The organism is Arthrobacter sp. SLBN-100, assembly GCF_006715305.1.
Classification (GTDB): Bacteria; Actinomycetota; Actinomycetes; order Actinomycetales; family Micrococcaceae; genus Arthrobacter.
This window is the reverse complement of the sequence record NZ_VFMY01000001.1, coordinates 2,063,392-2,121,062: the sequence shown is the minus strand read 5'-3', so window position 1 is coordinate 2,121,062 and position 57,671 is coordinate 2,063,392. Positions and strand designations below refer to the sequence as shown.

Here is a 57,671-nt window from a genome sequence, read left to right as displayed (position 1 = left end):
GGTGGCGCCTGCGAAGGAACACGCCACAGCCGATGCCGTGGCAGCGGACGCTGTCTCTACGGGCGTCCTGGCGCCCGATGGCGCCGACCTGAGTCCCGCCGTCGTTATTCCAGGCGGAACAGCTGCGCCGCTCAGCGATGACACCGTGCCCCAGCAGATCGGCCGGACCGTGGGCCGCGCCGCCACCAAGGCAGCGGACCTGCTGGCAAACCTCCCCAATCTGCCCAAGTTCGGCCGCAAAAAGTAGCCCCCGCCAGTCGGTGGTTGAGCCTGTCCGGTTTCGCTCCCCAGCCGCTCCCTCACCTCGCAAGCTCGGTCAGGGGACCCTGCGGCCGTGGGCCCGGCTCAACCACCGGCGGAAGGCTCAGCCGCAGGATGCCAGTCCCTATTTGTTGAGCAGGCGCACGTGGTCCGGGGTGAGCTCGGAGATCTTGCTGACACCCAGCAGCGCCATGGTGCGCGCCATGTCCTTTTCAAGGATCTGGAGGGTGCGGTCCACACCGGCACGGCCGCCAGCCATCAGGCCGTACAGGTAGGCGCGGCCAATCAGGGTGAAGTCGGCGCCGAGGGCCAGGGCTGCCACGATGTCCGCGCCGCTCATGATGCCGGTGTCGAGCATGATGGCAGCGTTGCTGTTGTCCGCGGTGAACGCCTGCTTGACCTCGGGGAGCAGGTGGAACGGGATGGGGGCGCGGTCCAGCTGGCGGCCGCCGTGGTTGGACAGGACCACACCGTCGGCGCCGTGGTCCACCACGCGGCGGGCGTCCTCCACGGTCTGGATGCCCTTGACCACCAGCTTGCCCTTCCAGGTTTCGCGCAGCCAGTCCAGGTCCTCGAAGGTAAGCGTGGGATCGAACATGGAGTTGATCAGGTCCGCCACAGTGCCGGTGTAACGGGACAATGAGGCAAACGTGAGCGGCTCGTGGGTGAGGAAATTGAACCACCAGGCCGGGCGGTAGGACGCGTCCAGCACGGTCTTGACGGTCAATGCCGGCGGGATGGTCATGCCGTTGCGGACGTCACGGAGGCGGGCGCCGGCCACTGCTGTGTCCACGGTGACCATCAGGGTGTCGTTGCCGGCCTTGGCGGCACGATCGATCAGCTCCAGCGAGCGGTCACGGTCCGTCCACAGGTACAGCTGGAACCAGTTGCGGCCGTTGGGTGCGGCGGCGGCAACGTCCTCGATGGAGGCCGTGCCCATGGTCGAGAGGGTGTACGGGATGCCGGCCGCCTCGGCTGCCTGGGATCCGGCGTACTCGCCCTCGGACTGCATCATCCGGGTGAAACCGGTGGGGGCGATGCCTACGGGAAGGCGCGAGGACTTGCCCAGGATCTCGGTGCTGAGGTCGATGGCGGAGACGTTGCGCAGGATCCCCGGGCGGAATTCGATGTCCAGGAAGGCCTGGCGGGCGCGGCGGAGGGTGATTTCCTCTTCGGCTGCGCCATCGGTGTAGTCGAAGGGTGCCTGGGGAGTGCGGCGCTTGGCGATGTCCCGCAGTTCCCAAATAGTGCTGGCGCGCTTGAGCCGGGCTTCCTTGCTGAACTCGGGCTTCTTGAACTGCATCAGCGGAGCCAGGTCGGAGTATTTGGGGATCCGCCGCTTCAGCGCTGCCGGCACGGCGGACACAGCGCCGCCGGCAGCCGTGGTTGCTGCCGGCGCGGAGGCCGCCGGAACATCCGTTGCCTCGGGTGCAGGTGTGATCTCAGGGTTGCTGGGCTGGATGGTGTGGGTCATGGCGTCCTCCATTGGGCCGGTGACAGTTCTGCCGTTGAGCAGACCGTTCTGTGGTCTAACCACACTGTAGGGCATGTGGTCCAACCACATCAACTACTATTGCTCCATGAAGACCCACCAACTTGTCCTCACCTGGATTGAGACGGAGCTTTCGGAGGGGCGGCTGGCAGTGGGCGGACGGCTTCCCGCCGAACGTTCACTCGCCGAGCAACTGCAGGTGTCCCGCACCTCTGTCCGCGAGGCCATCAGGATCCTTGAGGCGATGGGCGTAGTGCGGGCGGGAGTCGGGTCCGGCCCGGAAGCCGGGACGGTTGTCATTTCGGATCCGACGGCGGCACTCGGCTCGGCCCTGCGGCTGCACGTGGCCACGCAGCACCTTCCCGTGGCGGACATCGTGGAAACCCGCGTGCTGCTGGAGTCATGGGCTGTGTCCCATGCCGAGCCGGATTCACCGGAGCTGGCCGGTGCAGCCCGGCTCCTGGCTGAGATGGATGCTGAGGCCGTGGAAGTGGATGAGTTCCTGGCACTGGACGTTCGATTCCACCTGGCTCTGGCAGATGCCGCCGGCAACGCGGTGGTCAGCGCCATGATGGGATCGCTGCGCGAATCCATCACCGGCTACGTGTCCCGGCTCACGGCAAACCTGCCGGACTGGGACTCCACTGCGGCGCGGTTGCGGGCGGAGCACCATGACATCCTGGCCGCCGTGCACAATAACGACGGCGAACGTGCGGCCAAGCTGGTCGCAGCCCACATCGAGGGCTACTACAAAGAAGCCGGGCTGGCTACCGAAAGAACGGAGCCAGCCCGGCCTTAGGCGGGTTTGCGTCGGTGACGGGCTGCTAGCGCAGCTCTATCTCCAACGCCTGGAAGTCATCTGCGCAGTGGCGGCCCACCAGGATCCGGAACGTCCCTGCCTCAAACTGCCAGCCGCCGTCGTAATGCCCAAAGGACCTGGCGGGAATCCGGACCGCCACGCTTTCGGTGCCGCCAGGGGCCAGGTGCGTCCCCGCATAGCCCGCCAGCCACCGGACGGGACGGTCTACTGACGACTCCGTCCGCTCCAGGTACACCTGGACCACTTCGCGGCCGGAACGGCTGCCGGTGTTGCGCACCGGTACATGCACCACCACGTCATTGCCCGCCAGGACCGACTGCGGTGCGTGCGGCGCGGCCAGCTCGAAGGTGGTGTAACCCAGCCCGAAGCCAAACGGGAGGGCCGGGGCGGCGCCCCCTTCGGCCTGCTGCCTGAGCCAGGCCCGGTAGCCCACATGGATGCCCTCGGAGTACACAACCTTGCCGTCCACGGGGATGGTGTTGAGTACCGGTACGTCCTCCAGGGCTGCGGGCCAGGTGGTGGGCAAACGGCCGCCCGGTTCCTCCGCACCCAGCAGGATGTCCGCAATGGCCCGGCCGAACTCCTGGCCGCCGAACCACCCCAACAGGACTGCGCCCACTTTGTCGAGCCACGGCATCAGGACCGGCGAGCCGGAGTTCACCACCACGATGGTGCGCTGATTCACCGCAGCAACCGCCTCCACCAGCCGGTTCTGCTCGCCGGGGAGATCCAGGTCCTTGCGGTCGAAGCCCTCGGATTCGATTGCGGCGCTGGTTCCCACCACCACGATTGCCACGTCAGCAGTCTTTGCCGCTTCCACCGCCGCGTCGATTTCCGCCTGCGGATCCTCCACCACGGTTTCCTCGCCCAGGAGGATGGCGGTGAAAGGAATAACCTGCTCCTTTGGCAGCTGGTAAACAGCCTCGATCCGGACAGATTCGCCGGCTACCGTTTCCACGGGGTGGACGGTCTTGGGCGGGTCGAAGAGGGCGGCGCCCAGTACGTCGGTGTCGTCCTCGATCCCGCCATTGAACACCTCCTCGCCCTGCAGGGAGAGCCGGATCTGGCCCACGGTTCCGACGCCCAGGTGGTGGACACCCGCCGTCGGAGCAGTCCAGTCCGCCTCCATGCGGATGGCCGCCGCACCCTCCGGGATCCCGACGCCGAACCAGATCAGGTGCGAAGCCAGCCGGTCCTCGCCCGAGATTTCCGAGCCGTCTTCGGCCAGGAAGGTCACGCGCATGCCGGGAACGCCCGATACCGGGTTGTGCAGGGAGGTGCGCGGGAAGGCCTGCAGGCCTTCGGCCACTTTGGCGCCGCGGGCGTAGCTCACGCTGACGTCCGGCAGTGCCTCACGCAGGCCCTCCAGGGGTGAGATGGTGTACTTGGGCATGACGGTGGCGCTGCCGCCGCCCTGCGTGCGGGCTTCCTCCGCGTTGTGCCCGCTGACCGCGACGCTACTCAGCGCAGCCGGGTCCAGGGGCAGGAGCCCGTCCCTGTTGCGGACCAGGACAGCACCGCGCACGGCCACTTCACGCGCGACGGCGGCCGCGTTGAGGGCCGACGGAAGTTGGGATACTGCAGGGGCGACGCCTTCCAGCGAGCCGACACGGGCGGCGAGGCGGAGGATACGGATGACCTTTTCGAGGATGGCAGACCGGCTGACGCGGCCGTCATTCACGGCGGCCAGCAGCTTGGGCCCCCAGTGCCCTACCGGTCCCGGCATCTCCAGGTCCTGGTTCGCGTTCGCCGCTTCCACGGAGCGGACACCGGTCCAGTCCGAGACAACCACACCGTCAAAGCCCCATTCCGTGGACAGGGGCGTCTTTAGAAGCTCGTTCTCACTGGCCGTGGTGCCGTTGATGGAGTTGTAGGAGCTCATGACCAGCCATGCACGGGCCTCGGTGATGGCATCCTCGAAGGCGGCCAGGTAGAGCTCACGCAGCGGACGCTCGTCCACCACCGAATCTGCGGTGAAACGCTCCGTCTCCGCCTCGTTCGCGAGGTAGTGCTTGGGCGTGGCCCCGATGCCCATGGACTGCACGCCGGTCACATACCCGGCGGCCAGGGTGGCGGTGAGGCGGGGGTCTTCGCTCATGCACTCGAAGTGCCGGCCGCCCAGCGGGGAGCGGTGCAGGTTGATGGTGGGTCCCAGCACGGCGTGCACGCCCTTGCGGCGGGCTTCCTGGCCCAGGACCTGGCCGTACCGGCGTGCGGTGTCCACGCTCCAGGTGGCGGACAGGGCGGACGACGACGGCAGGGAGACCGAGTCATGGCGCTCGTCGAAGTCTTCGCCCCGGACGCCCGACGGACCATCTGACAGGACAACGCGGGAGAGGCCGATGGAAGGCAATGCGTGGGTGGCCCATACGTCCGCGCCAGTCAGTAGCTGGATCTGCTGTTCCAGGGGCAGGCTTTCGGCGAGTTCGCGGATGCGGGCTTCCGCATCGGGTGAACCGGCGGCGGGAGCCGTGACGGCCGGGGAAAGAGTGGGGTTCATTTACTTGACTCCTTTGATGCGGGTAACGAGGACGGCGCCGATGATGCCGACGACGGCCCCGCCGATGAAGAGTGCGGGGTAACCGCCGAGGGTGATCACGGGGAATGCCAGGGCGGGGACCAGTGACTGGGGCAGTGCCTGGGCGATGTTGAAGACGCCGAAGGTTTTGGCATTTTCGCTCTGGCTGCCTGGAAGAAGATCGGCAATGAGGGCTACGTCCACAGCTCCAAAGCAGCCGAGGCCGAGACCGGCGATAGCCTGACCCACCAGGACCTGGTCGGTGGTGGTGCTGGTGGCGATGATGATCAGGCCGGCCATCATGATGATGGCGGAGGCAATGACCATCCCTTTGCGCTTGCCGATCTTGTCGCTGATCCAGCCGCCGGCGAGGCTGGTAACTACAGTTCCCAAGGAGCTGACCAGCGTTGCCTGGAAAACCAGCGAGGCCACTTCGGTCTCCGCGACGCGGAGGTGGTCAGTGAAGAAGTAGGGCAGATAGAGCAGGCCGGCACAGTAGCCGATGTACACCAGGAATTTGGTGAACCATGCCCAGCCAAGGCCGGGGTAGGTGCGGGGGTTGAAGTAGAAGGACCCCGCGATTTCCTTCAGGTTCAGCGGGGCCGGCTTCTCGGTGAGGACCCGGTCCTTGAAGGTGAAGGCGAAGGCGATGGCCACTGCTGTCCCGACGGCGCCGGGGACCACCGCCATTTGGAAGGCGTTGTCGAAGAGCTGGGCGAAATAGGCGGCGGCAACCAGGCCGACCGGCAGGGTCATTCCGATCAGTCCGGACAGGCGGCCGCGCTCAGCGGGTGCTGTTTGGTCCGGGAGGGTTGCCACCAATGCTGCCAGGGCGGCGTTGAAGCTGAGCTGGGCAAGGACCCAGGCCACCAGCACGCCGGCAACGTCGGTGGCTGACCCGAGCAGGAACAGCGAGCCCATCCCCACGATGGAGCCGCCAACAATCCAAGGCTTGCGCATGCCGAACCGGGACGTGGTCCGGTCACTGAGGCGGCCGAAAAAGGGGTTGGCCAAAAGGGCGATCAGTGCGCCGACGCCGGCCACCAGGCTCAGGGCTCCGGCCCGGGTTTCCGGAGTAGTGATCTCCGAAACCTTGATGGCCAGCACCACAAGGGCCGGGGCCAGGACAGCCATCCACAGGCCGGCGCTGGCGATAGGCATGCCGATGACGTAAGCGCGGGGTGTACTGGTGGGCGCTCCCGGGGCGGGAGCGGATCCAGCGGTGTTGCTGGATGAAGTTCCACGGGCAGGCAGCCCTGCGGAATCTTCGGTGATGGTCTTGACGGCCACGGTGCCTCCTGACAAAAAGTGACCCTCCGTTGGGTCCTGCAAAAGATAGTACCGGCAAAAACCAAGTCTGACTAGGTTTTCCAGTAAAGCTGTGAAATACACTGGCCTGATGTCTTTATCAAAGCTGCGCGGCCAGTATGCAAAAGGAGCGGAACGCCGCGAACAGATCATCCAGACGGCAACCGACGTTTTCGCCACCGAAGGCTTTGAGGGCACCGCGATGAAGCGGGTGGCTGAACTGGTGGGAGTGAAGGAAGCTACGCTGTTCCACTACTTCCGGGGGAAGCAGGAACTGCTGACGGCCGTTCTCGCCGAAAGGGACCGCCGGAGCCTCAGGTCGATGGACGCTGAAGAAGCTGGCCTTCCGCTGATGGTCCGGTCCGCCGAACGTAACCGTCATGAACCAGGGCTCACCACGTTGTATGCAGTGGCATCAGCTACGGCGAATGACCCCGGACATGATTCACACCGGTATTTTGAAGAGCGGTTTGCCGAGGTGGTTGACGCTCTGGCCATCGACATAGAACGCCGGCAGTCCGCCGGGGAGGCGCGCGCGGACCTGCCGGCGAGGGACCTTGCGCGGCTGGTGGTGGCTGTTTCCGACGGCCTGCAGCTGCAGTGGCTCTACAACAAGGACGTGGACGTGGCGAACGGGCTTTCCCAGTTCATAGACGTCCTCCTGAAGCCGCCGGCCGACACCCGGGTGTAGTGCAGGGTCAGCCGTGCACGGTTGAGCGCGGCGCCTTTGCCGGGCCGCTGCTGGCCCTGACCTGAAGGCGCGGCTGGTAGCGGCTGCCCGGAGCGTCGTTCTCCTCCTTGCGGATCAGCGCGCGGAGCTGGTGCCAGGCCTGCTCACCCAGTTCGGTGATGGGGACGGCAGCCGTGGTGAGGGCGGGGGTGGTGTACTTGGCGAACGGGATGTCATCGAAGCCGGTGACGGAGATGTCGCCGGGAACGTCGAGTCCGCGTTCATGGAGCCCGCTCATCAGGCCCATGGCCACCAGGTCGTTGAAGGCAAGGATCCCGGTTGCGCCGCTTTCCAGCACCGCGTCCACAGCAACATGTCCGGTATCGAAGTCAGAGCCGCCTTCAAGCATCCGCACATCCACGTGTGGATGGGCCGCCTTGAACGCTTCCAGTCCCTTGAGGCGCATGCCGTTGGAGGCGCTGCGGGGCGGGCCCGCAAGGAATGCCAGGCGGGTGTGGCCCAGGTCCACAAGGTGCTCGGCGAGGTCCTGCACGCCCTGCCCGTAATCCACCACCAGGCTGGGAACGCCGGCTGCCGCCGTGGTCCGGTTGATCAGCACCAGGGGGCTCAGGGACGGAGCGATCTCCTCCAGTTCAGCATCGGTCATGCGGGGCGCGCACAGCACCAGGCCATCGCAGCGCCTGCGGGCCTCGCCGGCAAGGATGGTTTCTTCGCTGGACACCTCGAAGGAATCGGCGATGAGGACTCGGTAGCCGTCCTCGGCGGCAGCCCGGCTCAGGCCGCGGAGAATTGCCTGGAACGTGGGGTTTGCGAGGTCCGGAACCACAATGCCGATGGTGTCGGTCTTGCCCAGGGCCAGGCTCCGGCCCACGGGGTTGGGCTGGTACTTCAGTTCTGCTGCGGCCGCGCGGACGCGCGCGGCGATATCCGGGTCCACGGTGAAATTCCCGTTCATGACCCGGGACACGGTGGCGTGGGAAACCCCAGCCTTGACGGCAACATCCGCGATGCCAATCCTGCCGGTTGCCGATCTCCTGACCATGGTGGTCCCTTCCTTGGCGCTGCGGGCCCTGCCCCCCGCGCGTGCTGCTGCCCGGGCGTTCTGCTGCCGCGGCAGGTTCGTGCCGCCTTTTCCTGACAGCTGTGTTGATTCACAGCATATAACGCCGCGGGAAAGCGATTTCTAACGTTTTCCCAAGTTTTCCTGCAAGTTTTAGCCCTCCCAGGCAGGCCGAGGCGGGCGCTCCACTAGAAAACGCTTTCTGCCAGTGCCCATAATGGTTGACGGATGCCGGTTCCGGTTGGTACAAATCTTATAGCGAATCCGAGAAAACGCTTTCTTGGACGGGCGCACCGAGCGCCGCAAGTCGATACGTCAGAGGCCGCCGGTGCGGCCAGGCAATACCTTTCGAAAGGGACCCTTCATGGTCAACACAGCCGAGTCGAGTACTGCTGCAGGGACGGCAACAGCTGCCGCGGACACCGCCGCAGCTCTTGGTGCTGCAGCCGGGCAGGGTGGCAGAGCCCGCATCGCCCTCATCGGCACCGGCGGCCGCTCCGAGATGTACATCCGCGCCATCTTCGGCAAGCACGCAGATACCGCAGAACTCGTCGCGTTCTCAGACGTGAACCCGGGCCGCGTGGAGTTCTACCAGCAGCTCATCCAGGAACTGGGGGCGCCCGGACCCGTCGCTTCATTTGATCCGGCAGACCTCACAGCCTTCATCCAGGCCAACAATATAGACCGCGTCATCGTCACCACGCCGGACTACACCCACGCCGATTACATCGTGGAGGGACTCCGCGCCGGCGCGGACGTCGTCGTCGAGAAACCCCTCACGATCGACGCTGAAGGCTGCCGCCGCATCACCCAGGCGGTGCACGAGACCGGCCGCAACGTGGTGGTCACCTTCAACTACCGCTACTCCCCGCGCAACAGTGCACTCAAGGAGATCATCCAGAGCGGCGTGATCGGCAAGGTCACGTCCATCGACTTCAGCTGGGTCCTGGACACTGTGCACGGCGCGGACTACTTCCGCCGCTGGCACCGGGAGAAGAAAAACTCCGGCGGCCTGCTGATCCACAAGGCTTCGCACCACTTCGACCTGGTCAACTGGTGGATCGACGACGTCCCCGAGCGCGTCTTCGCCTCCGGCGGCCTCAAGTTCTACGGTGACAAAAACGCCGCCGAGCGCGGCCTGGGCCCCCGCCCGGAGCGCGGTACTCCCGACGCCGATGCCCCGGCCGCGGCGGAGAAGGATCCCTTCACCCTGGACCTGCGGGAGGACGAGCGGCTCAAGGCCCTCTTCCTGGACAACGAGCACTACGACGGCTACCGCCGCGACCAGGACGTCTTCACCGGCGGCATCACCATCGAGGACAACCTCGCGCTGGTGGTGGAGTACCAGGGCGGGCCGCGCCTGAGCTACTCGCTGAACGCGCACAGCCCGTGGGAGGGCTACCGCGTGGCCGTCAATGGCACCGAAGGCCGGGCCGAGCTGGAGGTCGTGGAACGTGCCGCAGTAGTCAGCAGCACGGACAAGAAGACCGTGGTGGACCCCAGCGCAACCCCCGTTGAAGAAGAGGACGCCGTCCGCCGGAACGGCGAACGCCTGGTGGTCCAGCGCCACTGGGAAGCAGCCTACGAGGTGCCGATCGTCAACGGCGAAGGCGGCCACGGCGGCGGCGACGAGCTCCTGCTCTCGGATCTCTTCAACGGCCCGGGCGAGGACCCGCTGGGCCGCCCCTCCGGCTACCTTGACGGGCTGCGCTCGGTCTCCGTGGGCATCGCAGGCAACCGCTCCCTCGAGACCTCCCTGCCCGTACGCATCGAGGACCTGGACCTCGGCGTCGACCTCCGCCGCGGCAAGTGACCGCAGCACTGGATTTGAAGGAATAACATGAGCAGGATTTTTGTCACCGGCGGCTCCGGCCGCCTGGGGCGCAGTGTTGTGGCCGGCCTCGCCGAAAAGGGCCACCAGGTGATTTCGGTGGACCGCGATGCCGTTCCGGCGGAACAGCTGCCTGCCGGCGTCGTGCAGGAAACCGCCGACCTCCTGGCTCCGGGCGAGGCGCTGCGCCTCCTTGCGGAAACGAAGCCCGACGCCGTCATCCACCTTGCCGCGATCGCTGTACCGTTCAGCGCGCCCGAGGACGTCATCTTCGCCACGAACACGCGCCTCGCCTTCGCCGTGGTCAGCGCCGCCACGGAAGTGGGGGTGCCGAAGATCGTGACGGCCAGCAGCCCCACGGTACTGGGTTACGGCTCACCCGCGGGCTGGCTGCCGCCGGCCTTCCCGCTGGACGAGCGCACGCCGCCCAAGCCGTGGAATGCCTACGCGCTGTCCAAACTCATCGCGGAGCAGACCGTGCAGGCGTTCGCGGAAGCGCAGGGCGAGAATATCCGGTACGCTGCCTTCCGCCCCTGCTACGTGATCTCCCCGGAGGAGTGGGGAGGCGCGCCGACCCAGCAGGGCCATACCCTCGCTGAACGGCTGGCCGATCCCGCACTGTCCGCACCCGCGCTGTTCAACTACGTGGATGCACGGGATGTGGCGGACTTCCTGGACCTGCTGTTGGAGAAGATGCCGTCCATCCCCAACGGGGAAACGTTCTTCGTTGGCGCCGCTGACGCCCTGGCCACGGCACCCCTGGCTGAACTGATGCCGAAATTCCTGCCCGGAAGCGAAGCCCTCAGCGCAGGCCTTACCGGCACCAGCCCGGCCTTCTCCATCGCCAAAGCCCGGGAACTCCTGGGCTGGCACCCCACGCGCAGCTGGCGCACAGAACTTAAGTCCAAACCCACCCTCAACGACGAGAACTCCGCGCTGGTTACTGCCGGCAGCGGAACCCAGGAGACACCATGAAATTCGACGGCGTACTGTTCTTCCCCGTCACCCCGTTCACGGCTGAAGGTGCCGTTGACGTCGAGCTGCTCAAGGAGCACATCAGCTCCCGGCTTCCCTTCGGACCGGGCGCCGTGTTCCCCGCCTGCGGCACCGGCGAATTCCACGCCCTCAGCATCGAGGAGGTCCGCACTGTGGTGACGGCCGCCGTCGAGGTTGTCGCGGGAAAGGTGCCCGTAGTTGCCGGCGCCGGCGGCCCCCTGGGCCACGCCATTGCCGCTGCGCGCGCGGCCGAAGAAGCCGGCGCTGACGCCCTCCTGGTGCTGCCGCCGTACCTGGTCACCGGTCCCACCGAAGGGCTGGTGGCCTATATCGAGGCCGTGGCCGGCGCCAGCAGCCTGCCCGTGATCGTCTACCACCGCGGCAACGCAAAGTTCACTGCTGCCTCAATCGCGCGGCTTGCTGCCAACCCCAAAGTGGTCGGCTTCAAGGACGGACTGGGCGATGTTGGCCTCGCCCAGGAAATCGTCTCCGCGGTCCGTGCCACCGGACGAGAGGATTTCGCCTTCTTCAACGGCCTGCTGACCGCCGAACTGACCCAGGGCGCCTACCGCGGACTGGGGATTCCCCTGTACTCCTCGGCCGCGTTCGCCATGGCCCCCGAAATCGCAAAGGCCTACTACGACGCCTACATGGCCGGTGATGAGGAGCGCCGCAACGCGCTGCTGGAAGGCTTCTACGCACCGCTGGTCCGGCTCCGTGACCAGACCCCCGGTTTCGGTGTTTCGCTGATCAAGGCGGGCCTTCGCCTGGGCGGCCTGCCCGTTGGCTCCGTGCGTCCGCCGCTGGTAGACCCTAGCGAGGAGCAGCTGGTCCAGCTCAAGGCCATCCTCGCCAAGGGCTACGAGCTGGCCGGCCGCTGATGGGCGCCCTGGCCGCCGAAGCGGTCCGGACAGTACCGCGCATCACGGGCCTCTCCACCCGGCTCATCACCGTTCCGCTGCGCCGCAGCTGGGGCGTTGAAGCTCCGGAGAACCACGTGATCGTCACAGAGATCCACACGGACGACGGCGGTGCGGGGCATGGTTTTTCCTGGACGCCCACCATTGGCCCGCAGGCGGTTAAAGCGCTGCTTGACTACGACATCGCGCCCTTCATCGCGGGATTGCCCGCCAACCCCGAGGTGGTCTGGGACTCGCTGTGGAAACGGCTGCATGAGGCTGGCGGCGGGGGCCTGACCACCATTGCGATGGCCGGGGTGGACCTGGCCCTGTGGGACCTGCAGGCCACACGCGCCGGCACCTCCGTCACCGGACTTGTAGGCCAGCGGCACGAGTCCGCCGAGGTTTATGGGTCCGGCGTGAACCTGCACTACAGCCTTGACGAGCTGGTCGCGCAGACGGAACGCTGGATCGCGGCGGGGCACCAGGCCGTGAAGATCAAGGTGGGCAAACCGGACATCCGCGAGGACGCCGAACGCGTGGCCGCCGTCCGCTCAGTTCTCGGCCCGGACCGGAAACTGATGATCGACGCCAACCAGCGCTGGGACCTGCCCACCACGCTCCGCGCCCTCGATGTCCTGGCCGGGTTCGGGCTTGAGTGGCTTGAAGAACCTATCCGTGCTGATGACCTTTGGGCCTACCGCCGGCTCCGCAAGCTTTCGCCGGTGCCGATCGCCCTCGGTGAAAACCTGCACACCATCTACCGGTTCCGCGATTTTATTGATGCGGAGGCGGTGGACATCATCCAGCCGAACATCATCCGGGTGGGAGGTATTACCCCGTTCCGGCGGATTGTGGAGTTGGCAAGGACCAACAGCATCAAGGTCATGCCGCACTTGCTGCCGGAGCTGTCCGGCCAGCTGGCGCTGACGCTCGCGGAGCCTACCCTGGTGGAAGACGTGGAGGAGGCGTCCTTTGAGCAGCTGGGAATCCTGGCGGGCCCGTCGCCGGTCCGGTTCAGCAACAGCCGGGTGACCCTCACGGACCAGCCGGGGCTCGGCTTCCGCTTCCGGGACACACCGTAGGCTACGACGCACCGTAACCGGCGACGCACCGTAGAAGAACGCACAACCACAGAACAGGTACCTCACGTGACAACTGCAACCCTCTCACTGTCCGAGCTCACAGCCGCTGCCACGGAGGCTGCCAAAATCTCGGCGGCCGCCTCCGACGCCCAACGCGCCACCTGGCTCACCGCCGTCGCCGATGCCTTAGACGCCAACGCTGCCGAGCTGGTGGAGATCGCCGATTCCGAGACCAGCCTGGGCGCCACCCGCCTCACCGGGGAAGTAGCCAGGACCACCGGGCAGCTTCGCCTGTTCGCCCGCGTGATCACCGAAGGCTCCTACCTCGAGGCAGTGATCGACCACGCGAACCCGAAGGCCACTCCACCCACGCCCGACCTGCGCCGCATCCTGAAGCCCATTGGGCCGGTGGCCGTGTTCTCGGCGTCGAACTTCCCGTTCGCCTTCTCGGTCGCCGGCGGTGACACCGCCTCGGCCCTGGCAGTTGGCTGCTCCGTGATCGTCAAGGCCCACTCGGGCCACCTGCGCCTCTCCGGGCGGACTGCTGAAATTGTGGCTGGAGCGCTCCAGGCCGCAGGTGCGCCGGACGGAATCTTCGCGCTGGTGACCGGCCGTGAGGTAGGAACGGCCCTGGTGCAGGATCCGGCCATCAAAGCGGTGGGCTTCACCGGCTCCATCCCGGGCGGCCGGGCCCTTTTCGACCTCGCCACGTCCCGTCCCGAGCCCATCCCGTTCTACGGCGAACTGGGCAGCCTGAACCCGGTGGTGGTTACCGAAGCTGCACTGGCAGAACGCTCCACCCAGCTTGCCGAGGGCCTGGCCGTATCCTTCACCCTGGGCGCCGGGCAGTTCTGCACCAAGCCCGGGCTGGTGTTCATCCCGGCCGGAACGGATTTCGCCGCGCAGGTGGCGGAGGCCAGCAAGGACAAGCCGGCGCTGGGTATGCTGACCAGCCGGATCGCCGAGGCTTACCCTGACGGCCTGCGCAGCTTCGCGTCCGTGCGTGGCGTGGACGTGGTCAGCGGCAGCGTGGACCAGGATGCGGTGTCCAACGGTGCAGCCCCGGTGGTCTTCTCCACCACCGCGGCCAAGGCTCTGGAAAACCCTGAGCAACTGCTGGAGGAGTGCTTCGGCCCCACCACCATGCTGATCGAATACACGGACCGGGAGGAACTGTCCGCCGTCCTGGCCAAAGTACCGGGCAGCCTGACTGCCACGGTGCACGCCCAGCCTGGCGAGGACATCTCCGCACTCGTGGAGCAGTTGTCTGAACTCGCAGGCCGCGTCCTCTTCGACGGCTGGCCCACCGGCGTCGCCGTCAACTGGGCCCAGCAGCACGGCGGCCCCTACCCGGCCACCACCTCGCTCTTCACCTCGGTGGGCGCGACGGCGGTCCGCCGCTTCCAGCGCCCGGTCGCCTACCAGGACGCACCGGAGTCAGTCCTCCACCCGGCCTTGCACGAAAGCAATCCGCTCGGCATCCCGCGCCGGGTTGACGGGGAACTCGTGCTTCCCTAGCAACGCTTCGGACTCCGGTGGTTGAGCTTGTCGAAACCGGGTGAGCCTTTGAAGCCGATCGCCGAAACAAAAAAACCCCGGGACCAGTGGTCCCGGGGTTTTTGCGTCTTCCGCTGCAGTCCAGCCGGCGCAGGCGGCTAGAGCTGGAGCGTGGCCGGCCGCTGGAGGCCATTGACCGCCGTAGCGGGCCAGCGGGGGTCGACGGTTAGGACCTGCAGGCCGGACCCGGTGAGCTGGACGGTGTCCTCGATCTTGACGCCTGGCCCGGACGGGTTCCAGGTGAAAGCCTGGTTCACGACGACGGTGTCGGTCGCTGCAGCGGTGGCACGGGGATCACGTCCTGCGTAGCCGGCCGGCCCGCCTTGATGGTGCTGCTCCCACTGGTCCGGGCCAAAGCCGTGCCGGGCGTAGGCTGCCTTGATTTCGGCAAAGATCAGGTCGAGCCGGGCGCCGGGGACAGTGGCGTCGAAGATGTCCGCTTCCACTGCTGCGATGCGTGCCTCAGCATCGCGGTCTTCCGCAGTGCCGCCGTCGAACCTTACCCAGCGGGTGATATTGGCGACCATGCCGTCCCTGCGGGCACATACAACGGCCATGGCCCGGCGGCCGAGGGGCGAGTGTGTGGCCAGCGGGTGCCGGAACCCGCTGCGGCTGCTGCCGTTGCACAGCAGGACCAACGGCTCCGCGCCCGCGGCGACAACCCGGGCTGCGAGGGCGGATACCAGCTCAAACTCCGTGGTCTCCGGCCGCGCGGATGAGAGGACGTCGGTCATTACCACTGCCACTTCGGCGCTGAGGCGGCCGTAGCGCGCGCTCTCTGCCGGGAGGAGTTGCTGGCGGGCGGCCCGCAGCTCGGCCGCTATGTCCGCTTCCGCCAGCGGCGTTGCGCCACTGCCGGCGGTGCTGACGGCGGCGGCCGCCTCATGAAGGTTGCCGTACCAGGGCACGGTGTGCAGGGCGACGCCGGCCGGCAGTTCCTCGGCCGCCATACGGCCGGCTTCATTGTTGAAGGTGACGAGGTGGTCGCCGTCGCGGTCCACCAGGAGGGCGGCGATCGGATCGCCGGCCAGGCTGATGTGCACGCGGCTGCCGTCCAGATACCAGGTCAGCGCCGTGTTGGTGGTCAGCAGCAGGGCGTCCTTGGCCTTCGCGTCGAGGATGTCCAGGACCCGCTGGCGTTTGATGGCGCGATCGTCCGCGGACGCCGGTGCCACCCTGCCTGCAAGTGATGTGGCGTCAGCTGTTGTCTGGCTCATGAACGGTTCCCCCGACGGTTGATCAATGATTCGATGTCTGCTGTGCCCAGGATTCCGTCGGCCACAAAAACGGTAATGCTGCGTTGGACGGGGCTGCCCGGTTCAGCTATGACCGGGGCGTCCCACGCGAGCGACTGGCCCACTCCCGGGTAGCCGTCCACCCGGACGAACCAGGGGTCGGTGGAACCCTCCGCCGCCACAAAGACGAGCGTGGCGCTGCCGGCCCCAAATTTTCCGGCCCAAGCCAGCCAGGGCGTCACGGAACCGTGAACCTGGGATTCGCCTGCGCCCGCCGCGTTCCATACCGCGGCGCCGCCGCACTCAGGCAACCGCCAGAAGAACCCGCCGTAACCGCCTTCGTGGCGACCGTTGGAGCCGGGGCTGCCCAGGCTGACCGGCTGGTCGCCGGCGGGGGAGAGGGCGAAGTCCAGGGAGAGTTGCCAGGCCGCGGAGTTGACGCCAGACCAGGTCCAGGTGCGCTCCTCAACCAGGACCGGGACGTCGTCGGGCCCGTTCCAGCTCAATGTTTCCTGCAGCCGGCCTTCCGGGCCTCCTGTCACGGCAGCCGTCTCCTCCACGGAGGTTCCGGTGCGGGTGATTCTGCCGTGGTCCGGGCGCCAGATGTACTGTCCGGCTTCGCGGGTATAGGTGCGGCCGCCCCAGAAATTGATCCCGTCCACATCCTGCAGCCCCACTCCGACGCCGAGGTGCCACACGTGGTCCAGCGGCTGGTGGTCCGTGACGACGGTTCCGGCAAGGGTGCGGACCGGGTGCAGGTAGGGCCGTGGGGAAGACACCGCGCGGATGCGGCTGCCGTCCTGGTACTCCGCGATTTCCTGGCCGTCGAGCGTCAAAGCACGGACCGGCGGCAGCTTCCTGGCCCAAGGCACTCCGAGTTCGGCAAACGTTGCCTGCGCCTTGGCAGCACGTTCCAGCCAAGGCCCGATTCCGTGCACCACGGGATGGGCGTCGTCGCCCTCTCCCTCCCACGTGATGTGCTCCGGGGTGATCTGTTGCGGCGCCGGTGCAGTCCGGATGGCTTCCAGCACCGTGGTGAAGGCGCCGGTGTCCGGCAGGGAACACAGCAGCGGGGTGCCAGTGGACCGCGCGTCCAGCAGGTTCTCCAGCAGGTCGGTCCGGCCGAATGTCTCGCGGCGCTCGCCGCCAGCTGTGGTGATGACCACCTCATCCTCGGTGTAGAACAGGGTGATCTCGCCGAGCGTGCCGTGCACTGTCACGGACGGGTTCTGCTGCTCGGGCGCGCACAGCGTCAGGCCGCAGACCAACGTGGTGCCGCCGGCGGTGCGCACCCGGAGGATAGAGGTGTCATCGCTCTCGGTATCGTGTGCCCGGTAAAGGTCCGTCTCCACCGAGTCCACGTCCGCGATGGTGTGCGCACCGGCCATGTGGAGCGCCGTGGCCACCGCGTGGGCCAGGGCGTTGGTTGCCACGCCGTCCACCACGTCGATGCCGTCCAGGCTGCGCTTACCGGCCCAGCGTGACCGCTTGAAGTAGGCCTTGCTCCGCACCCACTGCCCTGTGGCGCTCAGCCCCAGGACGTCACCGATCCCGCCGGACTCCACCAAGGTCCGGATCGCAGGCAGCGCCCGGGAGCCGAGGCTCTGGAAGCCCACCTGGACCAACCGCCCTGCGGCTTCTGCCGCTGCACGCACCTCCTCGAACTGGGCGAGGGAGGCCACGGGCGGTTTTTCCACATAGACGTCCTTGCCTGCTGACAACGCGGCGACGGCCAAGGGAGCATGGGTCTGGATGGGGGTGGCAAGAATGACGACGTCGACGCCCGGATCCGCTGCCAGCAGCTGCGCCAGGTCATCGAAAACGGCTACCGACTCTGCCAGCCGTCCTTGGGCCGGCGGGTTGGGGTCCGCCACGGCGACGAGTTCGAGGGCGCCCGCTTCCTCGAGCCGCGCCAGGTTGGCCAGGTGCCGTTCACCGAAGCCGTGGACGCCTACCAGGGCAATCCGCGGAACGGCCGCGGGGTCAGCGGCGTTCGGTTTGTCCCCGGGTGGGTGTGGGCTGCTTTCCGCGGTGGCGGATTGTTGAGTCATGAGGGTGGTCCTTGCGAGCTGAAGGTGGACTGGGAGCTGAAAGTGGATTGGGGGCTGAACGTGGACTGGGAGCTGAAAGTGGATTGGGGGCTGAAGGTCGATGGGCTGTGAAGCGTGGCCGCGAGGAAGTCCAGTGCTTCCTCCTGCATCCGGGATGTGAACACATGGCCGCCGGGCCAGAAGCTTCCGGTATAGGTTCCGGGCGGGTGCAGTGACTCCAGGATGGCGTGGGCGTCGCGCATGCCGTCTTCGGGAAAGAGTTCGTCAGCCACGGCGTACTGCACCAGCAGCCGGCTGGCCGTTGATCGTGCGGTGAGCTCCGGCCAGTCGCCGACGCGCCACAGGCCCGGAGTCTGCAGCAGCCAGGAATGGGCGTCCAGGTGGGCGGGCAGCAGCGACTGGAACGTGGTCATCATGCAGGTCACCACGTAGCTCCGGATGCGGGGACTCAGCGCGGCGAGGGCCAGGGAACGGCCGCCGCCGCCGGAGAAACCGATGCAGCCGAGCCTGTCCTGGTCTACCTCGGGCAGTCCGGCGAGAATGTCCAGCGCCGCGAGGTCGTCGTGGGCCACCATGCCGGCGAGGCTGGTACCCAGCAGGCCCGCGGTTTTGGCCACGGTTTCCTCGTGGAATCCGGCTGCGGCGTTGTACATCTCCGCTTCGGAAGGCACGATGCCGTCCTCCCGCCATTGCGCCTGCCTTGCCTCCAGCGCTGAGGCCGTCCGCCAGGGCGGGAGGTCAAGGTTGAAGCGGCGGCTGCCCCAGGCGAAGGTGTCGTGGGCCAGGACGGCAAACCCGCGGCGCGCAATGTCAGTGGCGAGGGCGTGGCCGTCATAATGGCCGGTGCGGGCATTTTCCGCCGCGGGATGGGACTCGGGGAGTTCCACCAACCGGTCCGCGCCGCCGAACTTGTTGCCGCCGTGGCAGTGCAAGGCCAGGACGCCGGGCAGGGGACCGGTAGCGCCCGCCGGGCGGATCAGCCAGCCCGTGCTCCGGGGTCCGAAGCCCAGCTGCCAGCTGAGCTGGGAGGTGTTGACGCCGTCGTGCGTCTCCTCCCAGTGGACCGTCACGTCCGGTGACGGCAGCGCACCGGGTACGCCGAGGGCGTCCGCCAGTTCCTGGGCCGTCCCGCTGGCAGCCTGGTACCGGGGGTTTTCCTGAACGTAGGCAGGCCAGTCCTCGTAGCCGGCAATCGCGCTCGGCCGCGGTGGGCGGGCATTGGGGCTCAGTCCGATATTGGGGTTCACCGGCCTGCCTCCTGTTCGCGTGGTGTGGTGAGGGCGGATGTGGTGACGACGGGGATCAGCCCGGAACTAGCCAAGATTCGAGTTGACCTCTTGGATGAAGCCCTTGGCGGCGTCCCGTGGGGAGATCTTCCCGAACAATACATCCGTGTTGAACCGGTTGAGGACCTCCATGGTGGCGGACGATCCGGCGGGGAACGGCAGAGGCGGCTCGATCTTCATCTCAGCGAGGCGGTCCAGGTACACCGCTTCCTTCTGCTGGGATTCCTTCAGGAGTGGGGTGATGGCGGCCTTGAGTTCGGTGTTGGCCGGCATTCCCCGGTCGCTCTTGATCTTGGTGGCGGCGTCAACGTTGTTCACCAGGTAGTTGATGAACAGGGCTGCTTCCTTGGGGTGTGCGGACTTGGAGGAGATGGCGTATTCCATGGATGACCGCAGCCAGGATCCCGGCTGCTTGCTCTCGTTGGGCAGCTTCATCATGACCAGGGGCGAACCCGAGTAGGAGTTCATCTGGTTGCTCCAGGAGATCTTCATGCCCTGCTTGCCCTGGCCCATCAGGGTCATTTCGGGCTGGGCCGAGCCATCCTCGACCGTCTGCGACGCGGAGGGGGCTCCTCCGGTTTCCATCAGCTTTTTGTTCAGCTCGAACCACTTGGCGGCGGTGTCCTCGCTGATGCCCAGCTTCTTGCCGTCGTCGGTGTACAGGTCGTCACCGTTCTGCCGGGCCCAGACGGCCAGGAAGGAGTCGTTTGCCATGGGGGTTGTGCCGAAGGTTCCGGCCGGGGATTTTTTGGTGATCTCGGCGGCGATGTCCGCGTAGTCCTCCCAGGTCCAGGTTTCATCGTCCGGCAGCTCCACCCCGGCAGCTTCGAAGACTTTGGGGTCGATGACCATGGACATGGCATTAACGCCGGCGGTGAGGGTGTACTGCTTGCCGTCGATTTTGCCGAGGTCCACGGTCCCTTCGGCAAACTTGGACGTGTCGACCTGGTCTTTAACCTTGTCCAGGTCCAGCAGGACGCCGCGGCTTGCATATTCGCTGGGGTAGGCGCCGCTCATGGCGAAGACATCCGGAGTGGTACCGCCGGCGATCTGGGTGGCCATCTTGTCCCAGTAGGAACTGAATTCGGTGTTCTCGCCCTGCACCTTGATGGTGGGGTTCGCCGCCTCGAAGTCCTTGATGACTTCGAGGGTGGTCTTCGCCCGCGAGTCGTTGCCCCACCAGGCGAAGCGGATGGTGACGGGATCTTCGGCGGTCCCTACCTTTCCGGCATCCGGGCTGCTGCCGCAGCCGGTGAGAACCAGCGCCAGAACTGCTGATGCGCCGGCTGCTGCCATCGACGACTTCTTGAGACTAAACCGCATTGTCCTGCCCCTCAGTTGGTGAATCCAGGCGGTGTGGCGCCTGCCACAGAAAACGCTTTCTCAAAAACTAACAAAGGGCTATACAAGAGTCAAGAAACCGTTTACTTTGGTACGGAGCCGCTTTTTCATCCGCACCACCCGCGGGTGGTGCACAGGACGACCGCCAATCCGATGCCACCTTTGTTGGAAAGCACGGCCAAGGCGCGGCGTCCAAGATCGCTCCGGCGATTACCAAAACGTGGAGGCCACGATGACCAAAGGAGACCACATGGCCGCTAATCACATACCCAGGGCACCGCGCCCGGCAGGAATGCCGGCTGCAGCGGAGCGCTTGTCCGGAGCGGGGTTGCCGCAGTGAGTGCCATCAGCGAACTCAGCTCGTTCTCCCGACGGAAGGGCAAAGCCACCACTGAGGAGAAGAAGGCGAACGGCCGGGACAACAAGGCGGCCTACATTTTCCTGCTGCCGTGGCTGGTTGGCCTGGTGGCCATCACCATTGGCCCCATGCTGATGTCCCTCTACCTGTCCTTCACGGACTACAACCTGCTCCAGCCGCCGGAATGGACGGGGCTGGAGAACTTCACCCGGATGCTCACCGATGCCCGGCTGCACAACTCGCTGCGGGTGACCTTCACCTACGTGTTCATCGGTGTCCCGCTCCAGCTCGCGGTGGCGCTGCTGATTGCGTTGGTCCTGGACAAGGGCCTGCGGGGACTGCCGTTCTACCGGTCGGTGTTCTATTTGCCGTCTCTGCTGGGCGGTTCGGTGGCAGTGGCCATCCTGTGGAAGCAGATTTTCGGCACTACCGGCCTGGTGAACCAGGTCCTGGCGATGTTCGGCATCCAGGGTCCGGGCTGGATCTCGGACCCCAGCACGGCCCTTGGTTCGATCATCCTGCTGCACGTCTGGACGTTCGGCGCCCCCATGATCATCTTCCTGGCCGGCCTGCGCCAGATCCCGAACATGTACTACGAGGCAGCCAGGGTTGATGGCGCCACCACGCTCCAGCAGTTCTGGAAGATCACCCTGCCGATGCTGAGCCCCATCATCTTCTTCAACCTGGTACTCCAGATCATCGGTTCGTTCCAGTCGTTCACCCAGGCGTTCATCGTCTCGGGCGGCAACGGCGGGCCCTCGGACTCCACGATGTTCTTCACGCTGTACCTGTACCAAAAGGGATTCGGCCAGTTCGACATGGGCTACGCGTCCGCCATGGCCTGGGTTCTGCTGCTGATCATCGGCGTCTTCACCGCCATCAACTTCATCGCTTCTAAGTATTGGGTTTTCTATGACGACTAAGCTTGAGACGCTGCCCGCCCCGGACAAGAAGTCAGCCGGCGCCGGCAAGCCTACGAACCGCCGCAGGCCCAAAGCCCGGGAGTCCCGGGGCACCCTGGCGTTCAGCCGCTCGCAGCGGACAAAAGCCCTCATCAAGCACGCGATCCTGATCCTTGCCGGCGGGCTGATGATCTACCCGCTGCTGTGGATGGTGGTTTCCTCGTTGCGGCCCAACGACCTGATCTTCCGCGAGCCCGGCCTGTGGCTGAACAGCCTGGAGATGAGCAACTACACCTCCGGCTGGTCTGCCCTGACCCACCCCTTCGGCCACTACATGCTCAACTCGGCCATCGTGGTGATCGGCTCCATCCTGGGCAACCTGATCTCCTGCTCGATGGCCGCCTACGCATTCGCCCGGCTGCAGTTCACCGGCAAGAAGCTGTTCTTCGGGATCATGCTGCTGACCATCATGCTGCCGTTCCACGTGGTCATCGTTCCGCAGTACATCCTGTTCTCACAGATCGGCTGGGTAAACACCTTCTGGCCGCTGCTGGTACCCAAACTGCTGGCCACGGATGCGTTCTTCGTCTTCCTCATGGTGCAGTTCATCCGCGGCATCCCGAAGGACCTCGACGAGGCCGCCCGCATTGACGGGGCCGGCCACCCGCGCATCTTCCTCCGGGTCATCCTGCCACTGATGGTGCCGGCGCTGGCCACCACCACCATCTTCACCTTCATCTGGACCTGGAACGACTTCTTCGGCGCCCTGATCTACCTTACGGATCCGGACATGTTCACCGTTCCGGTAGCCCTGCGGGCATTTGTTGACTCGCAGTCCGCCACGAGCTGGGGATCGCTGTTTGCAATGTCCATCGTGTCCCTCCTGCCGGTGTTCCTGGTCTTCCTTTTTGGCCAGCGGTTCCTCATCAAGGGCATCGCCACCACAGGCATCAAGTAGCCGCTGCGGGGTCCCCGCATCGCCCTGTTGGGCGGTCGGGGCAGTCCCGCCTCGAAACGGCCCGTCCGCCGACGGGCCGTTTCTGCGGTCCAAAAGAGTTTGCACAACACTCTTGTAATACAAGTTGGCAACTTATAGCATTAGATTCAGAAAACGCTTTCCCGTTTTTGGCCCGTCTTAGTTTTAACTTCATTCCTCCATCGCATCCCCAGCATCATGATCAAAGAAGATCGGAGTACCAGTGCCGCTTTTTTCCCGCTCTGCCTCTGCTGCAACCAAGCAGCCGGCAGCAACATCCTCCACGGGCGCACGCCGCCCCTCACGTAAGACTGGCGTTGCAGCCGCTGCCGCCGCCGTCGTTATGGCTTTGAGCCTCAGTGCCTGCGGCGGGGGAGCCGGCCAGCAAAGTGCTGACGGACCCGTTGAACTGCGGTTCTCCTGGTGGGGCGGCGACAAGCGGGCCCAGCTGACCCAGGAAGCCATCAAGCAGTTCGAAGCCGAGAACCCCAACATCAAGATCAAGCCGGAATTCGGCGACTGGAGCGGTTACTGGGACAAGCTGGCCACCCAGGTGGCCGCCAACGATGCACCGGATATCATCCAAATGGACGAAAAGTACATCACCGAGTACTCCAGCCGGGGTGCCCTCCTTGACCTCTCCAAACAAGACATCGACACCTCCAAGCTCGACGAAGCGGCCCTCAACGCCGGCAAGGGTGAGGACGGGCTGACAGGCATCGCGGCTGGCATTAACGCCGCCACCATCCTGGCCAACCCGAAGGTGTTCGAAGCTGCAGGGGTCCCGCTGCCCGACGATTCCAAGTGGACCTGGGAGGACTTCGAACGGATTGCCGCTGACGTCACAGCTAAGTCCCCGAAGGGCACTTACGGTGCGGCCGCCTATGGAACCGATGAAGCATCGCTGGGCGTATGGCTTCGCCAGAACGGCAAGTCTCTGTACACCTCAGACGGCAAGCTGGGATTCGAACCGGGCGACATCGCCCAGTGGTGGTCGTTCCTGAAGGAGCTCAGCGAGAAGAAGGCAGTTCCGTCCGCGTCCGAGGTGGTGGAGGCTGAAGCCGCGCCGCTGGACCAGAGCGGCCTCGCCACCGGCAAGAACGGCATGGCTTTCTGGTGGTCCAACCAGGCTCCAGCTTTGGAAAAGGCATCGGGCGGCGACCTGAAGATCCTGCGGTTCCCCACCAAGACCGGCTCGTCGGCTGACGCCGGGCTTTGGTACAAGGCATCGCAGTTCTGGTCGGCCTCTTCGCGCACCAAGCACCCGAAGGAAACCGCCAAGTTCATCAACTTCCTGGCCAACAACGTCAAGGCCGGTGAAGCCCTCCTGGCCGACCGTGGTGTTTACCCCAACTCGGAAGTCCGGGCAACCATTGAACCTAAGCTGACCCCGTCGGACGTCAAGGTGGTCAAGTTCATTGACCAGATCAAGGACGAGCTCGGTGAGGCTCCGGCCCCGCCGCCGAAGGGCGCAGGCGCCATCCAGGAAATCATCAAGCGGTATACCTCCGAGGTTCTCTTCGAGCGGCTTTCCACGGAGGAAGCAGGCAAGAAAGCGCATGACGAGATGAAGTCGGCGATCAGCAGCTAGTCTTCACACCGCCAACACGGCTCTGGACAACTTGGGTGGATGCCTCCTTCGCCCAGAACGTCCGACGGCGGGTGGCAGCTCCGTCCCGGCGGGAACCTTCGGTTCCTCCCGGGACGGAGCTGTTTAAGGGCAGTTCTGCTCGGCGGATGAATAATGCCGCGGCTTTGGTTGGTTGGCGGGCGCTGCAGCCGTCATCTAAGCGTCCGAGACCGGCTTCGGGATGCAGCCACTTCAGTTGGGACCTGAGTTTGCCGCCATGCAGGAGGTTGATGCTCCGCCAATTCACTCGCGGGGTGTTGGTGGTGGGGGTGGTTTGAAGTAGTGGTTTTGTTGGGGTGTTTGGTGCGGGTCGAGGTGTTTTGGGGGTGTGAACCAGGGGGTGCCGTTGGTGGTGGTGATGGTCCATTGTTCTTTGTGGATGAGGTGGTGGTGGCCGCTGCAGAGGAGGACGCCGTTGTCCAGGTTGGTGGGGCCGCCTTGGGACCAGTAGGTGATGTGGTGGGCTTCGCACCAGGGTGCGGGGATGGTGCAGTGGGGGAAGGCGCAGCCTTGGTCGCGGGCGGTGAGGGCGGTGCGTTGGGCTGGGGTGAAGAGCCGGGTTTTGCGTCCGAGGTCCAGGAGTTCGCCGTGGGTGCCGAGGATGGCGGGGATGATGTCGGCGTCGCAGGCGATTTTGCGCAGGGTGACGGCGGCGATGGGGCCGGTGAACGCGAAGTTCCCGGTGCCTGTTCCGGCGCTGGTTTGGGTTCCGATGCTGGTTTGGGTTCCGGTCCTGGCTTCCGTGCCGATGCCGATGCCCGTGCCCGTACCCGTGCCTGCGTCGGCTTCGATGCCGGCGGCGCCTGGCTCTCCTCCGGTCCAGGCCCCTGGGTGTGCCCCGGCGGGGGTGCTGGTGTGGTGGGGGAGGAGGTCCTGGTAGTTGATGGTGGCGATGATTTGGGGGCGGTTGCCGCCGGTGGCGGGCAGGCTGTTGGTGGCCAGGGCTACTTTGGCGGCGCCGACGAGGCCTTCGAGTTGTTTTTGCGGCCGGGTGCGCCGGTCCAGGTCCGGGCCGGGGTTGTTCTTGTTCCAGACCCCGTCCTGGCTGGTGCGGTCCTTTTCTGCGTTGCCGCCGTCGTTGATGCCGCCGTTGGTGCCCGTGGCTGCTGCAGGGGTGGTGCCGGTGGCGCTCGGGTTTGCGGTGCCGGTGGTGCGGGGGTTGGTGGCGGTGTTCATGACGGTGAGGAGGTGTTCGTATTGGTCGGTGGTTGCGTAGATTTCGAGGTGGTGCAGGCCGTGGCGGGGTTTGCGGATGAACGCGCCTTGGGTGTGGCGGAGGGCTTCTTCGCTGGGTTCGGTGCCGTCGGCGTCGATGGTGTCGGCCCAGCGGCGGGCGACGCGGGCGAGGAAGTCGGGGTCGGCGGTCGCCGCGGTGGTGGTGAGGTTCTGTTCGATGAGGGCCAGTTTCTCGGGTGTGGTGAGGTGCTGGAGCCGGTTCAGGGTCAGGGCGATGATCGTCCCGGCCCGGGACGAGGCCAGGGGGACGCCGGTGCTCTCTTCGCCGTCGGCTTGCGGGGTGAGGGCGGCGGCGAGGTGTTCGCGGGGCGCGGGGATGGTGTCGCCGGTGAGGGTGGTGGCGGGCAGGATGTCTGTTGCGAGGGCGAGGCGGCGGTTGGCTTCGCTTTTACCGATCCGCAGCCGCTGCCGGAGGAACTCGGCGGTGTTGGCGCAGCCGTCATCGGCCGGTGAGGTGATCACCGGGCCCTGGCTGCCGGTCGCCGTCCCGGTTCCAGTCCCAGCCCCGATTCCAGCTTCCGTTTCGGTGTGGGCGGCGCTGGCGGTTGAACCGGGCGCTGCCGGTTGGCCGGGCCAGGCGGTGTCTGTTTCGTTCAGGGTTTCGACGCCGTTGTCCCAGCCGGTGACCCAGCCTTTGCCGGTGCGGGAGCGGCTGGCGCGGGCTGCGTCCGCGGCGGCAATGGCCCGGGTGCGGGTCCGGTCCACGGTCCCGGCAGAGAGGACCTGCAGATACTCCACGCCGCGGGAGAGTTCCTCCACCTGGCCGGCATATTTGGCGGCTTCAACATAATCGGCCCCGGCAAGCATCGAGGGCGCCGCAGCAGCGGCACATGCCAGCAGCTTGCCGATCTCCCCAAGGCTCAGCGGCTCCCCGGCATGCACGACCGTACCCGCCGGGAGTGATGCCGGATCAAGGCGCTCAGCTACTGCCGTTGGAGGTTCTTCGGGCGGCGTTGCTTCGACCTGCGCGGACGCTTCTGGTGCGGAATCTACTAGTTCGGATTCTGTTGGCCCGGACCCTGCTGGTGCGGACTCAGCCGGCACCGGCCCGGCCGGTACGGCGCGAAGGGGCCACCCGGCACTAAGCCGGGTGGCGTCGTCGTCGCCATCGGAGGCGGCAAGAGAACCCAAGGTGCCGGCTGCCGGGTAGTTGTTGGAGTCCGAAGCATCCGGCTGGTTGGTAATACCAACCCGGCCGAGCACCACGACGTTACCGCCGAACTGCTCAGGCCGTTCCCCAATGACTTCCATGAACCCATTCTGGTACGGGGGTCTGACAATTCTGCCGCTACCCGTCGCATCTGCAGAAGCACCTGAAGATGCCCGCGGTTCATTGGCAGAATCAGGGCTTGCGGAGCCTCCAAGAACAAGGGCAGGCACGGCGGCAGAGCCGCCGAACTCCCCAAGCTGCTCCCCAATGGCCTCCATAGGACAACTCTGCCTGCTGACCACCGACAAAAGCTTGCGCAGAGGCGGCTATGTGGATAACTAGAGGACGTCAGTCCTCCGCAATCACCACCACGCCACCGGCAGGAACCGTGCCGCCAAACCGCTCCCCCGAAAGCAGGTCTACACCGGAAGCCTGGACTGCCCCTGATGAACGCGAGTGGTTGATGGCAAAGAGGAAGGAGGAGCCGTCGTCGGAACGGCGCCGTGTCAGCTCGACGCCAAGGTCGGCACCAGCAGCGGGCGCAACACCTGACTCCTCCAGCAGCCGGTCCACGACCGACTCAATTCCGTCCCGGTCCGGGAACGTCGCGAGATACCACGCCGCCCCGGAGCCCACGCCACGCCGGGTCAGCGACGGAACGCCCTCCAGCGGATACTCCGTAAAGGTCTGTACGGCTTCCGCGCCGGCAAGGTGTACGTGCTCGCTCCAGATCGAGGACACCACGCCGTCGCTCAGCTTCAGCTGCGCGCCCGCCAGCAGCGGGTGGAACTCCTCCACCCGCACTCCCAGCAGTTCCCGGAATGCACCCGGGTAGCCGCCCAGCCGCACGTGGTCCTTTTCGTCCACAATCCCGCTGAAGTAGCTCACCAGCACGGTGGAGCCGGCGGAGGCAGCCGCGGCAATGTTGGCGGCAGCATCGTCAGTCACCGAGTACAGCGTGCACACGAGCACCAGGTCATACCCCTCCAGCGACGCCGACGGGTGCACCAGATCCACGGACACTCCCCGCAGGAACAGCGACCGGTGGAAGGCCCGCAGCAGGCCCAGGTACTTCACATCGATGCTCGGCTTGGAATCGATTTCGCTCGCCCACCAGGCCTCGTAGTCGAACACGATGGCAACACGCGATTCCACGCGGGAACCACGGACCGGAGCCAGCCGCTTCAGGGCCGCTCCCAGGTCCACCACCTCGCGCCACACCCGGGTTTCCCGTCCGCCGTGCGGCACCATGGCCGAGTGGAACTTCTCCGAGCCGGCGAAGCTCTGCCGCCACTGGAAAAACATCACGGCATCGGCGCCGCGGGCCACGTGCGCCAGCGCGTTGCGCAGCATTTCGCCCGGCATCTTGGGCTGGTTGCGCGGCTGCCAGTTGACGGCCGACGTCGAATGTTCCATCAGGATCCATGGGTCTCCGCCCGCGATGCCGCGGGTGAGGTCCGCGCTGAACGCCAGTTCGATCTGCCGCTCGGGGTCGGCGGCCACCAGGTAGTGGTCGTTGGCGATGACGTCCAGGTCTTTGGCCCAGTCGAAGTAATCCATGGACTTTGTGGCGCTGGAGGCCATCAGGTTGGTGGTGCAGGGAACGCGGGGGGTCACTTCGCGCAGGACGGAAACAAGTTCCCGGTAGTAGTCCATCAGGGCCCAGGAGTTGAAGCGCTGGAAGTCCAGTTGCTGGCCCGGATTGAGCGTGGAGGGCGCGACGGCGGGCGGCAGGATCTCCTCGAACGAGCCGTAGTTCTGGGACCAGAAAGCAGTACCCCAGGACGCGTTCAGGGCATCGATGCTCCCGTACCGGCGCTCCAGCCATGCCCGGAAAGCGGCGGCATCCTCTTCGCCGTAGAACTCGGAGACGTGACAGCCCAGTTCGTTGTCCACATGCCAGAGCGCCAGTGCCGGGTGGCCCTTGTAGCGCTCCGCCAGCACCCGCGTGATTCCCGTGGCGTAACGGCGGTAAACGGCCGACGACGGCGAGTAGTGGCGCCGCGACCCCGGTCCCAGCACGGTTCCGTCAGCCGTGACCGGCAGGATCTCCGGATGCTTCCGGACCAGCCACGCCGGGGGAGCGGCTGTGGCGGTGGCGAGGGCAACCTTGACGCCGATTCCAGCGAGGTTGTCCATCACCTCGTCCAGCCAGCCAAAGTCGTACGTACCCTCGGACGGCTCCAGCAGTGCCCAGGAGAAGATTCCCACGCTGAGGAAGCTCACGCCCGCTTCCTTCATCAGCTCCAGGTCCTCGAGCCGGACGCTGACGGGCCACTGTTCCGGGTTGTAGTCGCCGCCGTAGGCCATGCCTTCGATGTTGTTCCAGACACTGGCCGGGCTGGAGGTTTCCTGCAAAGTCATGGGACTCCTTTGTCTGCTGAGGGGATGCCATCCCTGGAGAAAGCGTGTTCTTGGAAAACGCTTGCCAAGAATGCTGGAAAACGCTTGCCCATTATTGGGAATGCGGATATTGTATCGATTCAGAAGCCGTGTAAGCCAGCTCACTACTCATGTTGGGGTTTTGGGTAAGGGACTGCACACATCGAGCAAGGAGGCTCCCATGATCAATAGAAGGCATTTCATCACCACCGTAGCCGTCGGCACCGCATCCGCCGCGGCACTGGCGGCTTGCGGAACCGGCTCCAGCTCTTCCGGAGAGACCGGCTCTGCAGAGAAGCCCGTTACCATCAACTACACCTGGTGGGGCAACGACGACCGCGCCGAGCGCACCCGCAAGGCCATCGCCCTGTTTGAATCGAAGAACCCGGACATCAAGGTCAACGGCAACTTCACCGACTTCGCCGGCTACTGGCAGAAGCGTGCCACCGAGGCTGCCGGCGGCGGCCTGCCCGACGTGATGCAGTGGGACCTTTCCTACCTGCGCGATTATGGCCAGCGCAACCAGCTCCTGGACCTGGGCACCGTCAAGGTCAACACCGACGCCTTCGAGAAGTCCCTCCTGCCTTCCGGCCAGATCAAGGGCAAGCAGTACGGTATTCCTACCAGCACCAACGCCTTCGCCGTCTACTACGACCCGGCCAAGCTGACGTCCCTGGGTATTGCGGAGCCGACGGGCAAGTGGACCTACAAGGAATTCAACGACTTCCTGGCCGAGGTGGGCACCAAGAGCAACAGCGCACTCTTTGGCTCCACCGACTACACCGGTGTGTGGTGGATGTTCAACATCTGGCTGCGCCAGAACAACATCGAGGCCTTCACCGAAGACGGCAAGCTCGGCTTCACCAAGGACGATATGAAGAAGTGGTGGAACACCACCGCCGGCCTGCGCGGCACCCCTGCCATCGTCTCGGAGGAGCGCGTCACGCAGCTCGCCCCCAAGTCGCCGTTCGGTTCCAACGTCACGGCCACCGAGGTCACCTGGGACAACTTCATGGCCGGCTACCTCGGGGACAGCGGCGCCAAGGAGCTCAAGCTGGTTCCGGTCCCGTCTGACGATCAGGACAACCTGGGCCTGTTCCTCAAGCCGTCCATGCTGATGGTGGCCAGCGCCAAGACCAAGTACAAGGACGCTGCCGCCCGCTTCATCGACTTCATGGTCAACGATCCCGAGGTGGGCCAGATCTTCAAGACCTCCCGCGGTGTTCCGGCCTCGAAGACCCAGCGTGACGGCACCACCTTCGAAGGGACGGACAAGCTCGTGGTGGACTACGAGAAGTCCATTGAGAAGTACCTCAAGGACGCTCCCGAGCCGCCCATCGTTGGCTTCGGCACCCTCGAAGCTTCGTTCAAGCGCGTCTCCTCTGACCTGAACTACGGCAAGCTGACCATCGACGGCGCGGCCGACGCATGGTTCAAAGAAGCCGAAGACCTCATCAAGCAGAACGCCTGATCAGGCAGACTGTCTGACCAAGACGTTCACAACTGACGGAATGAACTCGTGACTCAAAGCCCAACATTGAGCAGGCGTTCGGCGCAGTCCGGCTCCACGCTGCCGCGCAAGTCGCGGCAGCGCGGGGCGGATGCCCGCGCCGGCTACACCTTCCTGCTGCCCTGGCTGCTGGGATTCATCGCCCTCACTGTCGGGCCCATGATTTCCTCGCTCTACCTGTCCTTCACCAACTACAACCTGTTCGATCCGCCCAAGTGGATCGGCCTGGACAACTACACCACCCTCTTCCAGGACGAGCGGTTCCTGCAGTCGGTGGGCGTGACCCTGGGCTACGTGGTCTTCGGTACCCCGCTGAAGCTCGCCGCCGCGCTGGCGGTGGCCATGCTGCTGAACAGCAAGCGCCGCGGCCAGGGCTTCTACCGCTCCGCGTTCTACGCCCCGTCCCTGATCGGCGCGTCCGTGTCCATCGCCATCGTCTGGAAGGCCATGTTCGGCGATGCGGGTCCGGTAGACCAAGGGCTGTCCTTCTTCGGAATCAACCTCGGCGGCTGGGTGGGAAACCCCGCCATGACCATGCCGATGTTCATCCTGCTGACCGTCTGGCAGTTCGGTGCCCCGATGGTGATCTTCCTCGCCGGCCTCAAGCAGATCCCGGCAGACCTCTACGAAGCGGCGTCCATGGACGGCGCCGGCCCGGTGCGGAAGTTCTTCAACATCACCTGGCCCATGCTCTCCCCGGTGATCTTCTTCAACCTGCTGATGGAAACCATCCACGCGTTCCAGATCTTCGCCTCGGCCTACATCATCTCCAACGGTGAAGGCGGCCCGGCCGGCTCCACCCTCTTCTACACCCTCTACCTGTACCTGCGGGGCTTCAGCGACTTCCGGATGGGCTACGCCTCGGCGATGGCCTGGCTCCTGGTGGTCGTGGTGGGCATCATTACCCTGATCTTCTTCCGCACGTCCAAGTCCTGGGTCCACTACAGCGGTGATGCAAAATGACAACCATGGCAACCCCCACCCAGTCCAGCACGGATGCAGAGGTGCTGAACTACAACCCCAAAGCCGAATCAGCAGGGGCCAAGCGCGCCAAGAGCACGCTCTTCCACCTGGTGGCCCTCGCCCTCACGGCCGTTGTCCTGTACCCGGGCCTGTGGATGATCGCCTCCTCGTTCAAGCCGAACGCCGAGATCGGCGGCGGGAACACGTCGCTGTGGTCCAGCAACTTCAGCTTCGACAACTTCGTCACCGCGATGGACGGCATTGGCGGCGTCTCAACCTTGCAGTTCTTCACCAACTCGCTGATCCTGGCCATCGGCGCGGTGGTGGGAACCGTCCTCTCCGCCAGCGTCTCGGCCTACGCGTTCGCCCGGATCAAGTTCCCCGGCCGCAGCGTCTTCTTCGGCATGATGATCGCCACCCTGCTCCTGCCGTTCCACGTGGTGATCATCCCGCAGTACATCGTGTTCCAGCAGCTGGGCCTGGTGGACACCTATGTACCGCTGCTGATCGGCAAGTTCCTCGCCGCCGACGCGTTCTTTGTCTTCCTGATGGTCCAGTTCATGCGCAACCTGCCCGGTGAGCTGGATGAGGCCGCACGGATCGACGGCGCCGGACACGTCCGGATCTTCACCTCCATCATGCTGCCGCTGATGAAGCCCGCCCTGATCTCCACGTCGATCTTCTCCTTCATCTGGAGCTGGAACGACTTCCTGGGCCCGCTGCTCTACCTGAACACCCCCGAAAAGTACCCGCTGCCGCTGGCTCTGCGCCTCTTCGTGGACCAGACCCAAAGCTCGGATTACGGCGCCATGATCGCCATGTCCGTCCTGGCCCTCCTGCCGGTGCTGATCTTCTTCCTGGTGTTCCAGCGCTACATTGTTGAAGGCGTCTCCACCCAGGGCCTCAAGGGCTAAGAGCCGGAAGACCGATAGTGAAAATGAGCGTCATGGACAGCACCACACCCGCACCGAACCACCACGAACCCGTCCCGGTCAACCGCTTCGCACTGTTCTCCGAGACCCTCCTGGCCGGCGTGCTGGTGCTGGTGCTGTCCATTCCATTGGTGACGATCCCTGCCGCTTACGCGGCGGGGATCGCCCATCTGGAACGGCACCTGTCCGGCCGCGACGATTCCGTCCGCAGTCTCTGGAGCACCTTCAGGGCTGCGCTGCCGGGCAGCTGGAAGCTGGGAATCGCGACGGCGGCAGCCGCCGTCGTGATTGTCCTTAACCTTTTGCTCGCGTGGGTGGGGCAGCTCCCCGGCCGGGAAGTGGTGCTGCCGGCCACCCTGATCCTCGCTGCAGGGGCCGCCGTCCTGCTGCTGCGGACCTCCGCGGCCTGGTCCGACCTCGCCGGCTCCGCCACGGGCCCAGGCGTCGACGCCCGCAGCGCCTGGCGCTCCGCACTCGAAACGGGCCAGGCCGTATCCGTGCGGGACTGGACGGGATCCCTCCTGCTCGTTGCAGCGCTCTTCGGGGCAGTGGTGTTCGTCTGGATGCTGGCGGCACTGTTCGTGGTGGTCCCGGGTACCCTGATCCTGGCCTCGGCGGCCGTCAAAATGCGCTCCAACCGCGCCTGAAGCATCCACTGCCACACCAAGCATCGCCTGGTTCTGTCCGTCACTATTGAGTTGAGTCCGACGTGTCTTCCGACCGCCAGCGTTCCGAGCAGTCCCTCCGTCCTCCGCAGAACCAGCTGCCGTGGTACCAGCCCCTGACGCAGCGCAACTACCGGCTTTTCCTGGCACTGGTGTTCACGGGCAGCGTGGGCGTGTGGATGCAGCGCCTGGCCCAGGACTGGCTGGTGCTGCAGCTGACCGGCAGTCCCGCCGCGGTGGGTGCGGCTGTTGCCCTGCAATTCCTGCCGATGCTGGTGGTGGGCCCGCTCAGCGGCCTGCTGGTGGACCTCTTTCCCAAGCGCCGAATCATGCTGGTTTGCCAGGCTGTTATCGCATTACTGGCCATGGGTCTTGCAGCGTGGGCCGCGAGCGGCACCATCACCGTGTGGGCTGTTTACGCCAGTTGTGTGGCGCTGGGTGTCACCTCGGCCATCAACCAGCCTGCCAGCCAGGTGTTCGTCAACGAAGTGGTGGGCGACGCAGCCCTGCGGCCCGCCATCGGACTTAACAACGCCATCGGCCAGCTGGGCGCCATGGCAGGCCCTGCCGTGGGCGGAGTGGTGATTGCCCAGGCGGGATCAGCTGCGGCGTTCACGGCGAACTCGCTGCTGTGCCTGCTGGTCCTCTGCCTGATCGCCGCCATCCGACCCGCCGAGCTGCACCCCAGCACCCCGGCGGCGCGGGGGCGGGGCCAGCTTCTTGCGGGGTTCCGGTACGTCAAGGACCGGCCCTCACTGCTGCTGATCATCGCACTGGCCGGGCTGCTGGGGATGTTCGGGATGAACGGGCCCGTGGTGCTGGCCGCCTTCGCCGAACGCGTCTGGCACAACGGCGTTGAGGGGTTTGGCCTGTTCAACACCGTCAGCGCCATTGGTGCGCTGGCAGGTGCCCTGCTGGCCGCCCGCCTGCGGACCCTGGGCCGGAAGGGAATCGTGCTGGCGGCCGGCCTCTTCGGGCTGTCCCAGCTGGTTGCGGCCCTGATGCCCGACCTCATCCTTTTTACCGTGATGCTGGTGGTGGTGGGCCTGATGACCCTGCTGTTCCTGACCAGCGCGGCGACCGCCGTCCAGCTTGAGGCCGGGCCCGAAATCCGCGGCAGGGTCATGGCGCTTTACCTGCCGCTGCTGCTCGGCGGACACGCGATAGGTGGGTTGCTGGCGGGCTGGTTGACGGAGCAGTTCGGGGTGCGGCTTGGCCTTGTGGCCACGGGCGCGCTGGGCATGCTGTCCGCACTCGTGATCGGTTTGCTGCTCTGGCGGAATGGCAGGGCTACTCGAACGTCCAGGTCCCGGCGTGCACCCTGAAATCCCGGGTTGGGTGCGCGGCCGGGGTATTCCCTGCGGCAGCAGCCCCGCCTTCCGCAGCGGAAAGCACGACGGCGGCCTCCGCCGTCGGGCCCTTGATCCGGTACGTGCCGGCAGGCAGCCTGACCACGGCCGTTACTCCGGCGGGCACCGTGCACTCCAGCTGCACCTGGCCGCCGGTCCGGTTCCAGCTGACCTCCACGCTGCCGTTGCCCACGGGCACAGTGCCGCGGGCATGTTCCAGCCGGCACAGCGGCGGTTCGATGACCAGTTCGGAGCCGCCGGCCGAGGCGTACCGGACACCGAGCAGGTGTTCGAGGATCTCCTTGACCACGGACGCTGACCAGGCGTGGGACTGGCTGTAGTCAGTCCCGTCCACCAGGTCCCAGGCTTCCCAGGTGAAGGTGGCGCCGCGCTCCAGGAGCTGGGCCCACCCGGGCTGGTCCTTGCTGGTGAGGAGGTCCAGCACGGCATCGGTGAGCCCTTGGGAGAGCAGCGCCCGGACCAGGCGGTGTACGGTCATGGGTCCCTGCCGCATGCCCATTCCAGCGATCCGCCGGCCGTCGGCCTGGGCGTGCTCGGGTCCAGTGATCCCGAGGGAGAGCGGGAAGGACGTTGCGTGCTGGGATGCGTGGGTGCTGGGGGTTCCGTCGGCGTGCAACCCGTCCACCATCACGCCGTCCACGCGGAGGCGGGTGCGGATGGCCGCGGCAAGTCCGCGGGCCTGCCGTGCATAACTGACGGCGGCATCATCCTGCCCGGCGGCGGCGCAGAGGCGGGCCGTGCACATCAGTGCTGAGTACGCCTGCGCGTTGACGGTGGTTTTGGCCGCGCAGTCCATGTCGTAGCCGAAGCGGCCCGGTGCCGGCCAGTCGACAATGCCGTGGAGGTAGGGGCCGGAACCGCCGCCCAATCTGGTAACCAGTCCCGCCGTCGGACCGTCCGCCGGGATGTACCGCAAGGCGTAGTCCGCGGTGTCGCAGAGGTGAGGCAGCAGTTCGGTGACCAGCGCCAGGTCCCCGGTCCGGTGGTAGTACTCCTCGGCCCATTCGGGAATCATGAGCGAGAAGTCGGGGATGTCTCGTTTGCCGTCCCCGTTGGGGTAGACGGCGTTGTAGCGGCCTTTGTCTTCGCCGCTGTTCCAGTAGCGGGCAGCCGACCAGCCGAATTCCCGGAGCGCCTGCGCCGTGTAGGCGTGCTCGCCGAAGAGGGACATGGTGGCGTAGGAGATGTTGACGGCATCGGCCAGGAACTGGCCCTTCTCCCGGGTGGGGGTGTCCACGAACTGTTCCTGCACGCCGTAGAGCGCCGAGTCCCGCAGCAGCCGGAACACGGCGTTGAGCGTGTCATCGGAGCTGGTGAAGCTTCCCTCGGCCGGATGCCGGCCGTGCACCACCATGGCGCCAACCCTCGTCAGGTCAGCAGCCTCCACACCGGGCAGTTCGAGGTACCGGAAGCCCAGGTGCACCGTGGCCCGGTACTGCTGCGGCCCCGCCGTCTGAGTGTAGGGGAAGGACATGTCGGTGTTCTGGCTGGCCGTCTTGCCGGGATCCACCCTGCCGTCCGCGCGCAGGACGTAGCCGGCGCGGATCATCATGGTGCGGCCGGGAATGCCGTCCAGGAAGTCCACTTCCGGCCGGCCCGGAATGACCTGGCCGAAGTCCGCCACCAGCGTTCCGTCGTCCGCCGTCAGGAACGCCTGCGGCGCCACAAACTCCTCCGCAAGTACGGTCCGGCGCGGATACAGTGTTGGGAATCCGGGGCAGGGGTGGCTGCCGTAACTCAGGGCCGGGGGCATCTGTTCGACGGCGGGCAGGGCTGCGGCGGCCAGCCCGTCCAGGTGCTCCACGGGGTCGCCCTCGTCATTGCGGTACCCCGACTGCCGGTAGGGCGCCTCGGCCGCCGACCAGTGTGGACCGGATGCAAAGACTTCGCGCCGTCCGTCCGCGTAGTCGACGCTGAGGCGGACCAGCACGCCGGGAAGCCCGGCGGCCCTGCCCTGGCCGGGGCCGTACCAGTGGAGCAGCGCGGTGAGGGGCACTTCGGTGGCCTCCGCCTGGATTCCCGGGCCCGGTTTGGCCCTTGGCATCGGGGCGAGCCCTGCCAGCAGGTCGGTGACGTCGGCGGCGTCGTAATACCCTTCCCCCGGATAACCAAAGGACGTGGTGCTGAGGCAGGGGATCCCGCCCAGGGAGAGCTGGGCGTGATGGTGCGCCGCCATAAAGAGGCGGGCCCTGGCCACAGTTCCGGTGAGCGTGATGGAGGTGCCGAAGAGCGTCCACTCATCCGGCTGGCGGTGGGCGGTGGTGCCGGCCCAGTGAGCGTGATAGGCGTGGGCGAGGTCGGTGCCGGTGTCGAACTGATGGTCCAGCGCGAGCTCCCCGGGATGTCCGCCGGAGGTGCCCACGATGCGGAGGGACGCGTATTCTGCCTGGCTCCGGGGTGCCTGGTGGAGCGCAAGCCGTCCCTGCGTACCGGGAACCGACGGCTCGTTGAAAACCAGGAGCTGGTGGCCGTCCACAGCTACGGTGATGGTCTCTCCGTCATCCATGACCGTGAGCTCGCGCCACTCCCCGGGCGGCGGGCTTGCCTGGACACCTGTCTGGGGGCTGCCCCAGTCTGCACTGCCCAGGTCCGCACTGCCCCACTCTGCACTGGCCAGGATTTCGGTGGCGGGCGCCGACGGGGCCGGGATCTCCCATTCCGCGGCGCGGCGAAGTACCAGGGCGCCGGCGGCACTGAGTTCCAGCAGCAGACCCGTTCCGGGGCCGGTGCTCCGGAGAAGCAGCCCGGCCATGCCCATCACCGGCCGCAGGCGGGCGTCCAGCCGGAAGTGTTGAAGGGGAGGGCAAGGGACGGGCAGGAACGGTGAGCCGGCCGCACGCAGTGCCCCGTCCAAAACCTCCAGGGGAGGGCGGCCGCCCGGCGCGCGATGGAGCCAGTCCGCGCCCCAGCCGGTGTCCGCGAGGCCGGTACTGAACCGCTGCGGCTGTGACCAGTCGCCGGGCATCCCTGCAGCGTCCCACACCCGGACCCGCCAGGCGTAGTCCATATCGTCGTCGAGCGCCGGCCCCTCATACTCCGCGGAAGATCGGGCTGCGGCTACCTGCCCCGACCTCCATAGCGGCGAGCCCGCACTGTCCTCGACCACCAGCTCGTAGCCGGTCTGCCGGGCCCGCGATGGGTCGGCGCCCTCGGGCTGCCCGAGCTCCCAGCGGAAGGACGGGCGTGGCCGCGCCGTCAGGCAGGGTGAAAGCCCGTCTGTAGTGGAATCCGTAGCGTGGAGCTGGCCCGAAACGATCACGGGGGGCAGCTGCCCAGCCGCTGGCGGGCGCGGCATTCAGGAAACCGGCAGGTTGAAGGCGTGCGGAGCCGAGGTGGCCCAGGGGAGTCCCAACTCGCTGAACGTGGCGTGCTGGCCGGCAGAGCGTTCCAAGGCATCCTCGATGTCAACCACCACTGCGTGCGCTGCCTCTCTCTCGCCCTCCCACTGGACGTACTTCCCGTCAATCGGGGCGGGCAGCGGCGCGGTGCGGATCGCTTCCAGCACGAGCATAAAGGCGCCGCTGTCCAGGAGCGGGCTGAGAAGAGGCGCTCCGCTGCTGCGGTGGGCGAGCAGGTTCTCGGTCAGGTCGTCGCGGCCCAAGACCTCCTCCGTACGGCCCGCTGCCGTCTCAAGGGCCAGACGGTCCTCGGTGTAGTGGAAGATGGCGTTGCCTTGGGAGCCCTGGAGGGTCACATACGGTTCCACGGACTCCGTGGCACACAGCGTCAGGGCGCAGGTGATGGGCAGCCCCGAGCTGGTGCGGATCCGGATGACCGAGGTGTCATCGGACTCAATCTGGTTGGCGCGGTACAGCTCGGTTTCCAGGGATGCGATATCTGCGGTGGTGCGTGCCCCGGCAATCCTCAGCGCCGTGGCCACCGCATGTGCCAGGGGATTGGTGGCCACGCCGTCCACCACATCCACACCATCGATGGTGCGTTTGCCGGCCCAGCGGGACCTCTTGTAGTAGGCCCGGTCCCGGACCCAGCGGCCGGTTGCCGAGATGCCCTGCAAAGTTCCGATGGTGCCGTCGGCGAGGAGCTTTTCGATGGCGTGGAGCGCGTGCGAGCCCAGGCTCTGGAACCCGATCTGCACGTTCCGGCCGGAGATGGCGGCAGCGTCGCAGAGCCGGTTGAAGTCCGCCAGCGAGGCGACAGGCGGCTTTTCCAGGTAGAGGTCGGCGGCCGCGGCCAGGGCTGCCAGGCCCAGCGGTGCGTGGGTTTGGATGGGGGTGGCAACAATGATGAGATCGAGGCCGCTGGTGGCAGCGAGCAATTCGGCCAGGTCCGGGAAGACGCGCGCTGTTGCTGGAACCGAGCCGGGCGCAGGGGGATTAGGATCTGCCACGGCTACAAGGTTAACGACGCCGGCCGCCTGGAGGCGTTCCAGGTTCCGCAGGTGGTGCGACCCGAAGCCGTGGACACCTACCAGCGCCACTTTGGCTGCAGGCCGTTTGGCCAGCTCGGACGAAGATTGGTCCGCAGGCGTTGCATGGGCTTCGCTTGCAGGTATGTTCCCGCTGGATTGAGTCCCGGCGACTGTGGCGGCTGGCATTCCCATGGTGCTCCATTTCGGCCCGGAGGGGCAGGGTTTCTTCGGCACCAGCTCCCAAGGGCAAGCGCTTTCCAAACTCCAGTGTGTACCCAAGGTGGCCTTCACGTCCAGAATGTAACGATTCAAATTTTGGCTTGACCTACCCCGTAAGCGCGGTCTAGATTTTCGAGAAACCGATTACTTACGTGACGTGGACCACCCAGGTCCTCGTGCCTGCAACGATGGAGAACCGAAGGGAGCCGTGCCATGGCTACGTCCTCGTGGAACGCCCGAGCATACTCGTTCTTTGACACGCTCCTCTGGATCGCCTGCCTGAACCTGCTGTGGCTCAGCTTCACTGTCCTGGGTTTAGGTGTCCTCGGGGCGGGCCCTGCCACAGCCGCCGCCCAGATCCTGGTCCGCAAAAGGGCCGCTGGCGAAGCGGCCCGGCTCCTGCCCGGGTTTGCCCGCGAATACGTCCGGAACTTTGTCCGCGGCAACGCGCTGGCGTTGCCGCTGATGGGCGTAGCAGCAGCCCTGGCCATGAACTGGAACCGCTTCTCAGGCGGCGGTGATCTTCCGTCCCAGCTGGGCGCGGCGGCCACGTTCGTCGGGGCCATCTTCCTGGCGGGGGCTGTCTGCTACCTGTTCCCGATGTATGCACGGTACGAGCTGCCCGTAGCGCAGTACTTTTTGATGTCATCGCGGTTCGCCGTGCGGCATCTGGCAGGGACAGTCATCCTGCTCTTTGTATCCGCCGCCGTGGTCTACGCCAGTGGCGCAGTCCCCGGCCTGATCCCGTTTTTCAGCGTGGGAGCCTGGTTGTTCCTGACCGGATGGCTGTGCGACCGCTTCTTCACGGCCAACGATGACTCCATGGCCGCGTTTGCCGAACAACAACAGCACCCTGCCGGCCACGAGGACACTACCCCGGCCGGTCGGGGCCGCCCGCTGCAAGGCGTCCTCGAAACCGCAAAGGGCTGAACCCGGCACGGCACCTGCCTGCCACTGAAGACAAAACCTCAGAAAAACCCGCCTTGGCGCAGACTCCTGCGCGCGCCGGGACACCCACCCGGCTTTATCCCTTTCAACCTTTTTGCTGCCCGTGCCCAACGCTGCCGGTGACGGCAAAACCAACCCCGAAGAAGTGGAAAAGGAACAAAAATGATCCGCAGAAGAATTTCCCTGGCCGCCGCCGTCGTTACCGCCACGGCACTCACCCTGACGGCCTGCGGCGGGGGTGAAACACAGTCCGCTGACATCTCCACTGTGAACGTGATGGCTCCCTTCCTCGAAGCCCAGCCGCCGTCGGCAGACGGCGCCGTGCAGAAGAAGCTCGAGGAGCTGACAGGCAAGGACCTCAACATCACCTGGGCGCCCAACGCCTCCTATGAGGACAAAACCAATATCACCCTGGCCTCCTCTGAGATCCCGCACGTGATGGTCATCCAAGGCAAGACGCCCGGTTTCGTCAAGAACGCCGAAGCCGGCGCCTTCTGGGACCTGACGGACAAGTTGGCTGAGTACCCGAACTTGTTGACCACGTACCCGGACATCCAGCAGAACGCGAGCATCAACGGCAAGGTTTTCGGGGTCTACCGCGGCCGTGCCCCGATGCGTACTGCTGTGATGTTCCGCCAGGACTGGCTGGACAAGCTGGGCCTTCAAGCGCCCAAGACCACCGAGGACCTGTACAAGGTTGCCAAGGCCTTCACGGAGCAGGATCCGGACGGCAACGGCCAGGATGACACCTGGGGCATCACCATCCCCAAGTGGGGCGCGCTGGGAACCTACAGCCCTTACGATTTCATCGAGACCTGGTATGGCGCCGGAAACCGCTGGACGGAAAAGGACGGGAAACTGATCCCGAGCTTCGAAACCGAGGAATTCCTCGAGGCCGACCGGTTCATCAAGAAGATGGTGGACGAAAAACTCATCAATCCGGACTTCGCCACCTTTGACCCCACCAAGTGGAACGAACCCTTCCTCAACGGCAAGGGCGGCATCATCGTCGACGTCGACTCCCGGGTCAGCGTCCTCATCAACCTGTTCAAGCAGGCAGACCCGAACAACTTCCAGAACAAGGTGGGCTTCGTGGGCAATCTCGAAGGCCCGGACGGCGAACTCCGCGCGCATCCCACCGAGGGCTACTCCGGCTTCCTTGCCATTCCCAAGTCCAGCGTCCGCACTGAAGCTGAACTGAAGACCGTTCTCGAATTCCTGAACACCATGAACGGCAAGGACGTGGCCGTCCTGATGAACAACGGCATCGAAGGCGTGAACTTCACCGTGGAGGACGGCAAGGCCGCCACCATCAAGCCCGAGACTGAGGACGGCAAGGCAGTCACCACGGATATCAAGAGCTACGCGCAGCTCGGCATGAACGTGGCCGGCAACGGGTTCTACCCTGTGAAGCAGCCCAGCGACTACGAACAGCAGGTTTTCGACAAGCGCACGGAAGTGATGGCGGAAAACCTCAAGAGTGCCGTCTACAACCCGGCGGCGCCGTACGTTTCCGCCACCTACGTGGCCAAGGGTGCACAGCTGGACAACATCGTGGCTGACGCGCGGATCAAGTACCTGGCCGGCCAGATTGATGAGCAGGGCCTGAAGGACGCCATCAAGCTCTGGAGCACCAGCGGCGGCGACAAGGTCAAGGAAGAGATCAACAAGCTCTGGCAGGACAACAAGTAAATGGCAGCCCCTGTCATTGACGCCCAGGCTGGGGAGCGCGCGCAGACCGTGCCCGCTCCCCGGAAGCGGGGCAGGTTCTCCGTCCACTTCGCGCACTACAAATGGCTGTACCTGCTGCTGCTGCCAGGCGTGGTGTACTTCGCCGTCTTCCGTTACGGCCCCATGTACGGGGTCAGCATCGCCTTCAAGGACTACGTTCCGTTCCTGGGCGTGAACGACAGCCCCTGGGTGGGGTTCCAGCATTTCCAGGACTTCTTTTCCAACCCGGACTTCCCGAGGCTGCTGGGCAACACCCTGATCCTGGCGTTCCTGAACCTGGGCATCGCGTTTCCGCTGACCATCGTCCTGGCGCTGCTGCTCAACGAGGTCCGGCTTTCGGTCCTCAAGCGCACCGTCCAGACCCTCGTCTACATCCCGCACTTTTTGTCGTGGACCATCGTGGCGTCCCTGAGCTTCCTGCTCTTTGCCCTGGACTTCGGCCCGCTGTTCCTGTTCCTGAACTCGGTGATGGGCACCAACATCGACTTCCTGTCCGATCCCAACTGGTTCCGTCCGCTGATTGTGCTGCAGGAAATCTGGAAGAACACCGGCTGGGGCACCATCATCTTCCTCGCCGCGCTCGCCACGGTGGACCAGGACCAGTACGAGGCGGCGATCATTGACGGCGCCGGCCGGTTCCGCCGGGTCTGGCACATCACCCTCCCGGGGATCCGTTCCACCATTATCGTGATGCTGATCCTGGCCATCGGGCAGATGCTGAACACCGGGTTTGAACAGATCTACCTGATGACCAATGCCCTGAACAGGTCAGTGGCTGACGTTTTCGATACTTACGTGTACTTCGTGGGCATCACGCAGGGCGCCTACAGCTACTCCACCGCCGTCGGGCTCTTCAAATCCCTGGTGGGCATCGTGCTGATCTTCGGCACCAACGCCCTGGCCAAACGCTTCAACCAGAGCGGACTGTTCTAGCCATGAAAATCCACAACACCACCGGCGGGCGGGTCTTCGACGCCGTCAACTACGTTTTCCTGTCCCTGATCGGCATCGTCACCCTGCTCCCGTTCATCTACGTGATCGCCGGGTCCTTCGCCAACGAAGCGGAAATCACCCGGCGCGCGTTCTTCGTCTGGCCCGAACAGTTCACCCTGGGCTCCTACGAGTACATCTTCTCCACGCCTGCGTTCATCCGGGCGCTCGTCACCACCATCCTGGTCACCGCCGTGGGCACCCTGATCCAGCTCGCCTTCACGGTGACCATGGCCTACCCGCTGGCCAAGAAAACCCTGCGCGGCCGGCAGGTGATCCTGTCCCTGGTGGTTTTTGCCATGGTGTTTTCCGGCGGCATGATCCCCACCTTCCTGCTGGTCAAGGATTTGGGCCTGCTGAACTCCTACTGGGCGTTGATCCTGCCGGCGGCGATCAACCCGTTCAGCCTGATCATCATCAAGAACTTCTTCCAGGAACTCCCCGCGGAGCTGGAGGAATCGGCCAAGATGGACGGCGCCACGGAGATCGGGATCCTGTGGCGGATCCTGCTGCCGCTGTCCAAGCCCGTCCTGGCCACGTTTGCCCTGTTCTACGCCGTGGGCATCTGGAACGACTTCATGTCACCGCTGCTCTACCTCAGCGACAACTCCAAGTGGACCCTGCAGATGTACCTGCGCCAGGTCACGGCAGCGTCCGACCTCCTGGGCACAGGCAATGTGGACCCCGCCTATATCCCGCCGGAACAGGGCATCAAGTTTGCCGTCATTGTGGTGGCCACCCTGCCCATCCTGATCTTCTACCCGTTCCTGCAGAAGCACTTCGCCAAGGGCATGCTCATCGGCTCGGTCAAGGGCTGATCCATGAAAATCCTGCTCGCCGGAGATTCCACGGTCGCCAACTGCCCCACGCACGAGTACCCCATGAGCGGTTGGGGTGCCCAGCTGCCCCCGCACGTCTTCACCTGGGCCGCCGTGCACAACTTCGCCAAGGGCGGGGCCAGTACGGAGTCCTTCCGGGAGGAGGGGCTGTGGGACGGGCTGCTCGCGGAGACGGGCGACGGCTTCCTGGTGCTGATCCAGTTCGGCCACAACGACCAGAAAAAGCCCCACCTCGCGGCACGGACAGGCTACGCCGCCAACCTTCGCACCATGGTGGCGGAGGTCCGGGCCCTGGGCGGGCTGCCCGTGCTGTGCACCTCGGTGGAGCGGCGGCACTTCCTGGACAGGCCGTCGTCGGACGCTGTTTTGGAGGAGAGCCTGGAGGATTATCCGGAGGTGGCCCGGGAGATCGGCCTGGAGCTGGGGGTGCCGGTGATCGACCTGAACGGATGGACCCGCGCGCTGTACCTGCGGCTGGGACGGGACGGTTCGAAGGCCCTCTTCTGCCATTTTGCACTGCATGAACATGCACACTGGCCGGACGGGCTGACGGACAACACGCACTTCTCGCAGCAGGGCGCCGCCCTGGTGGCTGGCGAGGTTGCCCGGCAACTCGTGCGTTTGGGCTTCGGACCACAGCAACGCGGGGTCCCGTCCGGCCCGATAAAGGGCGAAAATTGGGCTGAAAATGACCCCGCGTTGCGGTCAAGTACGACGGCGGGACGCGGCTAGGTGGGGACCGCGGGCGTGGGAACGAAGGTGCTTTACCGCAACGCACTCACCGGTCCGGAGGATGTGGCGGACTGGGTGGCCGAAGGGCCCCTGAGGCTGGGCAGCCGCGGAGAGGCCCTTGAGCTGTCCGGGTCGCTGGACGACGAGGAGTTCGGGGACCACGCGCACTGGACGTTCTGGTGCCCGGTGGAGTTTCCGGACAGGGTGCGAATCACCTGGGAGTTCCTGCCGCTTGAGGAACCCGGTCTGGCCATGCTGTTCTTCGCAGCCAACGGGCACGGCGGACAGGACCTGTTTTCCCCGGCGCTCGCACCCCGGACCGGCTACTACCCGCAGTACCACTCGGGCGACATCGACGCCCTCCACGTCTCCTACTTCCGGCATAAATACCGGTCTGAGCGGGCCTTCCGGACCTGCAACCTGCGCAAGAGCGCCGGCTTTGAGCTCGTGGCCCAGGGCGCGGATCCGCTGCCGCCGGCTGAGGACGCAGTCGACTCTTACCGGTTGGAGGTGGTGAAGGACGGCCGGAGGGTGGCGTTCTCCATCAATTCTCTCCCGCTTTTCGACTGGCGGGATCCGTCGGACAGGGTGCTGGGCGGAGGCTACCTGGGGTTCCGGCAGATGGCTCCGCTCCGCGCGGCCTACCGCAACCTCGTGGTGGAAAGGCTCTAGCTTCCGGTTCCGCTAATTTTGCCAGCGCAGCCAGTCGACAGCTTCCTGGCCGATGCCTGCCGGTATGGTGTGCGGTCCACGGAACTCCCGGTAGGTGACGTCGCAGCCGTTTGCCTGGAGCGCGGGCACCAGCCGGCGGCTGGTGCGGTCAATCGGCAGGACGGTGTCGCCGTCTCCATGGGAAACGAAGAACCGGGGCCGGCCGCTGTGCGGGACGGGCGGGACAAATCCCGGGGAGAAGGCAATGACCCTCGAAAAGAGGTCCCCATTGGCCAAGCCAAGGGCCAGCGCGTAGGAAGCCCCGTCCGAAAAGCCAGCCACGGCGATACGGCCCGGGTCTACCAAAACCAGTGTGAAGATGCGTTCCAGGGCGCGGTTGATCATGTGTACGTCGGGGCCGAAGGCGCCTCCGACACCGTCCCAGATTGAGCCCCGGGAAGACGGTGCCGCCAGGACGATTTTGTGCGTTTCGGCAAAGGCGGACAGCAGTGACAAACCGCCGGCCGCTTCGCCCCCGGTGCCGTGAAGCAGGAGGATAAGTGGTACCGGTTGTCGCGGCTGCAGCCCGGATGGGACGTAGAGCAGCGTGTCCCGGACAGGCTCCAGGCCCAGGCCCTGCTGCCGGGGAACAAGTTCCTGCCCCGGCTCGCATCCGGGCCTGGCACTGACGGCAGCAAAATTCAGTGACATGTCCTTCCGACGAACCATGTCTCCTCCAGAACATCCTGAGAGCGCTGCAGCCATTGCAAGGGCTCCGGCACCCATCATGAAGCTGCGCCGCGTGGCAGCCCCCAAGTCACGACAACCTGGCACCGCAGTCTGTGAAAAGGAAGCGATGATGCGGCCTTTAGGCAATGGCCTCGAAGGATAATTCCTCCACTGCCACCTGGAGGGCTTCCATATCGAACCACGCTGCGGGCACCACGTCGTGGATAAACGCATCAAAATCAAAGGGGTGGCAATGCCCGCCATGGTTCCAGTAGAGAACCCAGAGATCGATCAGCCCAAGATCCTTCCGCTGCAGCAGGGCTCTGGCGGTGTGCCGCAGGTCTTCCATAACCAATCCTTGCTTCTGCTCCCCCCGGCCCACAAGAGCAGTAACAGGGTTTGCCGCAAGAGATTGGATCGGAGGCTACTGCACCTGTGACACGGGGGCAGCGGATGCCGTCACGCCGGTGATAACCTGCTTCAGCTGCAGGGCGCTGCTCTCGGTGCTGCCCCCGGCATCAATTCGGGTGAAGCCGGGATACCAGGCCAACCCCGTGTACCCCTTGCGGAACTTCTCCAGGTCCTCAAGGTTCTCCTGGTCCTCGCCCCGCAAGGTGACCCGCTCGTGCGCCTGTTCCGCGGTGACATCGAAATAGACCACGGCCTGGGCCGGCGGCAGCAACCGCAACAGGGCTGACAGCGCCCGGCGTCGGTGGATCCCGCGGCCTTGCCGCAAGGCGAGCTGGCAGTACAGGTGCCTGTCCATGATGACCACGCCGTCGAACCGCGCCGCCCGCAGATGGTTGAGCAGGACGTTGAAGACCCGGACTGCGGTTTCAAGGACATCCGCAACATGGACCGGCAAGGACACCTCGAAGCGCTCCGCCAAGGCCGAGATGGTTTTCCGCCCCGAGTAGTTGCCCAGGACCAGCACCGGTGTGCCCGGAAGCAGCTCTTCCACTTCCCTGGCTGCCGTGGACTTGCCGGCACCATCGATCCCCAGCAGGACAACGAGTGCCGGTAGCGGCCTTCTGCGAGGTGTCATGTTTCCTTCATATCGTCCGGCCCTGTGATTACGGTTCAGGAAGTCTGAGGAGAGGCTGTGAGTGCGCCGGGAACCCGCTGCTGGTCTAAGTTGGATCCGGGAAGTCAAAGTAGGAGCAGAATGGGGGAGTCTGCACAGGGAGGGAGCAGGACATGGAGCCGGTAATGGTTGACGGTGGCAAGGGCACCGTGGAGTTGCGCTCCGACGGCCTGATCCACCTTATCTGGGAACCCAGTGTCCGGATCGAACAACAGGATGCCAAGGCAGCCATGGCGGCCGTCAACGAAATAGCGGGGGATAAGAGCCACCCCATGCTGGTGGACATGGCCACCACCGAATCAGTCACCCGGGCGGCACGTTCGGTGTTTTCCATCCCGTGCGCCGCGAACAGGATCGCCCTCCTGGGCGCCAGCCCGGTGGACAGGATCCTGGCGAACTTCTTCCTGGACGTCCACATCCCGCCCTGCCCCACCCGCTTCTTCACGTCCAGGACCGAGTCCGTGAAGTGGCTGCAGCAGGAGAACGAGTAACCGGCCCGGAGCGTGTCAGTCCGCGGACGGCGCCCCGGTACTCTGGCGGACGACCAGTTCCGGAGTGAAGATCACTGCCCGGTGCCGGGGATGCTGGGCCCCGACCTCTTCGGTCAGGAGCTCGATGGCGGTCCGGCCCAGCGCCTCCGTGGGCTGCCGAATGGACGAGAGGGGCACCACGGCGGAGACTGCGAAGTCGATGTCGTCATAGCCGATCAGGGCAATGTCCTCCGGAATCCGGAAATCGTGCGTCATGGTGAGCGACTGCATGACACCGAGGGCCAGGAGATCGTTGGCGCAGAAGATCCCGTCCGGCAGGTCGCCGCGGTCCCGCTCCACCAGCATGTTTCCGACGCTGCGTCCGGCCAGGACTGTCTGCCCCTCGGAAACCAGCACCTCCAGCGTGGCGTCCGGTTCTTCCTTCACTGCACGCCGGGCTCCCTGCAGACGGTCGGCCACCTGCCGGATGGAGGTGGAGCCGCCCACGAAGGCGAGCCGGCGGCGGCCGGTGTCCAGCAGATGCCGGGCTGCAAGGTAGCCGCCGGCGTCGTCGTCAACTGCTACTGAGCTGAACTTTTCCTCGTCGGCCAGCCGGTCCACCAGGACTGTGGGCACGCCGCGCTCGCGGAGGAGGTCCAGGCGCTCGGTCACGTCGCCCACGGGCGAGATGAGCAGGCCCTGGACGCGCTGCTCCTGGAACAGGTCGATGTAATTGGCCTCGCGGCCGGCGTCGTGGCCGCTGTCGCCAAGCAGGACGGCGCTGCCCTGGAGGGCGGCCGCATCCTCGGCGGCCCGCACCACAGAGGTGAAGAAGGGGTTGCCAACGTCCAGGACGATCAGTCCGATGGTGCGGCTGTGGCCGGCGCGCAGCTGGCGGGCAGCATCATTGCGGACGAAGCCCAGTTCGTCAATCGCGCGCAGCACCCGCTCCTTGGTCCGTTGCGAGACCCTGTCCGGGTAGTTCAGCACATTGGAAACAGTGCCTACGGCCACGCTGGCATGGGTGGCTACGTCCTTGATGCTGGCTGTGCGGTTCATGATTCTCCGTGCTGATGGACCGGAGTGCCTGTGCATCCCGGATACTGCTGAAGAAGACCGTCCCGGAATGCTTGACACCTACTCAGGTTCAAGAGTACTTTGAATCGTAACAATGAAACGATTCAAAGATGCACGGGTTCAGGAGAGTTCCAAATGAGGGTCTGCTTCCGTTCGTCGGTCCAACCGGCGCTGATGGACGAATACCGCCGTCGGCACGCCGCCGTGTGGCCCGAAATGCTTCAAGCCCTCAAGGACGCCGGCTGGAACAACTACTCCCTCTTCCTCGCGGAGGACGGTCTCCTGATCGGATACCTGGAGTGCGACGATTTCGAGGCCGCACGGGCACGCATGGCACTTGCTGACGTCAATGCCCGTTGGCAGGCGGAAATGGCAAAACTCTTCGAGAACACGGACCAGGCACCAGATGAGGGGTTCCAGGTCCTTGAGGAAGTTTTCAACCTCGACAGCCAGCTGGCGGCGGCAGAATCCGCCACGGGCTGACAGGCGATCTGCGGCTCCAGCAGCGGGGCGCGCGGCATCACAGCAAGACCAGCCAGACCACAGACACCAAGACACGGCACACCAAGACACAGCACACCAAGACACCGGAAAGAACCACCATCATGAATGACGTAGCAACGGCGCTGGGCAGGCTCGAGGAGCTTGCCATCGAGGTCCCTTCGTGGGCTTATGGAAATTCGGGTACGCGGTTCAAGGTGTTCGGCACTCCCGGCACCCCGCGTACCGTGCAGGAGAAGCTGGCGGACGCGGCGAAGGTCCATGAGCTGACCGGCCTGGCCCCCACCGTTGCGCTGCACATCCCGTGGGACAAGGTTGACGACTACGCTGCTTTGAAGGAGTACGCGGCGGGCCTGGGCGTTGGCCTCGGGACGATCAACTCCAACACGTTCCAGGATGATGAGTACAAGTTCGGCTCTTTGACCTCGTCCAACGAGGCGGTCCGCCGCCGCGCCATCGACCACCATCTGGACTGCATCGACATCATGCACGCCACCGGGTCGAAGGACCTGAAGATCTGGCTGGCGGACGGCACCAACTACCCGGGCCAGGATGACATGCGGGGCCGGCAGGACCGCCTGGCCGAGTCCCTGCAGGAGATCTACGCCGCCCTTGGTGGCGAGCAGCGCCTGGTGCTGGAGTACAAGTTCTTCGAGCCCGCTTTCTACCACACCGATGTTCCTGACTGGGGCACCTCCTACGCGCAGACGCTGGCGCTAGGTGAGAAGGCGTTCGTCTGCCTGGACACCGGCCACCACGCCCCGGGCACCAACATCGAATTCATCGTGATGCAGCTGCTGCGCCTGGGCAAGCTCGGTTCCTTTGACTTCAACTCGCGCTTTTATGCCGACGACGACCTCATTGTGGGCGCGGCTGATCCGTTCCAGCTGTTCCGCATCATGCATGAAGTGATCCGCGGCGGCGGCTTCGGCAAGGATTCCGCTGTCGCGCTGATGCTGGACCAGTGCCACAACCTGGAGGAGAAGATCCCCGGCCAGATCCGCTCGGTGCTGAATGTCCAGGAAATGACCGCCCGGGCGCTGCTGGTGGACACCGCAGCCCTGGCCGAAGCCCAGCGCACCGGTGATGTCCTGGCAGCGAACGGTGTCTTCAACGATGCTTTCTACACGGACGTCCGCCCGGTCCTGGCCGAGTGGCGTGAAACCCGCGGCCTGCCCGCGGACCCGCTGGCCGCCTACAAGGCCAGCGGCTACCAGAAGAAGATCAACGAGGACCGCGCAGGCGGCCAGCAAGCCGGATGGGGCGCATAAGCATGACCATGCAGAACACAGATATGCAAAACACAGGCAACAAGACTGTTGAAGAACTGATTTCCCGTTCCAACCGCCTGGGCGCGGACAAACGGAACACCAACTTTGCCGGCGGCAACACCTCAGCGAAGGGCACCGGGAAGGATCCCGTCACGGGCGAGGACGTCCAGCTGCTGTGGGTCAAGGGCTCCGGCGGAGACCTGGGCACGTTGAAGGCGGAAAACCTGGCGGTGCTGCGCCTGGACCGGCTGAACGCGCTGAAGAACGTCTACCCCGGCGTTGAGCGTGAAGACGAGATGGTGGCCGCGTTCGATTACTGCCTGCACGGCAAGGGCGGCGCAGCTCCCTCGATCGACACCGCCATGCACGGCCTGGTGGATGCCGCGCACGTGGACCACCTGCACCCGGACTCCGGCATTGCCATCGCCACGGCGGCCGACGGCGAGGCGCTGACCACCAAGATCTTCGGCAGCAAGGTGGTGTGGGTGCCTTGGCGCCGCCCCGGCTTCCAGCTGGGCCTGGACATCGCCGCGATCAAGGAAGCCAACCCGCAGGCCATCGGCACCATCCTGGGCGGGCACGGCATCACCGCCTGGGGCGCCAGCAGCGAAGAAGCAGAGCAGAACTCGCTGTGGATCATCGAGCAGGCCGAGAAGTACATCAGGGACAACGGCAAGGCCGAACCCTTCGGGCCCAAGCTGCCCGGGTACGCTGCCCTGCCGGAAGCCGAACGACGTGCGAAAGCCGCAGCCCTGGCACCCGTCATCCGCGGCCTGGCCTCCACGGACAAGCCGCAACTGGGGCACTTCAGCGATGACGCCGTCGTCCTGGACTTCCTCGAAGCTGCGGAGCACCCGCGGCTGGGTGCCCTGGGCACTTCCTGTCCGGACCACTTCCTGCGCACCAAGGTCAAGCCGCTGATCCTGGACCTGCCGGCCGATGCTTCGATCGAGGACTCCATCGCCCGGCTGCACGAGCTGCACGCGGACTACCGTGAGGACTACCAGGCCTACTACGACCGCCACGCCGACGCTGAGAGCCCGGCGCTGCGCGGCGCGGATCCGGCCATTGTGCTGGTGCCCGGAGTAGGCATGTTCTCCTTCGGCGCCAACAAGCAGACCGCCCGCGTTGCCGGTGAGTTCTACATCAACGCCATCAACGTGATGCGCGGCGCCGAGGCCATCTCCACCTACGCCCCGATCGAGGAATCCGAGAAGTTCCGGATCGAGTACTGGGCGCTGGAGGAAGCCAAGCTGGCCCGGATGCCCAAGCCCAAGTCGCACGCCACCCGCATCGCGCTGGTCACCGGTGCGGCATCGGGCATCGGCAAGGCCATCGCCACCCGCCTCGCCGCGGAAGGCGCCTGCGTGGTGATTGCGGACCTGAACCTGGAAAACGCGGAAAAGGTTGCCGAGGAGCTGGGCGGTCCGGACGTTGCCATCGGGATCCAGGCCGACGTCACGGACGAAGCCCAGGTTGCGGCCGCGATTGACGCCGCTGTCCTGGCATTCGGCGGCGTGGACCTGGTGGTCAACAACGCCGGCCTGTCCATCTCCAAGCCGCTGCTGGAAACCACCGAGAAAGACTGGGACCTCCAGCACAACGTCATGGCCAAGGGCTCCTTCCTGGTGGCCAAGGCCGCGGCGAAGGTGATGATCGCCCAGGGCCTGGGCGGGGACATCATCTACATCTCCTCCAAGAACTCCGTGTTCGCCGGCCCGAACAACATCGCCTACTCCGCCACCAAGGCAGACCAGGCCCACCAGGTGCGCCTGCTCGCGGCGGAACTGGGCGAGTACGGCATCCGCGTCAACGGCATCAATCCCGACGGCGTGGTCCGCGGCTCCGGCATCTTCGCCGGCGGCTGGGGCGCCAAGCGTGCCGCGGTGTACGGCGTGGACGAGGAGAAACTGGGCGAGTACTACGCCCAGCGGACCCTGCTCAAGCGCGAAGTCCTGCCCGAGCACGTGGCCAACGCCGCCGCCGTGCTCACCAGCAACGAACTGTCCCACACCACCGGCCTGCACATCCCCGTGGACGCCGGAGTGGCCGCAGCCTTCCTGCGATGAGCGGTTCCGCAACTCGTGCACAAGGCAATGTCGACGGCGGTAGGGTGTTCGCCGCCGTCGACATTGGCGCCTCCTCGGGCCGGGTCATCCTGGGCCGCGTCCACGCCGGTGAGGGCCGCAGCGGGGCCAGCGGCGGACGCAGCATGGAGCTGGAAGTGGTCCACCGCTTTCCCAACGGCGTGGTGGAGCTCGACGGCGGCCTCCGCTGGGACTTCAACGCCCTCTTCGCCGAGGTGCTCAAGGGGCTTTCAGCAGCGGCCACCGTCGCCGCTGTGCAGGGTGAGCGGGTGGCCAGCATCGGCATCGACACCTGGGCGGTGGACTACGGCCTGGTCAATGGCGCCGGGAAGCTGACGGCGCAGCCGTTCAGCTACCGGGACCACCGCAGCCGGACCGCCGTCGAGCCTGTGCACCGGAAGCTGGACCCCGCCCGCCTCTACGCGACCACCGGACTGCAGTTCCTGCAGTTCAACACCATCTACCAGCTGGCCACCGAGCCGGACCTGGACGGCCTGCAAGCGCTGCTGATCCCGGACCTGATCGCGTTCCTCCTCACCGGGCAGCGCCGGACGGAGGCGACCAACGCGTCCACCACCGGACTGTTCGACGCCGTGGCGGGGGAGTGGGCCACTGAGTTCTTCACGGCCCTGGGCCTGCGGAAGGACCTGTTCCCGCCCCTGATCCAGCCGGGTGAAACCGTCGGCACGCTCCTGCCGGAGATCGCCGCGGCCGTGGGGCTGCCGCAGGACACGAAGGTGGTGGCCGTCGGCTCGCACGATACCGCCTCCGCCGTCGCAGCAGTCCCGGCGCAGGAGGAGAACTTCGCCTATATATCGTCGGGTACCTGGTCCCTCGTGGGCTTGGAACTGAAGCATCCGGTGCTCACCGAGGCCAGCCGTGAGGCGAACTTCACCAACGAACGCGGCGTGGACGGCACCATCCGCTACCTGCGAAACATGGGCGGCCTGTGGCTCCTCAGCGAATGCCAGCGGACCTGGGCCCAGGAAGGGTACCGGCCGGAGCTTACCGCCCTGCTGGGCGCGGCGGCCGCGCTGCCGCCGGGCGGGCCGCACATCAACGCGGACGACCCCTACTTCATCGCACCCGATAACATGCCCGAACGCGTCAGGGCCGCCGTCCGGCGCACCGGCGAGGTACTGCCCAACGATCCGGCGGCAATCACCCGCTGCATCATGGACAGCCTCGCGGCCGGCTACGCGCGCACCATCAGGGACGCGGAGCGGCTCGCCGGACGGTCCGTGGATGTGGTGCATGTGGTGGGCGGCGGTTCCCAGAACTGCCTGCTCTGCCAACTCACCGCAGACGCCACGGGAAGGACAGTTGTGGCGGGGCCGGTGGAAGCCACAGCACTGGGCAACGTCCTGGTGCAGGCGCGGGCGGCCGGAGCCGTTCACGGCGGCCTCGAAGAACTCCGTGCGCTGGTAGTAGCCAGCAGCCCCTTGCAGGTCTTTGCGCCGGAGCTCTCGCGGCTGTAGCCCTGCGGCGTCACTGTGGCGCCGGCCCCATTGAAACAGGACAGGAACGGACGGCTCATGCCACTCTTCGACCTCCCGCTTGCCCAGCTCCGCGGTTACACCTCCGAGGTCACGCCGCCGGCGGACTTCCGCGAATTCTGGGACACCACCATCGGGGAGGCGCAGGCATTTCCGCTGAACGCCTCCTTTGTGCCGGTGGAGAACTACCTCTCGGTGATCGATACCTTCGACGTCACGTTTTCCGGATTCGACGGCGCTCCGGTCAAGGGCTGGCTGCACCTTCCCGCCAACCGGGAGGCTGGGAGCCAGCTTCCCGTCGTCGTACATTACGTGGGTTATTCCGGCGGCCGGGGGCTGGTGAACCAGGACACACGATGGGCGCAGGCCGGCTACGCGCACTTCATCATGGACACCCGCGGCCAAGGCTATGGTGGGACGCTGGGGGAGACGCCAGACCCGCATCCCTCCGCCGGGGACGTTGCCCATGCCGGTCTGATGACCCGCGGCGTCGGCAGCCGCGAAGACTACTACTTTCGGCGGGTCTACACGGACGCATTCCGTGCGGTCGAAGCTGCGCAGTCCCACCCGGACGTGGATGCATCCCGGGTGGTGCTTGCCGGTGTCAGCCAAGGCGGCGGCATTGTGGTGGCGGTTGCCGGCCTCGTAGCGGGAAGGCTCGACGGTGTGGTGGCCGCAATGCCTGATGTCCCGTTCCTCCAGGACTTTCCGCGCGCTATCGACATCACCCCTCGCGGCCCCTACCCGGAAATCGCGGCCTTCCTGGCGCGGCACCGGGACCGGTACGAACCCATCCTTGACGTCCTGCGCTATTTCGACGGCGTCAACCTGGCCCGCTGGGCAACCGTGCCTGCGCTGTACTCGGCCGCCCAGATGGATGACATCTGCCCGCCCTCCACGGTCTTCGCCAGCTTCAATGCCTACGGCTCCGGCAGCGCTGGATCATCGGGAACCGGTGCGCTGAAGGAGATCGAGGTCTACCGGTTCAACAACCACGAAGGCGGCCAGGAGCACCACTGGATCAGGCAGCTGCTGTTTCTTCGCAAGATTTTGGGGTAAGTTGCTTTCTGCGGGCGCGAGAAAACGGTTTCCAGCGCCCGGAACCAAGGAACCAATGAAGAAACTCAGCAGGCTCAGCGTTTTCGGCTACGGCGCCGGCGACGCCGCCAACAGCATGATCATCAGTACAGGGAACATGTTCCTGCTTGTCTACTACACGGACGTTGCGGGAATCGGGCCGGCAGCGGCCGGTACTTTGTTGCTGGTGGCGCGGATCTTCAATGCCTTCACGGACATCGCCGCAGGCCGCATCGTGGACCGCGTACACAGCAGGCGCTGGGGAAAGTTCCGGCCGTTCCTGATGTTCGGCTTCGTTCCGCTGCTGCTGAGTGTGGCGGTATTCCATGTTCCGGACGTCGACCCGTCACTGAAGCTGCTCTACGCCTACTGCACCTACGGCCTGGTCTGCCTCTCGTACAGCATGGTCAACGTTCCCTACGGCTGCCTGGTGGGAGCAATGACCCAGGACGCCAGGGACCGCGCCCGGCTCGGCGGGGCCAGGACCATCGGCGGCCTGTCAGTGGGGGCCACCCTGGGCTTCTTTATCGCGCCGCTCCTCGGTGCCGGCCAGGACATGCAGCAGATCTTCACCTGGCTGACCCTGGCCTTCGCGGTACTGGGGTCGGGGCTGTACCTGCTGACCGCCGTCGTATGCGTGGAGCGGGTCCCCAGCCGGATCCCGAAGATCACCCTGCGCCAGAGCATCGCGGCACTGAAGGCCAATTCACCGCTGGTGGTCCTGTGCGTCAGTTCCGTCCTGTTCGTGACCGGAACGTCCGCCACCGGGGCGGCGCAGTTCTACTACCTCCGCGACGTCCTGGCCCGGGTGGACCTGTTCCCCGTGATGGCCGCTGCCCAGGTGGTGATCACCTTGATGCTGGCGTTCCTGATCCCGCGTCCCGTGGCGCGGTGGGGAAAGAGGGCCGTCTACAGTGCTGGTGGGGGACTGGGGGTGGTGGGCGGCGCCCTGGTGTTCCTGGCGCCTGCAGGCGTCCCGTTGCTGGGCCTGGCCGGGCTCGTCCTGGGGCTCCTGGCCTCAGCCTCGGTCAGCATCCTCACCTGGGCGCTGGTCGCGGACACCGTGGAGTACGGCGAATGGAAGACCGGCGTGCGCGTGCAGGGGATCAACTACGCATTGCTGGCGGCCACCCGGAAGCTGGGCATGGGTTTTGGCGGCGGCCTGGTTGCCTTCTCCCTGGCCTGGGGTGGCTATGTCTCGGGCACGGCCGAGCAGTCCGATGCAGCCACCCTCGCCATCCGGGCCGCGGCGGGGCTGCTGCCCGGAGCCTTGGTGCTGGCCGCCGTCGGGATCATGTACTGGTACCGCCTGACGGACCAGAAGCACGCGGAACTGGTGGCCAGCCTCTCCCGTGATCCGGCGTAACACTTTGCGCCGGCCGTGGCTTGGCGGTTATGGTCATGGCATGACTAACCGTTGGTATGCGTATTTTTCGTTGGCTCTGGAGGGGCCCGCGTCTAACTGACACGCATCCAACTTTCCTTCAGAGCCAACAGGGCAGAGATTATTCTCTGCCCTTCGCCGTTTCTCCGGCGGGTTCTGACTGGGCCCGCTTCCCACCTGGAACAGGACCCACAATGAGCACCGCAACAGCCCCCGCAAACACCGCCACCGGCCACCTCCGGACGGAATCCACGGCAAAGTCCACGTCGAACCTGCGCGTCAGCGAATTCACCGCGCTGCCCACTCCGCAGGAACTCATCGCGGAACTGCCCCTGGCAGCCGAGGCGGCAGGCGTCGTCGAACGCGGACGCGACGAAGTCCGCGCCATCATGGACGGCGTGGACGACCGCCTGCTGGTGGTTGTGGGGCCCTGCTCCATCCACGATCCAAAGGCCGGGCTGGAGTACGCCCGCCGGCTGGTCAGCCAGGCCGAGAAGCACAAGGAAGACCTGCTGATCGTGATGCGGACCTACTTCGAAAAGCCCCGCACCACCGTGGGCTGGAAGGGCCTGATCAACGATCCCCGGCTCGACGGCAGCCACGACATGGTCACCGGCCTGCGCACCGCGCGGCACTTCCTGCAGCAGGTCACCGCGCTGGGGCTGCCCGCGGCCACTGAATTCCTTGAGCCCATCAGCCCGCAGTACATGGCGGACCTGATTTCCTGGGGCGCCATCGGGGCCCGCACTACCGAAAGCCAGATCCACCGGCAGCTCGCCTCAGGCCTGTCCATGCCCATCGGCTTCAAGAACGGGACCGACGGCGACCTCCAGGTGGCCATTGACGCGTGCGGTGCTGCCGCGGCAGCCCAGGCTTTCCTTGGCATTGACGGCGACGGCCGGGCTGCGCTGGTGGCCACAGCCGGAAACCCGGACACCCACGTCATCCTCCGTGGCGGCCGCAAGGGACCGAACTACTCTGCGGCGGACGTCGAAGCTGCCTCCGCCAAGCTCGCCGGCAAGCAGTTGAACCCGCGCCTCATTGTTGACGCCAGCCACGCCAACAGCGGCAAGAGTCACCACCGCCAGGCCGAAGTGGCATTGGAAATCGGCGCCCAGCTCGAGGACGGTGGCGCCACGGCGCAGGCGATCGCAGGGATTATGCTCGAAAGCTTCCTGGTGGGCGGAGCCCAGAACCTCGATGTTGCCGAGCACGCAGCCGGCCGCGCCGAACTGGTCTACGGCCAGAGCGTTACCGATGCGTGCATGGAATGGGATGTGTCCGTTTCCGTGCTGGACCAGCTTGCTGCCTCCGCACGCAAGCGCCGGGCACTGAATTAGGGGAGGGAAATAGGGGAGCGCACTACTTTCACATCTGCCACAGCAACATCTAGAGTATCTAGATAGGTGGTTGGTGGATGGCTCAGCATCGGAACACCGCATTGGCACGTACCTGGGGTCACTGTTGTCCATCCGTCAGCAAAGGAAATAGGGAAATGTCGGCAGAACAGA

General features: G+C 65.7%; 46 protein-coding genes and 1 pseudogene (2 of these 47 only partly in view). 31 read left to right on the top strand and 16 right to left on the bottom strand.

Features of this window, described 5'->3' with window-relative positions; translation table 11 throughout:
• A protein-coding gene (locus FBY31_RS09920) for an ArsR/SmtB family transcription factor (protein ID WP_142039990.1) crosses the window boundary here: on the top strand, nt 1-247 show its 3' portion. 356 nt of this gene lie to the left of the window's left edge; 247 of the gene's 603 nt are visible here — the last part of the coding sequence; its start codon lies off the left edge, out of view; the stop codon is at nt 245-247.
• A gap of 138 nt (nt 248-385) precedes the next feature.
• Here the strand turns inward: FBY31_RS09920 and FBY31_RS09915 are convergent, their stop codons facing one another.
• Nucleotides 386-1,735: an alpha-hydroxy acid oxidase gene (locus FBY31_RS09915; protein ID WP_142039986.1), complete on the bottom strand. Its 1,350-nt coding sequence runs from the start codon at nt 1,733-1,735 to the stop codon at nt 386-388.
• A 73-nt stretch (nt 1,736-1,808) separates the two neighbouring features.
• On the opposite strand from FBY31_RS09915, the gene FBY31_RS09910 reads away from it, so the two are divergent.
• Nucleotides 1,809-2,552, top strand: a complete 744-nt coding sequence (locus tag FBY31_RS09910; RefSeq protein ID WP_235013005.1) for a FadR/GntR family transcriptional regulator — start codon at nt 1,809-1,811, stop codon at nt 2,550-2,552.
• A gap of 25 nt (nt 2,553-2,577) precedes the next feature.
• Here FBY31_RS09910 and FBY31_RS09905 read toward each other — a convergent pair whose 3' ends face one another.
• Nucleotides 2,578-5,073 (bottom strand): beta-glucosidase family protein, encoded by a 2,496-nt coding sequence (locus FBY31_RS09905; protein ID WP_142039984.1) that lies wholly within the window; start codon nt 5,071-5,073, stop codon nt 2,578-2,580.
• On the bottom strand, nt 5,074-6,381 hold the full coding sequence (locus tag FBY31_RS09900) for an MFS transporter (protein ID WP_235013004.1): 1,308 nt from the start codon (nt 6,379-6,381) through the stop codon (nt 5,074-5,076). It lies immediately after the preceding gene.
• Nucleotides 6,382-6,490: 109 nt separating this feature from the next.
• On the opposite strand from FBY31_RS09900, the gene FBY31_RS09895 reads away from it, so the two are divergent.
• Nucleotides 6,491-7,090, top strand: a complete 600-nt coding sequence (locus tag FBY31_RS09895) for a TetR/AcrR family transcriptional regulator (RefSeq protein WP_142039981.1) — start codon at nt 6,491-6,493, stop codon at nt 7,088-7,090.
• A 7-nt stretch (nt 7,091-7,097) separates the two neighbouring features.
• Here FBY31_RS09895 and FBY31_RS09890 read toward each other — a convergent pair whose 3' ends face one another.
• Nucleotides 7,098-8,132: a LacI family DNA-binding transcriptional regulator gene (locus tag FBY31_RS09890; RefSeq protein ID WP_142039978.1), complete on the bottom strand. Its 1,035-nt coding sequence runs from the start codon at nt 8,130-8,132 to the stop codon at nt 7,098-7,100.
• Nucleotides 8,133-8,514: 382 nt separating this feature from the next.
• Here FBY31_RS09890 and FBY31_RS09885 point away from each other — a divergent pair, with 382 nt between their 5' ends.
• From FBY31_RS09885 to FBY31_RS09865, 5 genes and pseudogenes are all read left to right on the top strand, one after another.
• Nucleotides 8,515-9,963: a Gfo/Idh/MocA family protein gene (locus FBY31_RS09885; RefSeq protein ID WP_142039975.1), complete on the top strand. Its 1,449-nt coding sequence runs from the start codon at nt 8,515-8,517 to the stop codon at nt 9,961-9,963.
• Nucleotides 9,964-9,990: 27 nt separating this feature from the next.
• Nucleotides 9,991-10,956: an NAD-dependent epimerase/dehydratase family protein gene (locus FBY31_RS09880; protein WP_142039973.1), complete on the top strand. Its 966-nt coding sequence runs from the start codon at nt 9,991-9,993 to the stop codon at nt 10,954-10,956.
• A complete protein-coding gene (locus tag FBY31_RS09875) occupies nt 10,953-11,858 on the top strand; it encodes a 5-dehydro-4-deoxyglucarate dehydratase (RefSeq protein ID WP_142039970.1) in 906 nt (301 codons plus the stop codon). Before FBY31_RS09880 ends, FBY31_RS09875 begins: the two co-directional genes overlap by 4 nt.
• Entirely contained in the window at nt 11,858-12,961 is a 1,104-nt protein-coding gene (locus FBY31_RS09870; RefSeq protein ID WP_142039969.1) for a mandelate racemase/muconate lactonizing enzyme family protein, read from the top strand. Before FBY31_RS09875 ends, FBY31_RS09870 begins: the two co-directional genes overlap by 1 nt.
• Before the next feature lie 45 nt (nt 12,962-13,006).
• Nucleotides 13,007-14,479 (top strand): annotated as a pseudogene (locus FBY31_RS09865) (aldehyde dehydrogenase (NADP(+))); the annotation flags it as partial.
• 137 nt (nt 14,480-14,616) lie between these two features.
• Here FBY31_RS09865 and FBY31_RS09860 read toward each other — a convergent pair.
• The 4 genes from FBY31_RS09860 to FBY31_RS09845 all read right to left on the bottom strand — a co-directional run bounded on the left by FBY31_RS09860 (nt 14,617) and on the right by FBY31_RS09845 (nt 20,386).
• Nucleotides 14,617-15,735, bottom strand: a complete 1,119-nt coding sequence (locus FBY31_RS09860) for a M24 family metallopeptidase (RefSeq protein ID WP_142039962.1) — start codon at nt 15,733-15,735, stop codon at nt 14,617-14,619.
• A complete protein-coding gene (locus tag FBY31_RS09855; RefSeq protein WP_142039959.1) occupies nt 15,732-17,804 on the bottom strand; it encodes a DUF6807 family protein in 2,073 nt (690 codons plus the stop codon). Before FBY31_RS09855 ends, FBY31_RS09860 begins: the two co-directional genes overlap by 4 nt.
• Nucleotides 17,801-19,051, bottom strand: coding sequence for an acetylxylan esterase (locus tag FBY31_RS09850; RefSeq protein ID WP_235013003.1), 1,251 nt, complete (start codon nt 19,049-19,051; stop codon nt 17,801-17,803). Before FBY31_RS09850 ends, FBY31_RS09855 begins: the two co-directional genes overlap by 4 nt.
• A gap of 66 nt (nt 19,052-19,117) precedes the next feature.
• A complete protein-coding gene (locus FBY31_RS09845; protein WP_142039956.1) occupies nt 19,118-20,386 on the bottom strand; it encodes an ABC transporter substrate-binding protein in 1,269 nt (422 codons plus the stop codon).
• A gap of 381 nt (nt 20,387-20,767) precedes the next feature.
• On the opposite strand from FBY31_RS09845, the gene FBY31_RS09840 reads away from it, so the two are divergent.
• The 3 genes from FBY31_RS09840 to FBY31_RS09830 all read left to right on the top strand — a co-directional run bounded on the left by FBY31_RS09840 (nt 20,768) and on the right by FBY31_RS09830 (nt 24,258).
• The gene (locus FBY31_RS09840; protein WP_142039954.1) at nt 20,768-21,712 is read left to right on the top strand and encodes a carbohydrate ABC transporter permease; all 945 of its coding nucleotides are present in this window, start codon (nt 20,768-20,770) and stop codon (nt 21,710-21,712) included.
• Complete coding sequence (locus tag FBY31_RS09835; RefSeq protein WP_142039950.1) at nt 21,702-22,649, top strand: carbohydrate ABC transporter permease; 948 nt, start codon at nt 21,702-21,704, stop codon at nt 22,647-22,649. The genes FBY31_RS09840 and FBY31_RS09835 overlap by 11 nt, the downstream gene beginning before the upstream one ends.
• A 241-nt stretch (nt 22,650-22,890) precedes the next feature.
• A complete protein-coding gene (locus FBY31_RS09830) occupies nt 22,891-24,258 on the top strand; it encodes an ABC transporter substrate-binding protein (RefSeq protein ID WP_142039948.1) in 1,368 nt (455 codons plus the stop codon).
• A 282-nt stretch (nt 24,259-24,540) separates the two neighbouring features.
• Here FBY31_RS09830 and FBY31_RS09825 read toward each other — a convergent pair whose 3' ends face one another.
• Nucleotides 24,541-26,784, bottom strand: coding sequence for a DUF222 domain-containing protein (locus tag FBY31_RS09825; RefSeq protein WP_235013002.1), 2,244 nt, complete (start codon nt 26,782-26,784; stop codon nt 24,541-24,543).
• 247 nt (nt 26,785-27,031) lie between these two features.
• Nucleotides 27,032-29,047 (bottom strand): beta-galactosidase, encoded by a 2,016-nt coding sequence (locus FBY31_RS09820; RefSeq protein ID WP_142039945.1) that lies wholly within the window; start codon nt 29,045-29,047, stop codon nt 27,032-27,034.
• A gap of 199 nt (nt 29,048-29,246) precedes the next feature.
• On the opposite strand from FBY31_RS09820, the gene FBY31_RS09815 reads away from it, so the two are divergent.
• The 5 genes from FBY31_RS09815 (at nt 29,247) to FBY31_RS09795 (ending at nt 34,460) form a co-directional block, all read left to right on the top strand.
• The gene (locus FBY31_RS09815) at nt 29,247-30,536 is read left to right on the top strand and encodes an ABC transporter substrate-binding protein (protein ID WP_142039942.1); all 1,290 of its coding nucleotides are present in this window, start codon (nt 29,247-29,249) and stop codon (nt 30,534-30,536) included.
• A gap of 48 nt (nt 30,537-30,584) precedes the next feature.
• A complete protein-coding gene (locus tag FBY31_RS09810; RefSeq protein ID WP_142039939.1) occupies nt 30,585-31,538 on the top strand; it encodes a carbohydrate ABC transporter permease in 954 nt (317 codons plus the stop codon).
• Nucleotides 31,535-32,452, top strand: a complete 918-nt coding sequence (locus FBY31_RS09805) for a carbohydrate ABC transporter permease (protein WP_142039938.1) — start codon at nt 31,535-31,537, stop codon at nt 32,450-32,452. The genes FBY31_RS09810 and FBY31_RS09805 overlap by 4 nt, the downstream gene beginning before the upstream one ends.
• A 23-nt stretch (nt 32,453-32,475) precedes the next feature.
• The gene (locus FBY31_RS09800) at nt 32,476-33,117 is read left to right on the top strand and encodes a Poxvirus protein I5 (protein ID WP_142039935.1); all 642 of its coding nucleotides are present in this window, start codon (nt 32,476-32,478) and stop codon (nt 33,115-33,117) included.
• A gap of 62 nt (nt 33,118-33,179) precedes the next feature.
• Nucleotides 33,180-34,460, top strand: coding sequence for an MFS transporter (locus FBY31_RS09795; RefSeq protein ID WP_142039932.1), 1,281 nt, complete (start codon nt 33,180-33,182; stop codon nt 34,458-34,460).
• Here FBY31_RS09795 and FBY31_RS09790 read toward each other — a convergent pair.
• Both FBY31_RS09790 and FBY31_RS09785 read right to left on the bottom strand, forming a co-directional pair.
• Entirely contained in the window at nt 34,426-37,800 is a 3,375-nt protein-coding gene (locus FBY31_RS09790) for a family 78 glycoside hydrolase catalytic domain (protein WP_142039930.1), read from the bottom strand. The two genes, FBY31_RS09795 and FBY31_RS09790, sit on opposite strands and share 35 nt — an antisense overlap.
• Entirely contained in the window at nt 37,801-39,066 is a 1,266-nt protein-coding gene (locus tag FBY31_RS09785) for a Gfo/Idh/MocA family protein (RefSeq protein WP_235013001.1), read from the bottom strand.
• 240 nt (nt 39,067-39,306) lie between these two features.
• On the opposite strand from FBY31_RS09785, the gene FBY31_RS09780 reads away from it, so the two are divergent.
• The 6 genes from FBY31_RS09780 to FBY31_RS09755 all read left to right on the top strand — a co-directional run bounded on the left by FBY31_RS09780 (nt 39,307) and on the right by FBY31_RS09755 (nt 45,005).
• On the top strand, nt 39,307-40,023 hold the full coding sequence (locus FBY31_RS09780; protein ID WP_142039927.1) for a YesL family protein: 717 nt from the start codon (nt 39,307-39,309) through the stop codon (nt 40,021-40,023).
• 180 nt (nt 40,024-40,203) lie between these two features.
• The gene (locus tag FBY31_RS09775) at nt 40,204-41,733 is read left to right on the top strand and encodes an extracellular solute-binding protein (RefSeq protein WP_142039924.1); all 1,530 of its coding nucleotides are present in this window, start codon (nt 40,204-40,206) and stop codon (nt 41,731-41,733) included.
• On the top strand, nt 41,734-42,705 hold the full coding sequence (locus tag FBY31_RS09770) for an ABC transporter permease (RefSeq protein ID WP_142039922.1): 972 nt from the start codon (nt 41,734-41,736) through the stop codon (nt 42,703-42,705).
• A 2-nt stretch (nt 42,706-42,707) separates the two neighbouring features.
• Entirely contained in the window at nt 42,708-43,580 is an 873-nt protein-coding gene (locus FBY31_RS09765; protein ID WP_142039919.1) for a carbohydrate ABC transporter permease, read from the top strand.
• A 3-nt stretch (nt 43,581-43,583) separates the two neighbouring features.
• Nucleotides 43,584-44,333 (top strand): rhamnogalacturonan acetylesterase, encoded by a 750-nt coding sequence (locus FBY31_RS09760; protein ID WP_142039917.1) that lies wholly within the window; start codon nt 43,584-43,586, stop codon nt 44,331-44,333.
• Between the two features lie 15 nt (nt 44,334-44,348).
• Nucleotides 44,349-45,005, top strand: a complete 657-nt coding sequence (locus FBY31_RS09755; protein WP_235013000.1) for a DUF1961 family protein — start codon at nt 44,349-44,351, stop codon at nt 45,003-45,005.
• A 12-nt stretch (nt 45,006-45,017) separates the two neighbouring features.
• Here the strand turns inward: FBY31_RS09755 and FBY31_RS09750 are convergent, their stop codons facing one another.
• From FBY31_RS09750 to FBY31_RS09740, 3 genes are all read right to left on the bottom strand, one after another.
• On the bottom strand, nt 45,018-45,695 hold the full coding sequence (locus FBY31_RS09750; protein ID WP_200833346.1) for an alpha/beta hydrolase: 678 nt from the start codon (nt 45,693-45,695) through the stop codon (nt 45,018-45,020).
• 157 nt (nt 45,696-45,852) lie between these two features.
• Entirely contained in the window at nt 45,853-46,062 is a 210-nt protein-coding gene (locus tag FBY31_RS09745) for a hypothetical protein (RefSeq protein WP_142039909.1), read from the bottom strand.
• Nucleotides 46,063-46,137: 75 nt separating this feature from the next.
• A complete protein-coding gene (locus tag FBY31_RS09740; RefSeq protein WP_142039906.1) occupies nt 46,138-46,758 on the bottom strand; it encodes an AAA family ATPase in 621 nt (206 codons plus the stop codon).
• A gap of 152 nt (nt 46,759-46,910) precedes the next feature.
• Between FBY31_RS09740 and FBY31_RS09735 the strand changes: the two genes are divergently transcribed.
• Nucleotides 46,911-47,288, top strand: a complete 378-nt coding sequence (locus FBY31_RS09735; RefSeq protein WP_142039903.1) for a DUF7793 family protein — start codon at nt 46,911-46,913, stop codon at nt 47,286-47,288.
• 15 nt (nt 47,289-47,303) lie between these two features.
• On the opposite strand, the gene FBY31_RS09730 is transcribed toward FBY31_RS09735, so the two are convergent.
• Nucleotides 47,304-48,326: a LacI family DNA-binding transcriptional regulator gene (locus tag FBY31_RS09730; RefSeq protein WP_142039901.1), complete on the bottom strand. Its 1,023-nt coding sequence runs from the start codon at nt 48,324-48,326 to the stop codon at nt 47,304-47,306.
• Between the two features lie 153 nt (nt 48,327-48,479).
• On the opposite strand from FBY31_RS09730, the gene FBY31_RS09725 reads away from it, so the two are divergent.
• The 8 genes from FBY31_RS09725 to FBY31_RS09690 form a co-directional block, all read left to right on the top strand.
• On the top strand, nt 48,480-48,827 hold the full coding sequence (locus tag FBY31_RS09725; protein WP_142039898.1) for an L-rhamnose mutarotase: 348 nt from the start codon (nt 48,480-48,482) through the stop codon (nt 48,825-48,827).
• A 122-nt stretch (nt 48,828-48,949) separates the two neighbouring features.
• Complete coding sequence (gene rhaI / locus FBY31_RS09720) at nt 48,950-50,116, top strand: L-rhamnose isomerase (protein WP_142039896.1); 1,167 nt, start codon at nt 48,950-48,952, stop codon at nt 50,114-50,116.
• Nucleotides 50,104-52,185, top strand: coding sequence for a bifunctional aldolase/short-chain dehydrogenase (locus tag FBY31_RS09715; protein WP_442858169.1), 2,082 nt, complete (start codon nt 50,104-50,106; stop codon nt 52,183-52,185). The genes rhaI and FBY31_RS09715 overlap by 13 nt, the downstream gene beginning before the upstream one ends.
• Nucleotides 52,182-53,681, top strand: coding sequence for a rhamnulokinase (locus FBY31_RS09710; protein ID WP_142039893.1), 1,500 nt, complete (start codon nt 52,182-52,184; stop codon nt 53,679-53,681). The genes FBY31_RS09715 and FBY31_RS09710 overlap by 4 nt, the downstream gene beginning before the upstream one ends.
• A 57-nt stretch (nt 53,682-53,738) precedes the next feature.
• Nucleotides 53,739-54,758, top strand: a complete 1,020-nt coding sequence (locus FBY31_RS09705; RefSeq protein ID WP_142039890.1) for an acetylxylan esterase — start codon at nt 53,739-53,741, stop codon at nt 54,756-54,758.
• A 55-nt stretch (nt 54,759-54,813) separates the two neighbouring features.
• The gene (locus FBY31_RS09700) at nt 54,814-56,142 is read left to right on the top strand and encodes a glycoside-pentoside-hexuronide (GPH):cation symporter (protein WP_142039887.1); all 1,329 of its coding nucleotides are present in this window, start codon (nt 54,814-54,816) and stop codon (nt 56,140-56,142) included.
• A gap of 212 nt (nt 56,143-56,354) precedes the next feature.
• Complete coding sequence (locus FBY31_RS09695; RefSeq protein ID WP_142039885.1) at nt 56,355-57,500, top strand: 3-deoxy-7-phosphoheptulonate synthase; 1,146 nt, start codon at nt 56,355-56,357, stop codon at nt 57,498-57,500.
• 155 nt (nt 57,501-57,655) lie between these two features.
• Nucleotides 57,656-57,671 carry the start of a helix-turn-helix domain-containing protein gene (locus tag FBY31_RS09690; protein WP_050053879.1) on the top strand. 197 nt of this gene lie beyond the right edge of the window, so only the first 16 of its 213 coding nucleotides appear in the window; it begins with the start codon at nt 57,656-57,658; the stop codon falls past the right edge of the window.

Bases quoted from the DNA above. Each gene is read 5' to 3' on its own strand.
- FBY31_RS09895 (WP_142039981.1), top strand. From the start codon at position 6,491: ATGTCTTTATCAAAGCTGCGCGGCCAGTATGCAAAAGGAGCGGAACGC.
- FBY31_RS09835 (WP_142039950.1), top strand. From the start codon at position 21,702: ATGACGACTAAGCTTGAGACGCTGCCCGCCCCGGACAAGAAGTCAGCC.
- FBY31_RS09890 (WP_142039978.1), bottom strand. From the start codon at position 8,132: ATGGTCAGGAGATCGGCAACCGGCAGGATTGGCATCGCGGATGTTGCC.
- FBY31_RS09860 (WP_142039962.1), bottom strand. From the start codon at position 15,735: ATGAGCCAGACAACAGCTGACGCCACATCACTTGCAGGCAGGGTGGCA.
- FBY31_RS09875 (WP_142039970.1), top strand. From the start codon at position 10,953: ATGAAATTCGACGGCGTACTGTTCTTCCCCGTCACCCCGTTCACGGCT.
- FBY31_RS09805 (WP_142039938.1), top strand. From the start codon at position 31,535: ATGACAACCATGGCAACCCCCACCCAGTCCAGCACGGATGCAGAGGTG.
- rhaI (WP_142039896.1), top strand. From the start codon at position 48,950: ATGAATGACGTAGCAACGGCGCTGGGCAGGCTCGAGGAGCTTGCCATC.
- FBY31_RS09915 (WP_142039986.1), bottom strand. From the start codon at position 1,735: ATGACCCACACCATCCAGCCCAGCAACCCTGAGATCACACCTGCACCC.
- FBY31_RS09800 (WP_142039935.1), top strand. From the start codon at position 32,476: ATGAGCGTCATGGACAGCACCACACCCGCACCGAACCACCACGAACCC.
- FBY31_RS09740 (WP_142039906.1), bottom strand. From the start codon at position 46,758: ATGACACCTCGCAGAAGGCCGCTACCGGCACTCGTTGTCCTGCTGGGG.
- FBY31_RS09815 (WP_142039942.1), top strand. From the start codon at position 29,247: ATGATCAATAGAAGGCATTTCATCACCACCGTAGCCGTCGGCACCGCA.
- FBY31_RS09710 (WP_142039893.1), top strand. From the start codon at position 52,182: ATGAGCGGTTCCGCAACTCGTGCACAAGGCAATGTCGACGGCGGTAGG.
- FBY31_RS09765 (WP_142039919.1), top strand. From the start codon at position 42,708: ATGAAAATCCACAACACCACCGGCGGGCGGGTCTTCGACGCCGTCAAC.
- FBY31_RS09820 (WP_142039945.1), bottom strand. From the start codon at position 29,047: ATGACTTTGCAGGAAACCTCCAGCCCGGCCAGTGTCTGGAACAACATC.
- FBY31_RS09750 (WP_200833346.1), bottom strand. From the start codon at position 45,695: ATGTCACTGAATTTTGCTGCCGTCAGTGCCAGGCCCGGATGCGAGCCG.
- FBY31_RS09760 (WP_142039917.1), top strand. From the start codon at position 43,584: ATGAAAATCCTGCTCGCCGGAGATTCCACGGTCGCCAACTGCCCCACG.
- FBY31_RS09825 (WP_235013002.1), bottom strand. From the start codon at position 26,784: ATGGAAGTCATTGGGGAACGGCCTGAGCAGTTCGGCGGTAACGTCGTG.
- FBY31_RS09745 (WP_142039909.1), bottom strand. From the start codon at position 46,062: ATGGAAGACCTGCGGCACACCGCCAGAGCCCTGCTGCAGCGGAAGGAT.
- FBY31_RS09735 (WP_142039903.1), top strand. From the start codon at position 46,911: ATGGAGCCGGTAATGGTTGACGGTGGCAAGGGCACCGTGGAGTTGCGC.
- FBY31_RS09780 (WP_142039927.1), top strand. From the start codon at position 39,307: ATGGCTACGTCCTCGTGGAACGCCCGAGCATACTCGTTCTTTGACACG.
- FBY31_RS09775 (WP_142039924.1), top strand. From the start codon at position 40,204: ATGATCCGCAGAAGAATTTCCCTGGCCGCCGCCGTCGTTACCGCCACG.
- FBY31_RS09910 (WP_235013005.1), top strand. From the start codon at position 1,809: ATGTGGTCCAACCACATCAACTACTATTGCTCCATGAAGACCCACCAA.
- FBY31_RS09870 (WP_142039969.1), top strand. From the start codon at position 11,858: ATGGGCGCCCTGGCCGCCGAAGCGGTCCGGACAGTACCGCGCATCACG.
- FBY31_RS09715 (WP_442858169.1), top strand. From the start codon at position 50,104: ATGGGGCGCATAAGCATGACCATGCAGAACACAGATATGCAAAACACA.
- FBY31_RS09905 (WP_142039984.1), bottom strand. From the start codon at position 5,073: ATGAACCCCACTCTTTCCCCGGCCGTCACGGCTCCCGCCGCCGGTTCA.
- FBY31_RS09855 (WP_142039959.1), bottom strand. From the start codon at position 17,804: ATGACTCAACAATCCGCCACCGCGGAAAGCAGCCCACACCCACCCGGG.
- FBY31_RS09700 (WP_142039887.1), top strand. From the start codon at position 54,814: ATGAAGAAACTCAGCAGGCTCAGCGTTTTCGGCTACGGCGCCGGCGAC.
- FBY31_RS09790 (WP_142039930.1), bottom strand. From the start codon at position 37,800: ATGCCGCGCCCGCCAGCGGCTGGGCAGCTGCCCCCCGTGATCGTTTCG.
- FBY31_RS09880 (WP_142039973.1), top strand. From the start codon at position 9,991: ATGAGCAGGATTTTTGTCACCGGCGGCTCCGGCCGCCTGGGGCGCAGT.
- FBY31_RS09730 (WP_142039901.1), bottom strand. From the start codon at position 48,326: ATGAACCGCACAGCCAGCATCAAGGACGTAGCCACCCATGCCAGCGTG.
- FBY31_RS09725 (WP_142039898.1), top strand. From the start codon at position 48,480: ATGAGGGTCTGCTTCCGTTCGTCGGTCCAACCGGCGCTGATGGACGAA.
- FBY31_RS09695 (WP_142039885.1), top strand. From the start codon at position 56,355: ATGAGCACCGCAACAGCCCCCGCAAACACCGCCACCGGCCACCTCCGG.
- FBY31_RS09885 (WP_142039975.1), top strand. From the start codon at position 8,515: ATGGTCAACACAGCCGAGTCGAGTACTGCTGCAGGGACGGCAACAGCT.
- FBY31_RS09845 (WP_142039956.1), bottom strand. From the start codon at position 20,386: ATGGCAGCAGCCGGCGCATCAGCAGTTCTGGCGCTGGTTCTCACCGGC.
- FBY31_RS09785 (WP_235013001.1), bottom strand. From the start codon at position 39,066: ATGGGAATGCCAGCCGCCACAGTCGCCGGGACTCAATCCAGCGGGAAC.
- FBY31_RS09770 (WP_142039922.1), top strand. From the start codon at position 41,734: ATGGCAGCCCCTGTCATTGACGCCCAGGCTGGGGAGCGCGCGCAGACC.
- FBY31_RS09705 (WP_142039890.1), top strand. From the start codon at position 53,739: ATGCCACTCTTCGACCTCCCGCTTGCCCAGCTCCGCGGTTACACCTCC.